The organism is Desulfuromusa kysingii, from assembly GCF_900107645.1.
Classification (GTDB): domain Bacteria; phylum Desulfobacterota; class Desulfuromonadia; order Desulfuromonadales; family Geopsychrobacteraceae; genus Desulfuromusa; species Desulfuromusa kysingii.
The window spans coordinates 548,274-604,748 of record NZ_FNQN01000001.1; the positions used below are offsets into that span (position 1 = coordinate 548,274).

The following is a 56,475-nucleotide window of genomic DNA, read 5'->3' on the forward strand; positions in this document are numbered from 1 at the left end:
AAAATCCGCTGCGAATGAAATGCTTGTGGACAGTAAAACGAGAGCAATAATTAGGCTGAGCTTTTTCATGACTGACCTCCTGAAAATCGGTTGCTGGTAACGAGTGCATTCGTAGTTGGGGTTGGTGGTTGTTGTGCTAGTAATGACAGAAAGAACATACATCTCATCTAACTTATATAGATAAGTTAGATGAGATGTATGTTCTTGTCAACTAAAAATATATCGCTGTTATAAATTCGTGATAGAAGTGGATATTGCTAAGCAGATTTGATTCCTATGATCAGAGGCCGTACTGATTCAAAGGGCTTAAAGATGCCCCTGATATTGTGGCCGAAAGGATGAGGAAGAAACGAAATCGCGGGCATGCTTTGCTGGTTACGCCGACAAGTCGATCGACAATGTCACTTTGACGAGACCGCTCAATAGCGGTCACATTCATCGATTAGTTGCTTGTTCTACAATTGAAATGATTAGTCGCCCCTGATTCTTTTCTACTGGAAAGTTGGCGACCGGGCGACGCGCAGGCCCTTCAATTTTTGCACCACAACAATCAAAGGTTGAATGATTGATGCTGCAACATTGTACTGTGTTTGTCCCTGGCACTGGGTCCAGACGGCGGTGGCCGATATGAGTGCACCTGTTGTGATAAGCCCGATATTCTCCATCCTCACTGTTGACCACCAGAACCCGTAGCGGCAGGTTGTTTCCCTCCAGACGTAAGGCGCCACCAGAAACCGTTAATTCCGGGGCCTTTTGCAGATCGATGGTCAGTTTTCCCTCTGCATAGTTCCAGCACTGGGATTCTGCAGGTTTTTGTGTCGCGGGAGTCCCCATGACTCTTTGTAAAAAACTTCTTTTGAGTCTTTTTTCAGCCATCGCTTCCTCCTTGTTGAAATGCAAATTTTTTGTCTTAGCCAGTGAAAATGTTCATCACAAGTCAGAGTTATGGTTTGGAATTTCTTCTGGTAATTCGATCAAGCTCTGAACCGTAATCGTTGGTTCAATTCCCCAGGGGTCGAAGAGCGCGTCTGGAGAGCGCTTGACCCAGGCTGCTTTCATTCCGGCTGACATTGAGCCGATGATATCAAAGGGATTGCTGGAAATCAGCCATGTGTTGGCGCCTGTTGATGCTGATCGCTTGAGAAAGTGATGATAGATCTCTGGATTCGGCTTGAAGGTCTTGATTTCATCAGCGCTGACAACATCAAGAAACAGATCTCGGATGTCAGCATTGTTCAGCAATGCTTCGAGAGCGTTTGCCGCGCCATTTGAAAAGGCAAAAAGTTGAAAGCCAGCAGTCTGCAGTTGAGTGAGGCCTTTTTTAACATCATTAAACGCGGGCAGGACACGATAAATGCTCATGAGTTCTGTTTTTTGCTCGTCGTTCAAGTTGGATTGATAATAAGCGCAGGTATAATCAAGGGCCTGACGGGTGCAGATGGCAAAGTTTGCATAGTTTTGCATCAAACCTTTGCGAAACGAATACTCTAATTGTTTGTCTCTCCAGGTGTCCGAAAAGGCTTTTGCCTTATCACCGACCAGAACTTTTAGTGCACTTAGAACACCATGAGTGTCGATCAAGGTTCCATAAACATCGAAAGCTAAGGTTGTCTGCATGAAGGACTCCTGTTGTTATGAGAATGCTTCTTTAAGCCGAATGGTTCTGTCACCACTCTGCTCATCTATGACAGTTTGCTCTGTTCTGTCAATATTTGCTTATAAACAGCGATCGGTTGAGCGCCAGTGAGAACCTCTGAGCGGTTGATGATGACTGTCGGTACCGATGAAATGCCCGTGTTGTACCAATGCATCTCCTGTTCCAGAATGCGTTTTCGGGCCCCATTATCGTCCAATCGGGATAAACCTTCAGCGACATTTAAGCCAACATTTTGCAACGCCTGCTCAAGAATTTGTCGATCAGAGATATCTTGTCGATCACTGAAAAAACTGTAGAAAAGTTGGGTGTTTAACTTTGTTTGGAGTCCCAGTTCTTTTGCGTAATCGAGCAATATGTGTGCGTCCCGAGTGTTGACAACTTTCATTCCGTTGAAAAAATCAAACTTGAACTCAAGTTCTTCACCCAACTTTGTTATCATCGCGCGATTGCGGGCCCCTTCCTCTGCGGTTGAGCCGTACTTACGCGTCCCATAAGCCTGTATCTCTTCACCTGCTGCGGGCATATCTGGATTGATCTCAAATGGTTGCCATTGTAGCTCAACTTTATCTTCAATTCCCATCTCCAAGATGGCTGTTTTCAGTCGTTTATAACCAATGATACACCAGGGGCAAACGACATCGGAAATAATCTCCAGTCTGATCTTCTCTGCCATAATAGCTCCTTTTCTGCAGCCTTATCTATAACTATCAGCCGCTCAGCTTGTCGGCTCCTCAAAGGAGCTATCCCGGATGTAATGTTAGAAGAAGCATCAGTCATGCGCGGGACGACAAGCTAAAAGCGGCATATTTTTATTGATTATTGATTATTGCTTTGTCCACGCATATTTCTTAAATGGTGTATCGACCGGTGTTTCAGCAATAGCGTTGACATAGTTGCTGATCACTTTTTGCGACAGACCGAGGATGATTTCCAGTAGCTGCTGTTTGTTGTATCCGGCAGCATAAAAAGTCTCAACTTCAGCATCTGTCAAGCGTCCGCGACTACGGACCATGGCCAGTGTTGTTGTGTGCAGGGCCTGGAGCTTCTCGTTGGGCATCGGGGTTTGATTTCTCAGCGCTTCGGTTATGGCAGAATCGACCTGCATCATATTCGCTATCCCTGTATGGGCGGGGACACAATAGTGACACCCATGCTCGACATTAATTGTCTGCCAGACAACGGTGAGCTCGTCGTTATTGAAGGATGAATTTTGAAACAGCCCGTGGAGAACTTGATAGGCATCTAGAAGGCCAGGGGCTTCTGCGAGGACACCGTGCAGACCAGGGACTCTGCCAAATGCTTTACGGGATTTTTCCAACAGCAGTTTACTTTCTCTCGGGGCGGATTCGATTGTATGGATAGTTAGCTTGTTCATAAAAGTTAATCTCCTTGAAAGGATGAATGGTTCTTCTGTCAGTCGACTTTGTTGTCCGTTCTCTTTAAAACGATCGTTCTGAAATTGGTCAAAAAAAATCTTTTGAACTGTCTCTGTGCTTAGTTCTTGAGGATTGCGAGTGCAACTGTCGTCATTGTTGTCAACTTTTCTTTGTCGGGTGCTGTTTTACTCATAACCATCATTCCTGCGGTTACGTTCAGCAGGTAAAAGGCCAGGGCCCGGCAATCCTTTTCTGGTGGAATCCCTCCAGCCTTTTGTTCGGCAAGGAGACACTGATAGAAGCTCTCTTCTAACAGGGTAAGATAGTGCTCTACCTGTTTGAATGCCTCTTCGTCGAGAAGTTCCTTCTCGATAGCACTATTGATCAACAGACAACCGGGGCTTTTACTGGAGGTTGCATGATCGAGTCGGCGCCGAAAGAACTCTTCGATATTGTTAAGCCCCAGTGGTTGCTGGCTTAGAACGTTAGTCTCTTCTCTGTTTATTTTCAGGACATAGTTGTCGAGACACTCGCGAAAGAGCCCCTCTTTGTTGCCAAATTCCTGATACATGCTGTGTTTGTTCAAACCTGTCACGGCCACCAGATCACTGACTGCGGTCCCTTTGAAACCTTTGACCCAGAAAATCTGGGTTGCAGCATCCAGAACTTCTTCACGCATATATTCTTTGTTTCTTGCCATGTTTGGCTCCTTTTAAACAATACTAGACCAACCGTTCTGAAAAGGTCAAGCTACCATCTGCTTTTTTTAGGGAGCGAGTTATAAGCTGATGGCTTGTCATTCAGTGAGCTCAGCCAATACCGCCTCGATAACGCCCATAATGACTGCGGTTTTTTGCATAATTTTTCCTCCTTCAAAACGTCAGAATGACGGGGTGTCGAAGCTCAAGCCCAGCTGACGATATCTTCAATCTTACGGCGGGTCTTGACATGTGGTGGCTCGTCAACACGATATCCAAAAGCGACCATGACCACAGGTTTGTAGCGCGTGGGATCGATCCCAAAGTGCTCTTCGAGGACTGCCATGGTCTTATCCACTTCAAACCCTTCGATAGGACAGGAATCGATGCCCATCAACGCGGCTGCAGTCATCATGTTTCCTAACGCGATATAAGCCTGACGTGCGGACCAATCATTGATTTGACGGTCCCCGGAAATATGAAAATCCTGTTCTTGAAATTTCTGGTAGGCAGAGTTGATAAATGCAACAATTTCGTCGGGTAACTGCTTGACCTCTTTCAGGTGTTTTTGCAAGTAGGTGGAATGATGCGTCATCGTCGTCCCGGTATGCCCCAGAAAGATGCCAAAGTGGCTGGCTGTACCAAGTTGTCCGGCAGTCCCGTTCGTCGCCCCATTGGCTCCCCAAGCAAATTCTCGGAACAACTCACGTTTTTCCGGAGTTTGGATGATCAGCAGCTGCCAGGGTTCCATACCGAAAGAGCTGGGTGACAGCCGTGCGGTTTCAAGAATAGTGTTGAACTCACCGGCATCAATTTTGCGATGTGGATCAAACACCTTGGTCGCATGCCGGAAATTGAAAGCTTCGATGATCTGGCGTTGCACATTATGTTGAGAGTTGGATTTGTCGATGGTCTTAGTTTGCATCATTTTTATCTCCGTTTTAGTGTCGAGTGTTGTGCCATTTATTATTTTCAGATCATAGCCCTTGATGAATTCCAGTTAAACAGTATAATGATTGAAATATTATCAAATTATTTTGGAGAATGGCAATGTTGGTAGAAGATCTTCAGTTTATCCTCAAGGTCGCTGAATTTCGTAGTATCACTGCAGCTGCAACTCATTTGGGGATGCGGACAGCGACCGCAAGTGCTGCTCTTAAGCGGGTGGAAAGTGCCTTGGGGGTGGAGTTGTTTATCCGTACAACTCGGAGTCTTCGTTTGACCAGTGCGGGAGAAAGATACCTCCCACAGTGTGAACAGGCGCTGCTGATGCTCGATCAGGCTAAACTGAAAATTAAGGATGACCAGGATATTGTCGATGGGGAACTGCGGATCGCGGTGTCATCCGATCTAGGGAGAAATCTGGTGATGCCCTGGCTCGATGAATTTATGGAAAGTCATCCTCAGGTCACCTTGAGGGCCGATATTAGTGATCGAAAAATTGATTTTTATCGTGATCTCGTCGATATGGCATTGCGTTATGGGTCACCAACTGATGCGAGCTTGTATGGATTTAAGATCTGCAACGTTCCAGGAGTTTTGTGTGCGACCCAAGAGTATCTCGATCAGTCTGGGACCCCCAAACACCCTCATGATTTAACCTCACATAATGGACTTTTTTATCAACTTAACGGGATGACTCATGATGTCTGGGAGTTTTCACGGAATGGGACGGACTATAAAGTCAAGATGAGTGGAAATCGTGCCTCGAATGATGGTGATCTGGTCCGGCGTTGGTGTGTCACCGGGAAGGGGTTCGCGGTCAAGTCCTGTCTCGATATGTCTGCTGATTTACTCTCAGGCAAAGTGATAAGTGTCATGCCCGAGTTCATCCCCAGATCGACCGAACTCTGGCTTATTTGCCCGAGTCGGCAACTGATTACCCCGGCGGTTCGATTGTTACGAGATATGTTTCATGTAAAGTGTGGAGAAATTATGCAACAATTGATTGAACAGGGAATATTTGGTGATCATGTCCGGCAAAAAGGCTTATTGTCTGCTGATAACCTTTTTCCATAGATGTTACCCCCCTATATTTTATTTGAGAACTCAGGAAACCCGTTATGAAAATACTTGCTATCAATGGCAGTCGTAGAAAGCAGGGCAATACCAGCATCCTGCTGCAATCCATTTTGAAAGCTGCGGATCAGGCTCAGCATGCTATTGAGATGATATCTCTTGGTGATTACCGCATTGAAGCTTGTACCGGTTGTGAAGGTTGTAGTGGTTCCTGGGACTGTGTCATTAAAGACGATTATGCTGAACTGATTCATAAGTTGGATCAAGCTGACGCTGTCATTCTTGGCTCACCAACTTACTGGTACACCGTCACCTCAGACATGAAGCGATTTATTGACCGCTGTTACAGCTTGATCCAGTATCCGCACAATCGTCAGCAATGGATTGGTAAGTATCAGGATAGCCATAAGGTTTGTGTGACCGCAGCTGTTTGTGAGCAGCCAGAAGAGTCAATGATGGGTAATACCTTGACCCTTCTATCAGATTTTTCCCGTGATATCGGTTTGCAATTAATTGATTCTGTGGCGGCACTGCATTGTTTTGAAGCCGGAAGGGTAAGAGGGGAAACTACGGTTCTGGAGAAAGCCGAGCAGGCCGGGACAATGATGCTACAAGCGCTGGAGCGTTAATCTATATCACCCACTGTTTAAGTCAAGAGATTCATCCGCTTTGCTTCGTTCCCGATCCAATCTCTGGACCACTTTATCTTTCGTCTGCGACATCCTTTGAGGTCATTCCACTTTATTTAATCCATTATGTGTATATGCACAAATATTTCTTGACAAGGGCCGCTTTCAGAGCTAGTCTTATTATGTGCATATGCACATAGTGGTTGCGGTTATTGAGTCTGTAACTGGGACTCCCGCAAGCAATACTTTCATAAACAACTTAATTTAAAGGAGGCAGTTATGCCAGGTAGAGATGGAACAGGACCACAAGGGCAAGGTGCAATGACCGGAAGAGGTTTAGGCGTTGCCGGTCAAGGGCAAGGTGTAAGGGCTGGAAATGGCCAAGGTCAACGCTTGGGCTTAGGTCAAAATCAAGGTCCCAATAATCAACAAGGGCGCGGGTTAGGTGCCAGACGCGGTGATGGCATGGCAACTGGTCGTGGCCAAGGTATGGGACGCGGCAGAGGCAGACGTTGATAGTTCTTCATTGGGGCAGCCGGTTGGCTGCCCCAATGGCGTAGCCTGCAGGCGAACCTGGAGGCACAAGCATTGGAGTACAAACGCATATGTTAATCGCAATAACCGCACAGGAAAATTCCTTGCAATCAGAGATCGATCCAAGGTTTGGCAGGGCCGCTTATTATCTGATTATTAATACTGAAACTGACGAAGTCACCGGGCACGATAACAGTGCCGGTATCAATGCGGCAAATGGTGCTGGAACCGGGGCCGCACAAACATTATCTGAATATGGAGTCGAAGCCCTTTATACGGGGAAAGTTGGCCCGAAAGCCGCTGAAGTTTTAAATCAGGCCAAGATCCCTTATTTTGAGGATATCTCAGGAACGGTTCAAGATGTCCTTGATCAAATAAAGGGGGGAGGCTCGCCCAAACAGGCTATTGCAAACAGTAATACGCCAACTGCAAGTCAAACCGTCATAAACCCAGATTCGGATGTTGCATCTCGATGCCCCGGGGCGTTGACTGGCGCCGGTCGGAGAATGGGAAATGGCTGTGGGCAGGGGCAGGGGAAGAGATGTGGTTCTGGTCGCGGGCAAGGACAAGGGCGTGGGGGCTGTCGACGTTAGCAATTTATCTCAAGGGTAGATTCAGTGGATAAAATTTTACTATAATGGGCTTCGTTGTGTTCACGATCGTCCCAATTTGAATCATACTGAGTTAGAGGGGTTGTCGTTTACAGTTTTATAATTCACTTAACAATGGAGCTAAGCATACTATGATTATCGCAGTAACTGCCAAGGAAGCGTCTTTACAATCAGAAGTTGATCCAAGGTTTGGCCGTGCCGCCTACTTTTTAATCGCCAACAGCGCAACGGGTGAGGTCTACGCTCACGACAACACTGAAGGGATTGAAGCTGACAACGGTGCTGGGACCGGTGCATCGCAACAGCTGGCAGAATTCAAAGTGGATGTCCTCTATACCGGTCATGTTGGACCCAAAGCTGCAGAGGTGCTAGATAAGGCGAAGATTGCCTACCACGAAAATACCACTGGAACGGTCGAAGAGGTTTTATCCCGGATTCCTCAGGAGTCTCAGCCACAGGAGGCCCCGAAAGAAACTGTCTCTGCTCCAGAAAATGGAGCATTCCGTTTGGCGATACCAGCGGATTCTGACGCGGGATTGACCGCACAACGGTCAGGCCATTTTGGTAAGTGTGCTTATTACACTTTGATAGATATTAAAGATCAAGAGGTGCAACAGGTTGTTGCCATGAAGAATGGTGGCCATGTTCAGGGTGGTTGCTCGGTTCCGGTGATATTGTTGAACGCCAATCATGTCGATAAGCTGATTGTTGCCGGAATTGGTGGTCGTCCCTTGCAGGGCTTCCGTGATGCCGGGATTGAAGTTTATGCCGGAGCAGGGCAAACGGTGCAGGAGTCGGTTGATTTGTTCCTGGCTGAGCAACTTGCACCAATCAGCAATGATCAGGTTTGCGGTGGGGGCGCATAGTGATCATCTCAGTTGTCAGTGGCAAAGGTGGTGCGGGAAAAACCACCCTTGCCGCATCAATTGCCCAGGTCTTTTCTGCGGAATTCTATGATCTGGATGTTGATGCCCCCAATGCGGAATATTTTCTGCAACCGAAATTTTCCCAAACAACCCCGGTCACTCAACCCGTGCCGGTGTTTGCAGAGGATCTTTGCGATGGCTGCGGTATTTGTACCAAAGAGTGTCGTTTTCATGCCCTCTATAAAATTCTTAAGACCGTCTATCTCACCGAAACTCTCTGTCATGGTTGTGGTCTCTGTGAAAAGGTCTGTCCACAACAAGCTATCAGTTATCAACAGGCTTCTGTCGGCAATATCCGAACGGGTTACTCGCAGAAAATTGACAATATGGTGCATATCGGTGACCTGACTATTGGTTCCACCCGTGGTACCTATCTGATTGGTGAGATGGTCAAAAAGATAGATCGGCAGAAGCTTTCGGTCATTGACGGTCCTCCCGGTAATTCTTGTGCCGCAGTTGCAGCGTTGAAGCCAGCGGATCTGGTTGTTCTGGTGGTTGAACCAACGCCATTCGGTTTTCATGACATGCAACAGACAGAGCAGATTGTGCAACAGATGGGAAAAAATTACCTGATTATCGCTAATAAAGCGATGGGTTCTGAGAGTGTCGATCAATTCTTTCAGGGTAAATCCAAACAGACGGCATTGACAATCCCCTTGGACGATCGTTATCACAAAGCGAATTTACGGGGAGAGATCCTGAGCCAGAAATTCAGTGAGATTCACCAGGGACTGCATACTGCAGTTAGTCGGGAGCTGGAAAAACTATGACACGCCAGATTGCCATCCTCAGTGGGAAGGGGGGGGCTGGAAAGACCTCAATCACCGCTTCGATAATTAAAATGATGGATTCAGTTGTTGCCGTTGATGCCGATGTCAACGCTTCAAACCTGCCTATTCTTCTCCCCTATGTTTCACAATCAAGCAGTGCCTATTATGGGATGGACATTGCTCAGGTTGATCATAATCAGTGTACCCGTTGTGGCCTCTGCCTCTCGACCTGCCAGTTTGACGCCATCAGTCAAGATGACGATGGTAAAATTTTCATTGATTCTGATTGTGAAGGTTGTGCCGCTTGTGCCTTTGTCTGTCCAGTCAATGCAATCAGCATGACTGATCGTAAAGGTGGCGATTGGTATGTCAGCACTATTGATAACGGTTTTCTGGTGCATGCTGACTTAATTCCAGGTGAAGATAATAGTGGAAAATTGATTACCAAGGTTCGGGGGGAAGCATCAACTCTTGCAAAAGCGAACAATATTGCCTACATTGTTATCGATGGACCGCCGGGGACCAGTTGTCAGGCGATTTCATCAATCACTGGAGTTGATCTGGTTCTGGCCGTTGTCGAAGAGAGCCTTTCTGGTCTTTCTGATTACCGCCGTCTGGCAGAGCTGATACAGAAATTTTCTATCCCCCATGTTGTCCTGCTTAATAAGGCCGGGTTCAACGCAGAGGTTGAAAATAAGATAGTTCAGGCTGTTGAAGAATTTAATGGAAAAATTATTGCCCGGATTCCTTTCGACCATAAAATTCCTCAAGCATTGCAACATCTGCAATCACTGGCAGACATGGATGGTTATCGAGAGATCATTGCTAAACTCCTTGAAAATATGAAAATATCCCTGAAAGACTAATCCCATACAAACCGACAAAGGATCTGGACGATGAAGGCTGTAAAAATTACCGATGGAATATACTGTTTACCTGTTAACCTGGAAAGCTATCAGTTGTTTGAAGGCATGTGGCCGATGCCTAATGGGATTTCAATTAATTCCTACATTGTCCAAGGTGATAAAACCGCCATAATTGATCTGGTCGAAGACACTGATGGCAAACCGGCAGAATTAGAGGCGGAAATTCATTCTATCCCGCTCGATCAAAAAAATATTGACTATATGATTATCAATCATATGGAGCCCGATCACACCAGTTGGCTCCCCGAGTTTTACCGAAAAAACCCGCAACTGCAATTTTATCTGACCGGGAAAGCCGCAGGCCTGTTGAAATCGTTTTGTGGTATTGAAGAGAATGTTCACATTGTTAAAGACGGTGACACCCTGGATCTGGGACAAGGCAAAGTGCTCAGCTTTCACGAAACCCCGAATATCCATTGGCCCGAAACGATGATGACCTTTGAACAGAGTAGCGGCACTTTGTTCTCTTGTGATGCCTTTGGTTCTTACGGGAAACTGGAAAGAGTCTTTTTCGATGATCGCCTCTCCACCGAACAGCACACCTTTTTCAGCAATGAAGCGCTGCGTTATTATGCCAATATTGTTGCGAGTTTTTCGACTTTTGTTACCAGAGGGATTGAAAAATTAAGCGCCTTGGACATCAAGGTGATAGCACCATCTCACGGCATCGTCTGGCGGGAAAACCCGAAACAGATCATCGACTCTTATGCCCGTTTTGCTGAATATATGAATGGCCCGGCCGAAGCTGAAGTGACGGTTATCTGGTCAAGTATGTACGGCAATACTGAAAAGCTGGTCAGCAATATTGTGCAGGGCGTGCGCAAAGAGGGCTTACCGGTGCATGTTCACCGTGTTCCCGATGAGCATGTTGGAATTCTCCTCGCCTCTGCCTGGCGATCCGCTGGCCTTATCCTCGGTATGCCAACATATGAATACGAAATGTTCCCACCTATGGCGTGGGTGCTTGATATGTTCCGGCGGAAAAAGGTCCTGAATAAAAAAGTTCTCCGCTTCGGTTCAGCTGGTTGGTCTGGCGGTGCCCAGCGTGAACTGGATAAGTTGACTGAGAAACTCAAGTGGGAATTTATCGATCCCATCGAATGGATGGGAGCTCCTGGCGAGCACGAGCTGGATCTGGCCTTGAGTCAGGGACAAGCTCTGGCAAGGCAGGTCAAGGATTTCTGCTCCAAGTAGAGATCGTCTGGAACAGTTAAGTTATAGAAACAGGGGAGTGGATCAAATAGGTCGACTCCCCTGTTTCGTCTTCCCTCCAAAGCCATTGATAGAGTTACCCTGTCCAGTATCGTGACGTTCTCGAGTTGTTATCATTGCCGTCATTGCTATACTTAAATCCTGGACACAATCATCTCGACGGTTTTTTAGTTCTGCGACTGAGGAATGAGAATTTCCTTGAGATGACAGTGAGTCCCGTGGATTTTGTCGCTGCGCTTTTGCGTCTCTGGAGCGGAACGGATCTGTTTTGAAATAGGGGTTATTTATGCAGGAAGCGCTTTTGTACCAGAAGTTGACAGGAGGTCAGGTTTGCTGTCACCTCTGTGCCCATTATTGTGTTATCGACGCAGGTCAAAGGGGGCTTTGTCAGGTTCGCGAAAATCAGAATGGGATCCTCTACACTTTGGTCTATGGTCGGACCATCAGTCAAGGTGTCGATCCCATTGAGAAGAAGCCTCTATACCATTTTTATCCTGGCAGCCAGTCTTTTTCAATTGCGACCCCCGGATGTAATTTTCGTTGCGCTTGGTGTCAGAACTGGGAGATTTCGCAAATGCCCCGAGAACAGCATTTTATCGCTGGAGACGACCTTCTCCCCGCTGATGTTGTTGCTGCTGCACAGAAATCTGCTTGTCGTTCGATCGCCTATACATACACTGAACCGACGATTTTCTTTGAATACAGCTATGATGTTGCAACTTTGGCACGCAATGCCGGGATCAATAATATTTATGTCAGTAATGGTTATATGTCGGAAGAGATGCTGGAATTGTTTCACCCTTGGCTTGATGCAGCCAATATCGACCTGAAAGCCTTTCGGGATGAGACCTATCGAAAATATGTGGGTGGCAGATTACAGCCGGTCCTTGACAGCTTGAAACGGCTTTCCTCTTATGGGGTTTGGTTGGAAGTGACGACACTGTTGATTCCAGGGATCAATGATGATCCTCATGAATTGCAGGATCTGGCGACATTTATCGCCACCGAACTGGGGACCGATACCCCTTGGCATGTGAGCAGATTTTTTCCGCAGTATCGCTTGCAACAAATCCCGAAGACCGCTCAGGAAGAGCTGTTACGGGCTGTAGCCATCGGGCATAAGGCCGGTCTTAAATATGTTTATATGGGGAATGTCGGTGAGGAGACAAACACTTATTGTCCGACTTGTCACCATCTCTTGATTCGCCGGAATCGTTATGAGATCAGCAATCAGTTGAATGTGAAGGGGGAATGTTGCCATTGTGGGGAACAGATTGCCGGGGTTGGTATGGCAGGGGCATGAGCGCGATATTATTTTTGCAGGTGGCGTAGATAATCGTCCCATTCCATGGGCAGGAGGTTTTTCTTTTGATTGTTGCAGTCCTTACAGGCTGGCACACAGTTGCCCTTGGTTGACCGTCCACCTCTGGCGACAGGAACAACATGATCAAGGGTCAGTTCTTTGGGCGGGACCGATTTGCCACAATAGTGACAAACGCCTCTTCCGATCCGGTTCTTCCACCAGCTCTGTTTGCGTAGCTCCCGGGCCTTGTTCCTTTCTCTGCGGATTTGCTCTTCGTCGATATCCAGTTCCCAATCCATCTCATCTCCTTTCACAGTGCCCAGATTATTGCACAATTTACCGATTTATGCGATCTTGTCGAATTGTTTTTCATCTAAAAACATATTGGAATGGAAGAGATAACTTATGAAAATCCTTGTTGTTGGCTCCGGTCAGGTCGGCTATTTTTTGTGTGACCGCTTGTCGCGTGAGGGGCATGAAGTGACTCTGGTTGATCAGGATGAAGCTGTTGTCGAACGGGCTCAGGATCGTTTGAATGTCCTTGGTGTCGTCGGCAATGGAGCGAGCGCCGAGGTCTTAGAGCAGGCTGGCATTAACAACGTAGATATCTTTATTGCCGTGACCAATATGGATGAGGTCAATATTCTTGCCTGTTTGCTAGCGCGTGAATATAAGGTCAAAATCCTCGTCGCACGGACCAAGAATATTGAGTACACCAGTCGAAAAGCTATACTTTCAAAAGAAAAACTCGGGATTGATCTATTGATCAACCCCGATGATGCGGTTGCTGAAGAACTCTCTAAATTGGCTTGTAATTCCAAAGCCTTTGATGTCGCTGAATTTGCCGATGGTCAGATTCTGTTTCAAGGTTACAGGATCGATGCAGAAAGCCCTCTGTGTGATTTAACCCTTGCAGAGCTTGGTGAATTACGAGGGATGTACCGTTTTCTTGTCGTTGCTATCAGTCGCGGGAATGATACGATTATCCCGCGAGGAGATGACATAATTCAGGCCGGCGATAGAATTTTTATCTTTGCACCGCAACAAGAACTCCCAGCGATCAATTACCTGTTACAATCTGAGCGATTAGAAGAAAAATCAAGCCGCAGGGTGTTTGTTCTTGGGGGCAGTCGGATTGGGTTGCAGGTCGCTCAGAATATGGAAAAGCTCCATTTTCAGATCAAGTTGATCGAAAAGGACGAGGATCGTTGCTACAAGTTAGCTGAACAGTTAAATAAGGCGGTTGTCATCAACGCTGAAGGGTTAGATGTTCAAACCCTGATTGATGAAGGTCTGACCGATGCCGATGTTTTTATTGCTGTCACTGAAAATGACCAAACAAATATCCTGACCTGTTTATTGGCGAGGCAACATAACGTTCGCCGTACATTGGCGTTGGTGAGTCAACCCGAGTTGATTGGGCTGGCTTCTGACTTGGGGATTGACGCCTGTATTTCACCCCGTCTGGCGGCAGCTGGAGCCATCCTGAAATTTGTACGGCGGGGCGATATTATTTCTCTGACGGCGGTTGAGGGGAGTAACTCCGAAGTTTTAGAATTGGAGATCGGCAAAGACAGTGGCCTGTTGACAACCCCTTTAAGTAGTTTACATTTTCCGCGTGGAGCTATTATTGGAGCGATTGTCCGGGGTGATAAATATGAGATCCCCAGCGGTGACAGTATGCTTGAAGTCGGGGATCGAGTTGTTGTCTTCACCCTTCCTGAAGCGTTGCAGAAAGTTGAAAGGTTTTTTGCCTGAATGAATCTTATTTTGACATTACGTATTCTGGGGGCGTTACTTCTCTTTCTTGGCGGATCGCTTTTTGTCCCACTCCCTTTTTCCTGGTACTACGCCGATGGTGTTTGGGCTGCTTTTCTTGTTTCCGCCGCGATCTGTTTTGGTGTCGGTGGACTGTTGTTCTGGTTTTGTAAGAGTCCAAAAGAGTTGACGTTGCGTGAAGGGTTTGCCGTTGTAACATTTGGATGGACTGTATTTGCGATCTTTGGTGCACTTCCTTATCTGTTTTCCGGAGCGATTGCTTCACCTCTCGATGCCATTTTTGAAACCATGAGTGGCTTCACGACAACGGGCTCCACCATCTTGACTGAAATCGAAGCGATGCCACAGAGTCTATTGTTTTGGCGCGCGTTGACCCATTGGCTTGGTGGTATGGGGATTATTGTCCTCTCTTTGGCAATTTTACCGATGTTGGGTGTTGGTGGTATGCAGCTATTTAAAGCTGAGGTCCCCGGACCCACTGCTGACCGCCTGAAGCCACGGATTCAAGATACCGCGAAAATGCTCTGGGGTGTCTATGTGTTGCTGACGGTGGTTGAAACCTTGTTGCTTATGTTTGGGGGGATGAGTTTTTTTGATGCTCTTTGTCACTCTTTTGCGACGTTGGCAACTGGTGGTTTTTCAACGAGAAATAGTTCCTTGGCCGCTTATGATAGCAGCTATATTGATGGTGTGGTGACCCTGTTTATGATCCTGGCTGGGATTAACTTTGCGCTCCACTTTCAGATATTACGGGGAAAAGGCAAAGATTTTTTTCAGAGTGAAGAGTTGCGGGTTTATCTTGGGATTATTCTGGCCGCTACCCTCACGATTATGTATTTCAATTGGTCTGGCGGGATTTATCAGCACATTGGCGATAATCTCCGTTACTCCATCTTTCAGGTCTCTTCCATCATGACCACAACAGGATTTGGCACAGCTGATTTTGAGTTGTGGCCGGTTGTGGTTCAATATATTTTATTATTGTTGATGTTTATCGGTGGCTGTGCGGGTTCGACAGGTGGCGGTATGAAAGTGGCTCGAATCTTACTGCTCTTTAAACATGCACAAGTTCAGGTTTTCCGCCTCATTCATCCTCGGGCAATCAGGTTGGTGAAGCTTGGAAATCGTCCCGTTGATAAAGAAGTTCTGCAAGCCATTTTGGGCTTTTTTGCTCTTTTTATCGGGGTTTTTGTGATTGGTTCCCTCTTGGTCGCTGCGAGTGGTATGGACCTTGTGTCTGCAGGTTCTGCGGTTGTCGCTTGCCTTGCGAATATTGGCCCAGGACTTGGTTCTGTCGGACCTGTCGATAACTTTGCTCATGTCCCCGGGTTTGGTAAAATTGTCCTGATCACCTGTATGTTGATGGGACGACTCGAACTTTTTACTGTTCTGGTTCTCTTTTTCCCATCGTTCTGGCGAAAATAAACCGCTTTAAAAATCGAAAGTCCCCATCATCGGCTACGATGATGGGGACTTCCCCCCTCCGGAACATCAAAATCGAAAAAATCAATAACATAAATCGTTTATGAGTATAGTCGATAATTCTGACAAAAATCTGAACTGACCCCCCTGATTCAATAAAAATTCAAAATTCTATATAATTTGTTAGCTTAATTTTAAAAAACTTATTTGCCGCCCGGTCACACCGTTGTCGCGTCGATGGGAAAAGAACAATTCTGGATGGCAGCAAGTGCACTGTTTTGCCGTTTCTATGTTTTCTACTTTAAGACCAGCTTGCTCAAGTTGCAGCTGACAACTAAGGGAGATATTGAGTTGCCAATGCCCCAAGCTGATCTCTTTGGAAATTTCCTTCCAGAATCCTGTTCCCTGTCTGAATGCATCACGCACGGGGCGATCAACTTCATAGGTATGGGCGCCAATTCCAGGGCCAATCGCAGCTTGAAGTTCCTCAATCGGGCAGTCGAAATGGGTATGGATTGTTTGTATCGTTTTAGCGATTAACCCATTTGCGGCCCCACGCCAGCCTATATGAACAGTTGAGATAATTTTTTTGTTTTCGTGCCAGATGAGCAAAGGAAAGCAATCTGCAGTCAAAATTCCGATCATGATTTCTGGTTGATTGGTAATAATCGCATCAACTTCTACGGCTAAAAAATGACTGAGATCCGCGTTATTTTCGTCAATCAGGAGGATATCGTCTCCATGAGCCTGTTTAACTGTCAGTAATTGGTGTGGGGAGAGGTCGAAGGCGCGTGTAAATGCGGCTCGGTTACTCTCCACATTTGTCGGTTGGTCTGCAGTATCTGTCCCCATATTCAAAGAATTAAAAGGGGGGCGACTGACACCACCATTCCGGGTGCTAAATCCCGCAACCATTCCGGTTGGCAGCTTGGTGGGTTGTAGATACGAGATTTTACCTTTGCGAACAAGTTTCATCAAAAACTCCGTGATTGAAAAGTGGCATAAATACACTTGCCAAGGCTGAATTATTGGTCCATTGAGAAAATTATGAAAAAGGTTTGATTATAGAAAAATATTATCTAAATAAGTGATGATATTAGAAAGAGTTTCAGGCATTTCACTGGAAAACTCCATATATTTTTCACTTCTTGGATGAATAAAACCAAGTTTTTGCGCGTGAAGAGCTTGGCCCGGCAACTGACTTATTAATTGTCGTAAGTGTCCATCCTTGATAGCCGTCGTTCTGGATTTGTTGCCATAGAGTGGGTCGCCGACAAGAGGACAATTTATCTCTGAAAAATGGACTCTGATTTGATGAGTCCGTCCTGTTTCCAGCTTCAGTTCAATCAGGGTTAATTTGCTGTTATTGTACTGCTTTATAGTTTTCCAGTGGGTGACCGCCCGTTTTCCATTTTTGGACTTTCCACTCATTTTTTTCCGTTGGGTTGGATGTCTGCCAATGGGATGGTCAATGGTCCCTGATGGTTGCACCGGGAAACCATGAACCAATGCCAGATAGCGTCTATTAATGGAGTGATCTTTGAACTGGGCGGCAAGATGGTGATGACTCAGGTCATTTTTAGTGGCGATGATGACTCCAGAGGTGTCCTTGTCAATCCGGTGGACGATGCCGGGACGTAACTCCCCACCGATGCCAGCAAGATCTTGGCAATGGTACAGCAGCGCGTTAACGAGAGTGCCGTTGAAGTGACCCGCTGCCGGGTGAACAACCATTCCCGCTGGTTTGTTGATGACGATGACGTCCTGATCTTCATAAAGAATGTGCAGAGGGATGTTTTCTGGACATGCTGTAACGGGTTCTGGTTCAGAGAAAACCACTTGAATGGATTCACCACCCCTTAATTTGTTGCTGGATTTGGTCGGAGATCCATTGAGGGTGATTTGACCGTTATCTATCAATTTTTTTAACTGAGAGCGGCTGATATTGGGAAAACACTCTGATAAAAAAGTATCGAGCCGCTCCGCAGGGCGATCTTCTGAAAAGAGTAGCTGCTGACTTTCTTCCATCTACCAAATCTGACTTTCAATCTTTCCCGCCTGTTTGATCATGACATCAACAATTGCGCGTTCGTACAGCTGGTCACGATTTTTCATTTCGGGGGAAACTCTAGTGAAAAAGTGCTCTCGCCCCTCTTCCAGTTCCTCATTCATCAACTCAAAGATACTATCACTTTTGATCCCTTCAGATACCTTGTCCTGATTGTACAAGGCGATATCTGAAACAATCGCACGTGCTAAACGGAATGCAAGATCGGGATTTTCAACCATTCTGGCCATAGGGTCAGCCTCCAACTCGCTGATAATTTATTGATTCGTATCGGGTATTGGATTTAAGTTTATTAATTTTTGCTCAAGATAGCAAGTACTAATCGGGTTTTCTCATTTTGATGTTAAATATTGTTGAGCATTAATGATTGATATGTTAATGTTTTTTTATTTTATCATGCTTTAGTTTCCTTTAGTTGTAACGTTGAAAATCAGGAACTGGAAATCGTTATGGCTCTGGTCAGTTTGCCAACCAATGCTATTAATTGTATTCATCGTTGATAGAATGCAGGGTATGGCGACACGGCGAGATGACTGTTAATTGTGGACTCGGACAAGAGACGTCATTCACGTAAAAACACCTCTTGATCTGAGAAGATAAAAATAATGGTGAAAATGATAAAAATTCTCTGTGTCAATAACGATCGAAGTGTCCTCAATGCTCTCAGTTCTCTTTTGGTGGAAAGGGGCAACTATGAAATTTTAGTTGCAGAATCAGCCGCAGCAGGGTTTAAAATCCTTGAGAATGAGGCTGATATCCACATGGTCATTGCTGCCCTGCGTACGCCGGAAATGTCAGGGGTTGAATTTTTGCGACAAGCCCATGAACGCTGGCCTGAAACCATGAGAATTGTGTTGTCTGATGCTGCTGACACGGGGGCGATGGTTGCGGCTGTGAATCAAGGTGAGATTGATAAATTTATTCTGCAACCTTGGAACGATGATGAGCTGTTACAGACGATCTCTTCGGCATTGGATTCTCAGGCGTTACGGTTCGAAAATAAACAGCTTAGCCAAAAATTGCAGTCGATTCATATCGAGTTGGAGCAAGCGCATAAAAGTTTAGAACAGCAGGTGGCTAAACGGACGGAAGCTTTGGATATCCGCAATCGCATATTGCAAGTATCTCAAGGGGTTTTGGATGTTCTTCCGGTCGTTGTTTTTGGTATTGACCCGGAAGATTTGATCGTCCACTGTAATGAATATGCGCGTGAATTGTTCCCGCATGGGGGGATGGGTCCGTTGGGAAATGAGCGCAAAGATGTGTTTCCAGATGAAATCAATGATTTAATTGATCGCTTGGAGACCGAGCGCTTGCCGAGGGCGGATATTACAGTGCGCAAGCAAATGTTTCGCGCTGAAGTGAGACGTCTGCATGATCCTCGGTTACAGGGTATTGTTCTGGTATTGATACCTGGTTTGTGACTCGTGTGTGGTTACCAAACGTCAAAGACGAGGGGTTTTATACATGTCTGGAGAATTAACTGGCACCACCAAGAAGCATATTCTTTATGTGGATGATGAGGAGTGTCTTGCCTTGCTGGGGGCGGAACTTCTGGATGATTGTGGTTATGCTGTCACCTGTGAATTTAATGGCACGGCGGCGTTGGAAAAGTTTCAGCAGCAGGTCGAAACTTTTGATCTGGTAGTCACCGATGAGTCAATGCCTGGAATGAGTGGGATTGAGTTGGCGCAGGCTATCTTCAAGATCTCTCCAGTAACGCCAGTCATCCTCTGTTCTGGCCATATGTTGACAATGGCGGAAGAAGGGATAGAGCAAACAAATATTGCGGCGGTATTGGCGAAAACAGAGGTCTGTGGTCTCCTTCCCGGGATGATCGAGAAACTGCTGTGATTTAAGGTGCTGGGCAATAAGCTGGCCTGATACCAGCGATTGATTTTTATGGGGGATGAGCGGTGCAAGGTGACCGTTACTGCCAATTAAACCATATAGGTAGCGAGCATTAACAGGATCACAAAAGCAATAATGACGATTGACAGTAACGAAATACCCGGCTCTGGTTTTTCTGCCCCGACAGTTTTCGATTCAATCTGACCGACCAGAGGGAAGCCCTCAATGACCGTTTTAAGATGTGGTGCCTGTCTCAACTCTGCGGTCAGATCTTGCCCTGCACGATGTTCCCCTTCATGAAGACCGTCTTGCCAATATGAGCTGGCGCTGACATCATAAACTTTTCCATTCACTGCAACATAGGCCGGTTGTCCATCACGACCATCAAACTTAGCTAACTCTGTTATTGTCATAGCTGTCACTCCGGGTAAAAATACTCCACTGCCAGGATATTCAAACGTTAAAGTATGTTTGACCGTTCAGTTGGGCTGAAAAATGGTTGAGAATCTGTTGTCGTTCTTTGACGTTGATCTTCTTTTTCTTCACCGCTAACTCAACTTTGTCCCGGAACCCTTTATAAAATAAGGTCGGGTTGTATTCTAAAATGCTGAGCACTTCTGAGATAGTGTCCCCTGATTGCTCCTTGGTAACATCGAATCCTCCCTCTTTATTAATGCGAATACTGATGACGTTGGTATAGCCAAAAAGATTATGAAGATCCCCCATTGTCTCTTGATATGCTCCCATTAAAAATGCACCAAGAATATAGTCTTCTTCAGCTTTTAGCGAATGCAGTGGCAGCGTTTTGCTTTCACCCCCAGCAAGAACAAAGCGATCGAGCTTGCCATCACAGTCACAGGTCAGATCGGATATGGTGGCATTTCTGTCTGGACATTCGTTGAGACGATGAACTGGCATGACCGGAAACATCTGCCCGATTGCCCAAGTGTCAGGCAAGGATTGAAAGACGCTGAAATTGCCATAATAGATGTCGGCCAGACTTTGCTTCAACGAGTCCAATGGCAGTGGTATTTTTTCCAGTTGATCCAACTTTTTAGCGATAGTCTGAGCAATCGCGAGAAAAAGATTCTCTGCCATAGCGCGCTCACGCAGATTGATGACGCCACTTCTGAACAGTTCTCTGATCTTGTCCCGGTTGGTGAGTGCTTCGACATAACCTTCGCTGGGAGAGATTACCTCTGCCTGCTGGTATAGCTGATATTGGCGTGTGACGAGGGGGTGACAATGTTCTGGACAATCCTCAGGCAGATCATTTGCTTCATAGCGAACGACGTTGAGGATCTCGAACAATAAAATCGACGTATGAGCAACCGTAGCACGACCTGATTCAGTGACAATCGTAGGATGATCAATGTTATGTGGTGCAAGAGTCTCTTTAATCGTCTCAACAAGACAGCGGCAATAGTCCGCTAAATTGTAGTTGGGAGAATGGCTATGAAGTGACTGATTGCCAATATAATCAACCGCCAGACCGCCACCGAGATCAAGATATTTCAAAGGGACGTTTTCTGTTGCCAGGTCGGCATAAAAACGGGCTGCTTCACGAACGGCAACCTTAATCTCTTCGATATCAGGAATTTGAGAACCGAGGTGGCAATGCAGTAACTGCAGACAATCGAGCATTTTTGCTTGGCGCAGTTGATCGACTGTTGCAATTAACTGAGCAGTGCTGAGGCCAAAACTGCTGCGATCACCACTGGTCTCAGTCCAAAGCCCACCGACCTTGGAGGAAATTTTGATCCGTAGTCCTATCAGTGGTTTGATCCCCAACTTCTGACTGCGTGCAATAATCAGAGGGAGTTCGCTTGGGGATTCGATGACAAAGAAACATTGATGCCCAAGCCTGTTTGCCCACAGCCCCAGATCAATAAAATTTTGATCTTTACTTCCATTACAGATCAGCAACCCGTTGTCATTCAGGTTGGCGAGACAAAGTAACAGTTCTGCTTTGCTTCCCGCTTCCAAACCATGACCGAAATCTGTGCCAAAGCGACTGATTTCTTCAATGACAGAGCATTGCTGGTTAACTTTGACTGGAAATACGCCCCGATATTCCGCCTTGTAGCCAGCGTGTTCGATCGCCTGTTGAAAGGTTTCATTGATTTCTGAAACTCGAGCATCCAAAAGGTTTTCTATCCGCAGAAGCAATGGTAGCTCATGATCGCGATCACGGGCTGCTTGAATGATGTCGACAATCGGAATAGCAACGTCACCGGTATCAAAAGGGATCGTCACGGTAACCTCACCGGCGCTGGAGATAGAAAAATTTTTCTGTCCCCAGCCGTCAATCCCGTAGAGACTCGCAGAATCTGCGACCTGCCAGCTTTTCACTTGTTGAGTCTTCATTCGGCAATATTATCCCGGGCAAAGGTGGGGAGCATAAACGCTCCGCGATGCAGTTCCTCATTGTAATAACGGGTTTTAAAATTTCTGTTTTTGGCGCGATCATGATCGAAGTCTTTCGTCGGATGATAGATTTTGCTGGAAAACGCGAAACTCCAGAAGCCGCTGGGGTAAGTGGGAATAAAGGCTTGATACATCTCGACAATAGGGAAGACCGCCCGTAAGTTGTGATACATGCTTTTTTGGATGTCGGCGTGATAAAAGGGAGACTCGCTCTGGGCGATCATGATCCCATCATCCTTTAATGCAGAAAAAACCAGCCGATAGAAGTTCTCTTCGAAAAGTCCCACGGCTGGACCGATTGGGTCGGTTGAATCCACCAGAATGACGTCAAATTCATTCTGATGATCACGAATATAGGCGAGGCCATCATCGACATGAAGTTTGACTCGTGGATTGCTGCCGTTAATTGCTGATGCCATCGTGGGGAGATATTCGATCGATTTTTCGATCACCAGACCGTCAATTTCACAGAGTACCGCAAGTTCAACTTCAGGGTGTTTCATGATTTCCCGGATACTCCCGCCGTCACCGCCACCAATGACGAGAACCTTTTTGGGATTGGGATGGGTGAACAATGCCGGGTGGGTGATCATATCGTGATAGATGAACTCGTCCCGTTCAGTGACCATGACTAAGCCATCCAGAAGCATCATTCGGCCAAATTCCAAAGTTTCGACGATATCCAATTGTTGATATTGACTCTTCCCTGAAAACAGGGTCTTGGTTGTTTTTATAGTGATCCCGACATTGTCGCTGTGTTTTTCGGTGTACCAGAGATCCATAATTGATTCCTTATCAGTATGCGAAGCAAATAATTATGCCACAATACCCTTTTCTGCAGATGAAATTTTTACCCTGCTGTGCTAAACAAATCAAGTCTGATGGTGACACCATCAGCGCTTTTTTAGAAAAACTGTTCGATTCCGTTTCTTACCATTGAAATAAAGGGGTAAATCATGACAAATGCTCATAAAATAGGTTTTATCGGTGGTGGCAATATGGCCGAAGCCCTGATTAAAGGTTTGCTGTCGGGAGTCCTCCCGGCTGACCACATTATGGCCTCAGAGCCAAGCGAACTTCGCCGTGAGCATCTTATCGAATCTTTTGGCATTAAGCTGGCCGACAACAACATGGCGTTGATGCAAGAGTGCGACATTGTGGTCCTGTCGATCAAGCCACAAATTGTGGTGGAAGTTTTGGAAGAGGTTGCCGGAACTTACAGTAACGACAAGCTGATTATTTCGATCCTTGCTGGAGTGACCACAGCGTCAATTGAGAAGTTTTTTCAGGGAGCTCCCAGAGTTGTCAGGGTGATGCCGAACACCCCGGCGTTGGTTGGAGAAGCTGCCAGCGCTATGTGTCGTGGGCATTATGCCAGTCAAGAAGATCTGATGCTGGTGAAGGAACTTTTCGAGTCTGTTGGCAAGGTGCAGCTCATCGATGAGCGGCAGATGGATGCTGCAACCGGTCTGTCCGGATCTGGACCGGCCTACATTTATACGGTCATTGAAGCACTGGCTGACGGAGGAGTTCGTGAAGGTTTACGACGCGATATTGCCCATGCCTTGGCGGTTCAAACAGTTGTCGGTGCGGCATTGATGGTTCGTGAAACGGGGGAACATCCGGCGATTTTGCGTGATCAGGTCTGTTCCCCTGGAGGGACGGCAATCGCCGGTATCAGCACTCTGGAAAAACATGGACTGCGCACGACTCTGATGGAAGCCGTCTCGGCGTCAGCTGCTCGTTCTCGTGAACTTGGTGACAATTGATCATCTCCTCTCCTTCTTCGGGTTTGTAATTGTAAAGATTATCCGACTGATACGGTTTTGTCATGATTGATCAATTTTGGACTTTTTTTATTGCCATAACGTTATTGACCTTATTCCCCGGAGTCGATTCGTTATTAGTTGTCAGAAACTCCTCCCGTGGTGGGTGGAAGGATGGCATTGCGACCAGCACCGGGATTTGTTCTGGCCTATTTGTTCACGCAACGGTCTCGGCTTTAGGCATTTCAGCACTGCTCTTGCAGTCAGCTATCGCTTTTAATCTCCTTAAATTGATCGGTGGTGGTTATCTCCTTTGGTTGGGAAGCTGTAGCTTATGGAATGCCCTGCATCGGAAAGAGGTGACCTTCTCGGCAGTGCAACCGGCAGTTCCACGCATATTTTTATGGTCACGGTCGCTACGTGAAGGGTTTGTCTGTAATGTGTTTAACCCGAAAACCCTCCTTTTTTATATGGCCTTTCTGCCACAATTTATTGATCCAAGCCGCTCACCAATAGTGCAGTCATTGTTTATGGCCGCGGTCCATTTCTGCATCGCTATGGTTTATCAGGGGGGGCTGGCCATCTTGGCCTGTCGAATTAGCGATTGGTTTAAGGGGAGTTCAACGGGGCGTTTGCTAGAGGGATTGGCCGGAGTGATCCTTGTTTCGTTCGGACTGAGAATTTTTCTGGAGAGACGGATATGAATTTATCGTGTCAACTTTTGATGTTGGACTTTTAGTGAAGAAGCTCCCTTTTCATTATGGCTGGCTGATCGTTTTCACCGGGACCCTGACCCTGTTCTCGTGTCTTGGTTTAGCGCGCTTTGCTTTTGGGATGTTGCTCCCGAGTATGGGCGCTGGACTTGAGTTGGCTTATGATCAAATGGGCTATCTGGGGACGGGGAATTTTTCCGGTTATCTTTTTGCGGTCGCTATCACTCCGACTGTTCTGAATAAACTCCGTCCCCGGACCACGATTAGCGTCGGATTGTTTCTGGTCGCCACGACTCTCGCAGGGATGTCTCAAGCCAATTTTTTCTGGCAGTTGTTACTTCTTTATGTTTTGACCGGGGTCGGTAGTGGCTTGGCGAATATCTCCACCATGGTTCTTATTGCTCATTGGTTCAGACGTGAAAAACGTGGATTAGCTGCTGGGTTGATGGTCTTTGGCAATGGCCTGGGGATTATCTTTTCAGGGCTGATGGTCCCCCTTCTGAACCAGAATTATGCTCATAACGGTTGGCGTGTCAGTTGGTTGTTGCTGGCAGGAATCACCTTCAGTATCAGCTTGCTTGCTGCCTTCCTGGTCAGGAATGAACCTGAATCCCTTGGCTTGGATCCGGTCGGTTCGAAGACCCCCTTTTCCGGGGAAGAACTTCGCTATTCAGGATCCACGAAGAGTAGTCGGGTGCTTATCTCTTTAGGTTTATTGTATATGGCTTTCGGGGCCACCTACATGGTTTACGGGACCTTTGTTGTGACCAGTATGGTTGAAGAGTATGGCTTCAGTGAAGTGGTTGCTGGTCGATTCTGGTCCTGGGTTGGTTTTTTCAGTCTTTTCTCTGGAGTTGTTTTTGGAACCCTCTCTGACCGGCTTGGACGTAAGAGTGGGCTTATCATTGTTTTTGCGGTTCAGACCTTGGCGTATCTGCTGGCGGGCTCAGGTCTGGGCGCTGCGGCTTTACTGCTGTCAGTTTTTTTGTATGGCATTGCGGTGTGGGCGGTTCCTGCGATTATGACTGCAGCAGTGGGCGATTACCTTGGAGTGACGAAAGCAGCGGCAGGGTTTTCTTTTATCACCTTCTTTTTTGCGGCCGGTCAAACTATCGGTCCCGCTATTGCCGGGATGCTGGCAGAACATTCTGGGAGCTTTTCCCCAGCATTCCTCCTCTCGGCACTCATTACCGGGGTGGCTATCTTGTTTGCACTCAGTTTACCGCAACCAGCAGAGAGTTAAATCATCCTTCAGAGCAGTTTTCCCCGAGTCGTGAAATAGCGTTGGTAGGGATTGAAGGTTTTACGGTGCTGACGGGTTGCGATAATGACAATATTGATGATGCTGGCAATTGGAACGCCGATGATCATCCCCAATATCCCGTAAAGCTTCCCGCCCATAACAATCGCTAAAATAACCCAGAGCGGGTGAAGGTTTGAGACTTTGGAGATAAGGATCGGAATGAGAATAAAATTATCAACAAGTATCTGCGCGATGAGCAGGTAAACACAAAGAATCCACCAGAACTCGCCCCCCATCCCTAAATCAGCCAGCGCAATCACCAGGCCGGGGATCATACCGACGATCGGTCCGATGTAAGGGATTAAATTGCTAGCTCCAGCAACGACGGCCAGAATTGGTGCGTAACGGATATCAGTGAGAGATAAACCCACCCAGACAACCAGACCAACGATCAATGCTTCGAGGACTCTGCCGCGAATAAAATGAGATAGCTGCCAACTTACAGTCGCGTAAATATCGAGCACCATTTCAAAGTAACGGTTTGGGGTCAGCGAAATCAGACTTCGCACGATCCGGCGACTATCGCGCAGGAAGAAGAAGGTGAATAGCGGTACAAGTAATAACAAGCTCCCGATACGCATAGCTGAACGTGGGGTTTCTTTAAGGATCATCCCCAAAAATGATTGGGATGCAGAGCTGATGCGCTCGGCGATATCATAGTGGACAATAAAAGGAAAGTGTTCCTGGGCAACGACTAACAATCGGTTCAAGAACTCAATGGCTTGTTCTATGTAGCGCGGAAAATCAGCTTTGAGGGCTTGAGCCATTCCTTTCCAATTGGGTGGGCCAATGATGAATAGAAGTAAACCGACGAACGAAAATATCAACAGATAGACAATGAAGATACTGAGGGTGCGATTGATCTTGTTGCCTTCAAAAAAATAAACCAGCGGATCAAGGAGAAAAGAGACAATCAGCGAAATTAACAACGGGAGAAACAAACCTGCTGTTGCTGTTTTTAACAATGCCGTAATTGTTGAAGCCGAAGAGTAAATCGCGATCCCAGAGGCGATCGCTGTCGTCAATATCAGATAAAGAACGGCAACTTGGGCACGGCTCATATTGTTTTGACTAAGCATCTGTTAGTTGCTCTCGATTATCATTAAGTTGAGTTTTTAATTTAGTCAGCTCGAGGCTGCATTGTAGTAGGCGATCACTGATGACCCGGTTCAAGCCCAGCATGATCTTGGCTGATGGGGCAGGGTGACGTCGCACCGCCTCCATCATGTCGGAGCGGAATAATCCAACCAATACAGTGGGTTCTGTTGTTCGGGCTGAGGCGCAACGTGGGCGCGATGCGGTCAAAGCAATCTCACCAAAAAAATCCCCGGGATTCAGTATCGCTTGCTCGGTTTCTTGACCTTGATCATCGAGGTTGTAGATCTGCACTTGTCCTGAGCGAATAGAATACATTCCTGAACCGATATCTCCTTCGTTGAAGACAATTTCATCAGCTTCATAGTTGCGCACATGAACGATATTTTCTAGAAAGGTCAACTCGCGTTTGTTCAGCATTTTAAACATCGGCATGGTGCTGAGAAAGTAGGTGAGAGTTTGTTCGTATCCGCTACGGCGGAAGATGTTGTCCCAGAATGGATTCACGCCTTATTCCTTCATGCAAGTGGAGCGTCGATTGAGTTTACGTTAGCTTGTTATTATAGCAATAAGTTCAGTAAGTGCCAGACAAAAAGGAATCGGTGTAAAGAGGACTTTATTTCGATATCATTCTTGATCTATCCTGTAAATATGATTTCCATTGATTTAAAAAAATACCCATTGGCTCCCGGTGTTTATCTAATGTTCGGTAAAGATGATGAGGTTCTTTACGTTGGCAAAGCCAAACTATTGCGCAATCGCTTGCGCAGTTATTTTTCAGCCCGTGGTGATGGTCGCTTACATATTCCTCTGTTGATGGAAAAGGTGCTGCGGATTGAGGTCATTATCACCGACACTGAAAAAGAAGCCTTGTTGCTGGAAAATACCCTGATTAAGAAATATCGCCCCCACTACAATATTGATTTGCGTGATGATAAGACCTATGTCTCGGTCAGAATTGACCTTAAGGATCCTTTTCCAATGTTGCAGGTCGTGCGTCAGGTCAAGAGTGATGGTGCTCACTATTTTGGCCCTTACTCCTCTGCTTCGGCGATTCGTGAAACGCTCAAGGAAATCTATCGAATTTTCCCTCTGCGCCACTCTTCCATCCAGCGCTGTAGCAAGCGGAGTCGGCCTTGTCTGTTTCATCAGATCGGGCAATGCAGCGCCCCCTGTCATGGTAAAATCACTCAAGACGATTATCGTAAACTGGTGGAAGGGGTGATTCAACTTCTGGAAGGGCGGGAGTCAGAAGTGATAGCTCAATTACAGCAACGGATGGGAATCGCTGCTGCAGAGATGCGTTTTGAGGATGCCGCGCGGTTACGTGATCAGATTAATGCCATTGAGAAAAGTGTCGAAAAACAAAAAGTGACTGAATATGGAGGTGGAAACCAAGATGTGATTGGTTTGCATGAAGATGGTGGTGAGGTTGAGGTGACGTTGCTGTTTGTCCGTCACGGCAGGCTGATTGGCCGGCGTAGCTATCCTCTTGAGTGGAAACTTGATCTGCCCGAATTGCTCAGTAGCTTTTTACAGGAATATTACTCACGCCAGGTGATTCTCCCCGATCAACTGTTGCTCCCTTTCACCTTAGAGGGAGCTGAATTGCTGGGCGAGTGGTTGAGTGAGAAACGGGGCAAAAAAGTGCGCTTACTGGCTCCACAACGGGGTGAAAAAAAGCGGCTCTGTGAAATGGCACAACGCAATGCTGCTGAATCCTATCGTCAAAGAGGGCAACGAAAGCACGCGCGTGAGCAGTTGCTTGAGGAGTTGCGGCTCAAATTTCATCTCCCCTGTTTGCCCGAACGGATTGAGTGTTATGACATCTCAAATGTGCAGGGGAATCAATCGGTTGGGAGTATGGTTGTCTTGCTCAATGGTGAGCCTGCCAAAGGAGAATATCGGCGTTTCAAAATTAAAACGGTTGCAGGAGCCGATGACTATGCCTCTTTACTGGAAGTCTTGCGCCGCCGCTTAGCGCGGGGCGTTGATGACGGTGTCCTTCCAAACATGATTTTGATCGATGGCGGCAAGGGACAGCTGGGGGTTTTAACCACGGTGTTGGCAGAATTCCAATTACAAGCCAGTATTGGTGCCGTCGGCATAGCTAAAAGCCGAGTGATGGCCAATGTCCGTGGCAAAGCTGTAGAACGCAGTGAAGAACGCTTTTTTCTGCCGGGAAGGAAAAATCCGGTCAGTTTTCGTCATGGGTCTGCCAGTTTGTTTTTATTGGAACGATTGCGTGACGAAGCTCATCGTTTTGCGATTACCTATCATCGCAAGTTGCGGGGTAAGGCAAGTTTACGATCGTCATTAGAAGATATCTCCGGTGTCGGTCCCAGTCGTCGTAAAACTCTATTGAAATACTTTGGGAGCTTGAAAAAAATCCGCGCTGCTTCCGTGGAGGAATTACAACAGATGCCTGGAATGCCTGCGGGGTTGGCTGAAACTATTTACCGCAGCTTGCGGGAAGAAAAACCATAATCTCTGCCACCAAGAAAACCAAGAAATGCCTTCAACGGAGAAGCCCTGAGCTGGAGAGAAACCTAGATTTTATTTAACATTTGAATGTAGTTTGTTCATCTCTGCAGCTCTCGAACTGTCCCTTAAGGTTTTTGTCTTTCTTGGTTTATAATAATATTTTTGACAAAAAAGCCCGATCATCTTGGCGATAATCGGGCTATATTTTCAGATCTATTATGATTGATTCTTAGAATTTGCCAAATTCATCATCGTCCAGAGCAATCGTTTGTCGTGGGCTGTTGTGAGCAGCTTGTCCCCAACCAGCGCTCAATCTGTTTTGGGGCGCAGGTGCTGTTACTGTTCGCTTGATGGCCTGCTGCTGAACTTGCCCTCTTAATTGAAAACGCTTCAACATACTGAGGAGTTCCTCGGCTTGACTGGATAACTCTTCAGCCGCAGCGGCACTTTCCTCTGCTGTAGCGGTATTCTGTTGGATCGCTTGGTCAATCTGACCTAACCCCTCATTGATCTGACCAATGCCGTCGGCCTGTTCGTTTGAAGCTGCAGCAATTTCCTCCGCGAGGACAGAAACCTTTAACACGCCGCCATACACTGATTCCAGCGATTCAGCGGTTTGATTCGCAATCAACGCGCCATTTTCTGTCTTCTTTACCGAGCCTTCGATTAATTCAGCCGTCTCTGAGGCGGCTTTGGCACTCCGGGCAGCAAGGTTTCGAACTTCTTCAGCGACAACTGCAAATCCTTTCCCATGTTGTCCGGCACGCGCCGCCTCAACGGCAGCGTTTAATGCCAATAGGTTGGTTTGGAAGGCGATTTCATCGATAACTTTAATGATTTTATTAATACTTTTTCCCGCATCACTGATATCGGTCATGGCGGCAACCATCTGTTCCATTTTGCTTTTTCCTTCTTCAGTTGCCTGCTTTGCTTCGCTGGAGAGAAGATTGACCTGGCTTGCATTGTCCGCATTGAGTTTAGTTTGGCTCGCCATTTGATTGAGTGAGCTGGATATCTCTTCCAATGACGCCGCTGATTCTGTCGCCCCTTCTGAAAGGGTTTGACTGGAGTCAGCTATCTGTTCGCTCGCCGAAGTTATTTGTTCCCCAGCTCTTTGGATTTGCTGCATTGTTTCATTGAGATTGTCGCTGACTTTTTTTAACGCAATGCGAGTGCCATCGTTATCATCTCGCGGCACCGGATTAAAGGTGATATCTCCATCGGCTAATCGATTTAAGGTGGGCAATAGAACGGTCTCAAAATTGTCGTTCAAATTGTCCATGGCTGCTCCGAGATGGCCAATTTCATCTTTCCTTTGCAGGTTGAGACGAATCTGATAATGCCCCTTCTCAATTTCGTCAATCATGTCGACGGTTTGTTTTATGGGGTGAGACAGCGAGCGTGCGAGCACATATGCCATTGCGACAGAAGCTAGAATTACCAACGACACAATTGCTAATATTGAATAGAATATCGCGTTAACTTTACTTCCCAAATCATCAATATAAACACCACAGCCGACAATCCAGTTCCAACTCTTGGTTCGCTGGACAAATGACATTTTAGGTTGGGGCTTATCCTTGCCAGGTTTTTCCCACATATAATTAACGAAACCTGCCCCGTCTTTTGCTGTAATTTTGACCATTTCCATGAATAGTTGTTTGCCGGTGGGATCAATTGATTGAGACAAGTCGCTACCGTCGAGTGCTGGATTAATCGGATGCATGATCATTTTGGGGTGCGTATCGTTGATCCAGAAATACAGTTTTCCCTGCTCAATACGTAATTTTTTAATTGTTTCTATCGCGTTGTTTTGCGCTTCTTCGGTAGTGATAAGACCTTCATCGGCCATTTGACTGTTATGATCAATGATCCCCACAGCCGTTTCAACTGCCGCTTTGAGTTTCAACTCAGCTGTTTTGTGGATCTGGTCGCGGTAGCCAGTGTAAATCCAGCTAATTCCGCAGGTGAAAACCAAGATTATCAAGGCAATAACCAAATATATTTTGGTGCTTATTTTAAGATTTTCAAAACCCATGAGTGCTCCTTTGACATGTTAACAAGCTGTTTGCACTCGGAATCTCTTCCGAGAATCTGGGTGCGTTGTGATAACTTTTATAATGATGTTTTGTTTGACGTTAGACTTGGCTAACTATATTGTCAACATGAAAATTATTTTACATCCCTAAGGACAAAAAAAGCCTCTGGACAATGCCAGAGGCTTTTGAAGGGTTGGAAATAGAGGGTGTGACTGTTATTCGACGGTGACGGCGGCATTCTCCATGATAAGGTTATATTTATAACCGTAACCGAAGTCTTTATCCAGAGTCAGAGGACCACTGGCAACGATAGTGTCACCCACATTTACCTGGATTCCACTGGTCACGGTCAGATCATTGGTCCCCGCAGCCTGATCGCCGCTGCCATCTTGGAGGTGGATCCAGTTGGTTCCCATGATCTGTGGGCTGAATTTAACCACTTTGCCGCGGAGGGTCACGGTCTTCCCAGACAGGTCCGCTTTGCTGGAGTAGATTTCACCAATGGTTAGTCCCCCCTCGGCTTTTTGAACCGCAGTTAGATCAACTTCAGGTGGTACTGAGGTCGTATCAATTGGTGGGTGACCTTCAGGCATCTGCATGCCGGCGGTAGAAGCGGCTGCTCCCATTGCCGCAGTCCCAACGTTTGGATTGCTGGCATTGAGGACAGCTTCAACAAAGTAGACAACATCAAAATCACGATCCAATGTTTGACTGTGATAGTTATGCATCGCCATCCCCTCCGGGATCATGACTTCATCACCAACGCTGACAGCAAATTCAGGTGCCGCTGCCCAGATTTTTTCTGTGCCATTATCCACATAAACGTAGGTATAACCGGCAGCATTCATTGTTTCAACGACAGTCCCGGCTGTTTGACCCGGCACATTGGCAGACCCTGGATTTGGGGCCGCTGCAGGAGCAGGAGATTCTGCTGCAGCAGAATTCTGGGCTGCAGGTTGTGCTGAATCAGTTTTGCTGCAGGCAATCAGAGGTGAAAACATAAACAATGCAATGAACAGGGTCGTTAGTTTTTTCATTATAGCTCTCCATATGAGTGGTGCAGAAAAGATTGTTGACCTTTTTTATCTACGATTGATGCTGCGAAAAATAGCATGGCTTTTTAAGGACAGACAAGTGGATTACGACCTCGGTGGCATTTCTGCGGGAATGCACAGGTTGCGTCCGTACAAATGTGACATGTTTTTTAAGCGGTTCATGATTGCTGTGGATATTGCTCCAGAATGATAACGCCATTGCCAATTTCCTGTTGCTGTCCCCGGGATATTCATGCGACTTGATGCTGGGAGGGAGAGTATGTCCTGCAGGGGAATAATGGCGAGGTTGGCTGCGCTTGACATGGCTGTTTCGATCAATGCCCATGGCATGTCATCACAGGAGGTCTGGAGAAAGTTGCGGACGCGTTGTTGCCCATCATTATCAAGTCCCTGCCACCAGCCGATGGTCGTGTTGTTGTCATGAGTCCCGGTATAGATGACAGCGTTAGCATTGATATTTTCCGGTAGATAGGGATTGTCCGCATCAGAATCAAAAGCAAATAAAAGTATTTTCATCCCCGGTAGACTGAATTTGTCGCGCAAGGTGATGACATCTTCAGTGAGGATTCCCAGATCCTCAGCGACAAGCGGCAAGCTGTTGCCGAGCTCATTTTGGAGCAGCGTAAATAATTGTTCACCGGGGATATCAATCCACGAACCATTTTCAGCTGTGGCTTCAGTCGCTGGAATAGCCCAACATGAAGAAAAACCCCGAAAATGATCGACTCGCAAAAAGTCAAATAATTCCAAATTCCACCGAAATCGTTTTAACCACCACGAATAGTTATCTTCTGCCATTTTATCCCAGCGGTAGAGTGGATTTCCCCAGCGCTGGCCGGTGCTGCTGAAATAGTCGGGTGGAACTCCGGCTACCAATGTGGCCTGGTCAGCATCATCCAGATAGAATAGTTCCCGATTCGTCCAGACATCAGCTGAATCTTCAGCGACAAAAATGGGCAGGTCACCAAAAATTTCAATTCCTCTGCTGTTCGCATACTCCTTGAGTGCCCGCCACTGCTCAAAAAATACAAACTGTAAATATTTATGCAGATTGATGTTGTCTTCCAGGGTCTCCGTCCATTCCTGTACGGCTGCGGGGATTCTCTGTCTGATGTCTTGGGGCCACTGTTGCCAGCTTTGTTCCGGGTAATATTCGCGTAGGGATTCGAACAACGCATAATCGTCCAACCAGTAGCTCTGATCGTTGCAAAACTGATCGAATTTGTCCTTGCGGGTTTGAGTTCCGCGCCGAGTGAAATTCTTATGGGCAAGACGTAGAACGGGGAATTGTCGCTGGGCCGCTGCAGCATAATCAGCAGTATCAACGGTATGATGCGATGTCGGGAGGTCTGACCGACGTAAGTCACCGGCGGTTATCAGCCGGCTCAGGTTGATTAATAACGGGCTTCCGGCAAAGGCAGAGAAACTACTGTAGGGACAGTTGCCGTAACCGATCGGTCCTAGGGGTAACAGCTGCCAGACTGATTGACCCGCAGCCAGAAGAGTGTCGACAAAATCATATGCTTCAGGGCCAAGAGAACCGATTGCTTGTTCTCCTGGGAGTGATGTCGGATGGAGCAATACTCCGCTTTGGCGTTGTGTAAGCATTTGAATTCCATGATTTTTTAAGAGCCACCAAGGCGCCTAAAGCGTTTAAAGAGTGCTTGGGATCAGAAGTAGTAAATCGTGAGTGAGGGCCTTCTGTTTGAATTTCCCCAGCATAACACAATTATTTGTTTGTGAAGGTTCGATCCTCTGCCGTAGCAATTTAGACGCCCTCTGGTGGCTGAATCTGAATCAATCTATTTACGGACAGATAATTCGTCCTGCTTGACATTGAACCTCAACCATTTCGAACATGTTGGTTGTCCGACCCACTTTTAGCAGGTCTTTTTTCTGATAGAAATCAAGGCACAGTCCACAGCTGGCAATATCAACTCCACGAGAGACAAGAGTCTGTAAAGCCTCCAAAATATCAGAGCCCTCAGTGGTGAGGTTAATGCCACTATTGACGAACAGAATAATGTCGGGAAGTGGTTCCATCTCCAGCAAGGTTGTCAGAAAATTGCGCATCAAGACCCGGCCAAATTCATCATCGCCTTGCCCCATTCGATCACTACCACAGTAAATAACCGTTTTCCCTGTGATGGCACTTTCATTGACCGCTTGGTTGACCGGTGTCACGTCGGATTCACCTGCGGCAGGAGTTAAATTGAGTCGGAAGTTGTTTCCTACAGCCGTAGCAGATGCCTGGTAGTTCATTTTCTCAGCTAATCGGGTGACGTTGTCTCGTCCTGCCTGGTCGCTGACAAGAACTTCAAGCGCTTGCCCGGGATTGGCGAGGATTTGTTTGCGGGTTTCGATAACGGGATAAGGGCATTGATGCTGACTGTAGTCAAGTTTGATCATGGTCTTTCCTCCTGAATTTTGAATGATAGCTAAGAGTATAATAACTACCAGATAAAGTACAATGGGGAGATCAAAATGATTGTCGATAAGAAATACTGTTCGACCGATAAGAAACACTTATTTGTTTCGGTATTTTGAACATTTACCTGAGGAGTGTCGACTAAACAACAGTAACCAACTTTGTAATATTAATCTTAATGTCAATATCTGAATAGATGTATAAGTCGCTGAAATAAAATATGAAACAGCAAAAGCCCATGAATTTATGAGAGTATAAGTAACTTATATATATAATTATTCGAAATATTGGTTGAAAAATGATTTGAAAACAATTAAATATAGGTGCCGCTGGATATATAAATATATCAGTGTTGATTGTTCGTATCGGTTGGGCACAAATGGAGTGCCGTGATTAAACCTCAACCAAGGAGATAGAGAAATGAATTGGAAAGCTTTTTTGATGATTGGCTTAATTTTGACCGCATTCACTGCGACAAGTGCTTTAGCGATCGAAGGTGGTAACGCCCGTAAAGGGAAACACTTATTTAAAAAGAGCTGTAAGAGTTGTCATGACTCTGGTGGTGAAGGTGGTGAACTGACTCCAATGTCAAAAACTATGTCTCAGTGGGACCGTTACTTCAAAAAGAAAACCGATGATCATCCAGGGGAAGTTTTTAAGACGATTTCAGACAAAGATAAAAAAGATATCAATCAGTTCTTGCATGATAGTGCCGCTGATTCACCTGCTCCTGCCACTTGCGGTTAAGTCCAACTATTTGCTCGTACAACTACTTTAGGAGGTAACCCTGTATGAATCGTTTTATCGTTCTATTGCTGGCATCATTGCTGGCATTACCAACCATCTCATTTGCTGCTCCGACGATTGAAGAGCTCCAAAAGCAGATCGCTGACATTGTAGAAGAACTGGATGATCTTAATGATCGCCTTGAGAAACCGGAGCGCCATTCTGCTTTGGATCGGATCAGCTTCTCTGGAGATTTGCGGACTACAGCAGATTCCCTCCACTACCAAGATATTACCTTTAATCCTGGGATTAAGGTTGATTTTGATGCGTTTAGTGCGGATATGATGGCTGGAACTTTTAGTACTCAACTAACTGATGCTGGTGGAAATGGTCTAACTTTCTTGGTTGGGGACCCGGGAACGAATTCAAATAATATTTATCAAATGCTTGGAGGTGATCTTAACCCTAATGCGAACCAGCTAACACCTTTAACTCAGATGATGCTTCAGAACTCAGAAATGGTTGATGGTTTTATGGCTGGACAATTGTCCGGTGTCATGCCCTTTGCCTTAGCTCAAGCTGCTCAAACTTCTGATATCAACAACGATATCATGTACACAACCCGCCTTCGTCTCAACATGAAAGCTGACATTGCCAGCAACATGAACTTTTCTGGTCGTCTCAATATGTACAAAGCTTGGGGAGATTCTTCTGGTTCTCGGGTGTTTGACTCTTGGGATGCCTTCGCAATGGACGGGACCAGTAGTGGACAACCTTCTGGCGATACCCTGCATGTAGAGCGTGCTTTCTTTAACTGGAAAGATATTGCTGGCAGTGATTTCTATTTTTCTGTTGGTCGGCGTCCATCAACTTATGGCCCTCCATCAAACTATCGTGAAAACGAACTGCGAGGTGGAACACCATCGGGGCATCTGGTTAACTTTAACTTTGATGGTTTTACTATTGGCTATCATCTCAGTGAAATCACCGGAATGGAAGGCCAATCAGTCCGTTTCTGTTATGGTCAGGGATTTGAATCTGAATATGGCAACGGTTCCTTGTTCAATGGTGATATCACCTCAAATCTGGATGATACCCATCTTGGCGGTTTCAATATTGATGTTTTCAATGATGGTAAGACTCTGGTTCAGGCAACTTTGTTCAGGGCTCAAGATGTTGTTGATGGTTTTACAGGTGTTTTTGCTTTTCCAACCCAGTTTGCTGAGCTATTTGCAGGTACCTTGTATACAGACATGCAAAAATTCTCCAATATGAACTTTAATGTCCGTTATACCCCAAGTACGGTTATTGGTAATATTAACTTGATCGCTCTTGGCTTAACCCGTGAAGAAGATAATGGCATTAACTGGTTTGCTTCTTTCGGCATGACCCAACTTGAGTCAAATGGTGAAGCTGGAATGTTTGGTGGTATGGGTACCGATGCTGTTTTTGAGGCGCAACTCAGTGACGATGGTTCAGAGATCTATATGATGCCAGCTCGCGCTGAAGATGATGATACCCAAGAAGGTTACGGAGTTTACGTTGGTATCCAGGTTCCTGCTCCTATGGGCAAGTTTGGTTTGGAGTATAACTATGGATCCAAGTACTGGACACCGTTCACCCAAGCACAAGATGATCTCGTCGGTAGTAAACTGTCGACTCGTGGCCATGTAGGCGAGGTTTACTATATCTTTGATATTAATCCACGCGCCTTTATCAAAATTGGTGGTCTATATTATGACTACGAATACACTGGTAGTGGCTCTCCAGTTGGCAAGCCGGTCAAAGTGTCGGATGTTCAGGATGGTGAAGCATATTCTTTACTACCAGTTGTTGATACTGCTTGGGATGCATACGCTAAAATTACCATGCAGTTTTAATTATAATAGCTAGAAGCTTCAAGAGAAGGGGAGAGGTCTTAAGATCTTTCCCTTTCTTTGGCTAAAATGCATCTAATAACCTGTATATTTAATTAATAAGATAAGGGCGGATTTGATGAAAAAGATATTATTATGCGTTTCAGTCGCGATGTTGTTATCAATAACAGCTTATGCAACTGATCACAGTGAGTTTATTGAGGGTCCATTTGCGGATGCCACTGAAGTCACAAAAACCTGCCTCGAATGTCATGAAGATGCTGCCATTGATTTCATGAAGACTCCCCACTGGACCTGGGAGCGGAAACAGGTTGCCAATGGTAAAGAGGTCACAATTGGTAAAAAGAATCTGCTAAACAACTACTGTGGTACTGTATCGAGTAATGAGGTTCACTGTATGGAGTGTCATGCCGGTTACGGGTGGAAAGATAAGAACTTCGATTTTACCGACAAAACGCGCGTTGACTGTTTGGTCTGTCACGATACGACTGGAACTTACCACAAGGATGGCGATAACGCCGGTTGGCCCAAAGAGCACGTAAATCTTGAAGAGGTTGCTAAAGAAGTTGGATTGCCTGTTCGTCAAAACTGTAATTCGTGTCACGCATTAGGTGGTGGTGGTAATAACGCCAAAAATGGTGATATCAGCCTAGTGCTTGATTATCCTGACCGTTCTATCGATGTTCATATGGATGCTGATGGTAATGACTTCCAGTGTCAGGAGTGTCACAAGACTGAGGACCACTATATCCCGGGTGCAAACCTACAGACCTCTCCTGATGGGTTCAATGCGATCAGTTGTGAAGGCTGTCACGATGCCGAGCCTCATGAGCAGTCACGGCTCAACGCCCACGCCAAGCGTGTCGCTTGTCAGACCTGTCATATTCCGGTTTATGCGAAAGAAGATCCTACTCAGATGGACTGGGATTGGTCAACAGGCGGTAAAGACGAGTCGCCAGCAGGTATTGACGGTAAAATTGTTCGGTACAAAAAAACAGTCGGAACACAGACCTGGAAAGCAGACCAAGAGCCAAGCTATGCTTGGTTTAACGGTAAAGCAGGAATCTACTTAGTGGGTGATAAGATTGACCCGAAAGTTCCAACTCCACTTGCTTGGCCGCTGGGTGATATCAATGACAAAACTGCTAAAATTCACCCATTTAAGATCCACACCGGTAAGCAGATTTACGATACAAAGAATAATTATTTAATTACCAACCACATTTATGGCCCGGATGCTTTCTGGACGACTGCCGATTGGGCACTGTCTGCAAAAATTGGTATGGAGACCAGTGGCCTGCCTTACAGTGGTGAGTACGGTTTTGCACCGACAACTATGCACTGGCGAATTGACCACATGGTCGCCCCGGCTGAAGAGGCTCTCGGGTGTCTGGATTGTCATGGAGACAACGGCCGGATGGACTGGGCTGCTCTGGGTTACAAAGGGGATCCCATTGACGGAAAATAAGATCTGATATGTAGATATGTATCGAGCGGGGCAGATTTAATTCTGTCCCGCTTTTTTTATGGATGAACGCTTGATCGCCACCAAGGACACCAAGGAAAACAATTCATTTAACGGAGAGACGCGGAGACGGAGAGCATGGAGAGAAAAGAAAACCGTTTTGTTTGAGTTTAAAGTAAATCAAAACTTGATCTTCTCATTTCGACTTTCTCTGCACCTCTGTGTCTCAGCGTTAAAGCCTTTGTTTTTCTTGGTGTCCTTGGTGGCTAATCATCCGTACAATAAAAAAGCCCGACTGTTTCCAGTCGGGCTAAAATAAATCATTTCAGTATTTAAGAATTAGAAATTAAAACCAACACCGACATAACCGTAATAAGCGGTTCCATCTTCGTCACCGTAGACATATTCTTCATCCATGTTGAAAATATCATAGGTGAAAGAGGCGGTTGTGTAGAAAGCCTCAGTGAAGTTGTAGGTACCACCAGTGGTCAGCTGATACTGCTCGTAAGAGAGATCAGAATAAGAGTCGATCAGGTTGTTTTGAACCCAGGTGTCATAACTGTAGCCAGCTGTGGAAAGGGCTGCACGCTCTGTGAAATTCCAATCCCAGGTGCTTTCAGCATTGTTGTAGGTCAGTCCTGCATTAAGATGCAGTTTTTTTGTGGCTTGGTAATTAACATCAAGAGAAAGTGTATGAACATCTGATTTATACTCGGCAACGCTGCAATACGAGCCAAACTGGCTCGATGAAACATTGTTCGCTCAGCCATGGTACCAGCCGACGCAGATCCGATTCTCTGTGTCCTGTTTATTGAATGTGTAGGACATCGTCAAATTGATTTTGTCACTTGGAGCGTAATAGAAAGAGATCCCTGGGACATAACTGTCCTGTTTGTATTTAACGGAATCATTGTCCTCCATGCGAACCCGTGCAAAAATGGTCGCAGCCATATTGGCTGAAGGCGCCCATGTTGAAGCCAATTTGATTTCATGAACGTTTTCGGGGTCAACAGAGGTTTCTAACATGCGGTTGGGGTAGACACTGTTCCAGTAGAAGACAAATCCAGTCCCGTCGCCATTGTCAGTATTTCCGGCATCACCTATAAAATCAGTGGTAGTTCCTGTGGCAAGGCCTGGATAGATAGAGCTCAAATAATCAGCTGATTGCAATATACCGGTATGAGCACCGTTGAGTGGATCGCTGATATCCTGATATTGATAACTGACTCTACCGGAGAGTTTTCTATTGAAGCGTGATTTGATAGAAACCTTGAAAGAGTTCGTTTTCGTGTCGTTAAGTTCTTCTTCTTGGCGGTCAATTTCCTCATATTCATAACCTAGGCGTAAAGTTGTCCCTCTTGCCAACCGATAAACACCATCAATCCCAAATTCGGTGACTTCGCGGGCTTCAGAAGATTCGTATTCAACTTCACCGGTCACGGTATCGTATCCGTCAATACCAATATTGGTTGCACCAATCAGTTCTGTATATGTCAGCGTATAGTCAGAGGTATCAACTTCATAGGTACCACCACGAACAGAGAGACGGAGGCCACCGATTTTTGTTGCCCCTTTGAGGAAAAAAGACTCAAATTCGCTGGTTAGGGTGTCGGTATCTATTGAATATGTTCCGTCTTCGCCCTCTTTATCGGATTCAACCTCAGCGTTGACATAAGCTGCAGTCACCGAAGAATTACTGTCAATGTCTACACGTGCTTTGAGATGATGCATATCTTTTTTGGAATCAGGAGTGACTTTGTAGGATTGTGATCCCGAGTACAGTAACTGATCAGCATCAGCGACGCCCCCATGAGTGCCTGGAGAACTGAGGAAGTTGTAAGTGGGGTCGGCCCCATCTTCAGTGAATTCGCGATGGAGGTAGTCGTACTCTACCGTTACCTGACCAAATTTCCCGGTTGCTCCAAAGGTGAAATCTTCAGTGCGTTCATCAATTTCATTTGCATTTGCTTGAACGTGACACTGGTTACATTTACTTGCAGTGATCGCTTGTTCCTGCCCTTGACGAGTTTCAATTCGCATTCCAGCGTGGAACTCGATATTCGGGAGCGCTGGCAGGTGTAGGCTTGATTCCGCTTCAGTTTCACGGCGGGTGACGATGTAATCGTTGTCCATCTCCTGAGCGTAGCGCTCATTGGCTTCCGCGATGGTATCAACGCCAAGCTGCCCGACGGTGGCATCTGTCGTGACTCGTGGCTGGTCCCCTCCAGCATCATTGCGGAGTGTAGCACCGAGATGCAGTAGGTTGTCGTGATCTTTCCAATGCTCTAGAACTTGGTGGTCAAATCCAAATTTGAAGATTCGACTGGCGTCAAATTCAAGATTGATTTCTTGGTCACGTGGTCCCATTAGATCAACATCTAATCCGAAACTTGATCCTTCACTAATTGATTCCAGAGACAGGCTTGGTGAAAAACTGAAGCCTTCCTCCGATCTTGTGTTTACATATTCGTTGACGCGTGCAGGACTGTCGTCAGTATCCATGCCGGAAATGCCGATCTCAATATGGCCGCTGGTTGCTGTTTCTTCAGCGCTTGCCATGGTTGAGGTCGTCATTAAAGTCAGGATTGACAGTAATGCAAGCAGCCAGATATGGCGTAGCTTCATTTTAATCCTCCTCATATTAACGGGTCAGACCGCCACCTGTGAGCGGTTGAGATGGTGAATCACTACCGTGAACGACTGCGTGGCAGGTTGTGCACTTGGTACCAAATGACATCTGAAAACCCTCTGTGCCATGTGGGTTTGCCGCAGTTGTTGTCGCATCCGACTCGTCATTTGCCTCATTTCCTAACCGCAACAAATGGAAATGGCCTTCATGGCATTGCAGACACAAAAATGGCTCATTCTGAACCAGCAGGTTGTTGGCAACTGAACCATGTGGATCGTGGCAGATCGTACAGTCGTCTTCAACCGGGGCATGACCGAATACAAATGGACCTTGATAGCGGGTGTGGCAGTCGAGGCACAGATCGTTGGTGCGTTCGTGGGTGGTTAACTCCCCATGGGGGTTGTGGCAGTCACCACAGCTCATCTTGCCCTCTTTGATCGGGTGATGAGATGGGAAGTTGGCTTTTGCCTGCATTTCCTGATGACAGGAGTAGCACAGCTCAGGATCTTCTTGCTTCAGGTTCGCTTTAAGGGGTTCTTCAGCGTGCATGCTGTGGCAGTCGGTACAGCTGAGGTCGGCTAATGCATGCTCACTGTGGGTCCAATCCATCAGACTGCCGTCCGTGTGACATTTGGCACAGATAGCGCCAACTTCTTCAGCGGCAAGCTCGGCTGGACGGAGAATCATATCGGTGTCTCCTTCACCATCAACGTGCAGGCTGCCGGGACCGTGGCAGGATTCGCAGCCTTTTTCTGCACCTAACATTTCAAAATCAGCCAGACGCCCGTGAACGTTGCGACTGAAATTTTCTGCCATATCATCATGGCATTCGAGACAGGTGTCCTGTCCCACGTAGCTGGCACCATCGACTTGCGGCATGCTAAGCATCTTCTCTCTGATTGCACCTGTCGCACATGCGGCCAAGAACATCACCAGGAGAAGGACACTCACCAGCCTGCCGGTTTTAATGCCGGTTGACTTGAATAACATGTTGCCTCCTTTAAAGTCTCAAAATGAGAGTTGAGCGGTTCAATCTTTTTTGCTCATTAATAACGTGCCCCACAGATAATATAAATCCTCCTTTCTTGCGGGGAAATATTCAACTTATTGAATATATGGTGTTTTTTTACACTGCATAGTACACCGCAAAAGAATTCAGTTGAAGTTAATCATTGTGATGGGTATATTGATTAGCCTAATAAGATAAGTTCCTGATATGTGGAACAATCTATCTATCTCCTTGTATTAGGAAAACTAATGGGCTCAGCCCTTGGTATTTAAATAATCATATGGATATACGATATCTTAAGACATTAGTGACGGTGGTTGAGGTGGGTAGCTTTTCCAAGGCGGCCCGAGCTTTACATTTGACCCAATCGGCGGTTTCCCAGCGGATCAAGTTTCTTGAAGAAGCCTATAATTATAGTCTTTTTGATCGATCCGCACCTTCTTTAACCCTGACATCTTCTGGAGAAATGGTTCTTGAGAGCGCCAAACAGATTCTCGGCATCCAAGATTCGTTGATGGAGAAGCTCAAGCGGATTAAAGACCGACCAAGGGTCTCTCTTTGTTGTACGCCAACGTTTGGAACGGTTTACCTCCCCGGAGTTCTGAACCGATTTATGTTGGAAAGTGGTTCCCCTGTTGATTTGAAGTTTCTTCTTCATAGCCCGGATCAAGCTCTTGAAGGGATTCAAAATAAGGAATTTGATCTCGCAATCGTCGAACATTGTGCGGGAGATAATCTCGGACGATTTCAGACCTATTCATTACCGCAGGATGAACTGGTGTTTGTCAGTTCTCCGAAATTAAATCTACCGACACCGAACCTGGATCTGGAAACATTATTGGATTTGTGTTTGTTTGCCCGTAAGGAAGGGTGCAGTTCGCGACAATTGATCACGCGAGGATTGCAAGAGCAGGGGCGGAGCCTGGATGATTTCTCCGGGGTGATCACATCCGATGATTTGAGGTTGACCTGTCAAACTGTTTTGTCCGGTGGTGGCATCTCTTTTATGTCAAGAAGTCTGGTTTGTGAATATTTGAAAACCGGACAAATGGTCGAACATTATGTCGAAGGTTTCCCCCATGCACGCTGCCGAACGGTCATTATTGAAAAGGGGCGAGAAAATGAACCCTTACTTCGATCTTTCGCCCGTTGCATATTCAAGGTTATGGATGTCCCTAGCCCGATTTAGGAATGGCGCAATTCAACTTAACGGCCATGTCGGTAGTAGCTGATCCCTTTCAACTCCTTAGATACTACGCTTTGTCGATCCTTTCCAGCTGCACAACCGTTTCAATGTGGGCTGTTTGTGGGAACATGTCGACGGGCTGCAGTTGCTTGATTTTGTAACCGTTTTCAGTCAACGTCTTCAAGTCGCGGGAGAGGCTGTCAGGGTCACAAGAGACATAAATGATCTGTTTGGGCTGTAACTTGTAGAGGGCCTCCAAAAGGTCATCAGAACACCCCTTGCGTGGTGGGTTGACGGTGATGAGGGTCGGGTTTCTCTGTTCGGATCGCTTTTGTAGCTCTTCAGCCGCATCTCCAGCAAAAAAATGACAGTTGTTGAGATTGTTCAGATGACTGTTTTCTGTTGCATTACGGACAGCACCGGCAAAATACTCAATCCCTTCGACTTGACCAGCATCTTTCGCCAGATGCAGGGCGATACCACCAATCCCGCAATAAAGATCAATCGCGGAGTCCTGCTTATTTAATTGGGCCCACTGCCGAACAAGAGCATAAATCCGCGCTGCTTGGGTGGTATTAATCTGGAAAAAGGCTTCGGGAGCGATGCGCAGGCGGATGTCACCGATCGTCTCAATCAAATCGGGGAGTCCTTGGAGTCGCATTGTTTGCTCTCCCAGGATGACATTCCCGCCAGAACTGTTGATATTCTGATGGACGCCGATAACCTCCGGGACTTTCCGCATCAACCATTTTGCCAGCTTTGGCAGCTGTTGCAGATCGCGGAAGTTGCTGACAAAGGTCACTAGCGCTTTGCCACTGTGGGGACTGACGCGAACCACCAGATAACGTAAGAGGCCGCGTTGGTGCCGGGAATTATAAACGGAGATGTTCTGTCGTTGAACCTCATCGCGAACGACGGCAGTAATCTTGTTAATCAGTGGGTGATGGACCGGACACTCAGGGCAATCGATCACCTCATGGCTGCCCCGTTTATATAGACCAATAAAAACTTTCTCCCGGTGACGAGAGAATGCAAGTTTGGCGCTGGCACGGTAACCAAATGGAGGATCAGAGGGGAATACTGCGGGGACATCGATGTCATCCAACAACCCCTGTTTTTGCAGTGCTGAGGTGACCCGTTGTTGTTTGAACAGCAGTTGATCGCTGTATTTCATGCTGATCAGTGGACACCCAAGACATTGATGTTCAACTTTACAAGCGACATTTGTGGTCCGTTGTTGAGCGTTGCGCAGGGTCCGGAGCAGCCGCGTGAAAATGTGGGTACGGCCAATATGTTCAACTTCTGCGATCACAGTTTCCCCTGGAAAGGCCCCTTGGACGACGGCAATTTTATTGTTATACGGAGCGAGGCCAATGCCATCGTGATCGAGTCTGTCAATTGTTAACTTCAGAGTTTCAGGCTGTTGTTTTTTGCTTGTTGAACGCTTTTGAGCCGGTTTTTTCATGCCGTGGTCCTTCATTTGATTGAGATTAGTTCCAAGGGCCGGCAGATTACCCTTAGTTCCCAGGTTCTGTCAATTTTTGCTGGTTGCCTGGTGCCGGTAACTTAGTTAAACTGCGCCACGAGAAATTGACTTGTTAAATTTAATCAGGAGTGAACCGTTGCGACATAGAACTCGTCAGCTTAAGCTTGGGCAACTTGCCATTGGTGGTGATGCACCGATCAGTGTGCAATCAATGTGTAACACCGATACTCGTAATGTGGCAGCAACCCTTGCCCAGATTGAAGCGTTGCAGGCGGCTAGATGTGAAATCATCCGTTGTGCGGTTCCGGATCAGGAAGCCGCCGAAGCTTTAGCTGCCATCAAGCAGGGCTGTCAAATACCGTTGATAGCCGATATCCATTTTGATTACAAGCTGGCATTGATGGCGGTCGCTAATGGCGTCGATGGCTTACGTCTGAACCCCGGCAATATCGGGGAACGATGGAAGGTCAAGGAGGTCGTCACGGCCTGTGCTGAACGTCAAGTACCGATTCGTATCGGGGTTAATGCTGGTTCGTTGGAGCGGGAATTATTGCAGAAATATGGCCATCCGACGGCTGAAGCGATGGTCGAGAGTGCGTTGAGGCATATCAGAATTCTCGAAGATCTGAACTATCAAAATATTAAAGTGAGCCTGAAGGCGTCTGATATCTCAAGAACAGTTGATGCGTATCGAGCTTTAGCGGCCCAGGTTGATTACCCCCTGCATATCGGAGTGACAGAGGCGGGGACAACCTGGAGTGGTACGATCAAGAGCGCTATTGGCCTAGGGTCTCTACTGTATGATGGGATTGGCGATACCTTGCGGGTTTCCCTCACCGGTGATCCTGTCGAAGAGGTACGGGTCGGTTGGGAAATTCTAAAAAGTCTGCGGTTGAGAGAAAAAGGGCCCATATTCGTCAGTTGTCCGACCTGTGGACGTTGCCAGATTAATCTCATTGCTATCGCTGAAGAGGTTGAGCAGCGGTTACACGACTTTCCACATCCCCTCACCATCGCTGTGATGGGATGTGTGGTCAACGGCCCGGGGGAGGCCCGAGAGGCCGATCTGGGGATTGCTGGGGGCTTAGGGCAGGGGATTCTCTTTCGTCACGGAGAAATTGTTCGCAAGGTGCCGCAGGCTGATTTGGCCGATGTTCTGGTTGAAGAAGCGTGGAAGTTAATTGACGATCAAGGTGAATATTGATCGTTAAACAAAGGATAAGGCGAATCTGGGGTTCTTAGTTTGGCCCAACGCTTTGACTTTTTCTCTAGAGTTGTTATTTCACGTAAGCACAATGACCATTGGTGGGGGGGGCTCATATGTCGGATGGGTACCCAGTTTATTTTCTTTTCGTACCTAATTTAAAAATATTGTGTTGATCGCCCCGTTTCTTAGTGCTGGGAGGGCAAAAGGTCAATAGAATGTTGCATCTTTTCTGCTGATAAAATGATTTTTGTCTGCTGGTGAGAGCTTGCTTTTCTGTATCAATCAGGTTAATTTTCAACACTTGATCATTTTACCCAATCACGCCCAATGAACAGGACCTTTTTATGCGTTATTCTCAGTATCTTTTGCCCACTTTGAAAGAAACCCCTGCCGAGGCTGAAGTCATAAGCCACCAATTAATGTTGCGGGCTGGCATGATCCGCAAGGTTGCAGCAGGTATTTATAGTTATTTGCCCTTTGGGTTGCGTTCTTTGCGCAAGATGGAGCAGATTATTCGTGAAGAGATGAACCGTGCCGGTGCGATTGAATGCTTGATGCCCATGGCGAACCCAGCGGAATTATGGCAGGAGTCGGGCCGCTGGGAGAAGTATGGCAAAGAACTGTTACGTTTCAAAGATCGCAAATCCGCTGATTTCTGCATGGGACCAACCCATGAAGAGGTTATCACTGATATTATCCGCAATACGGTGAACTCTTATAAGCAATTGCCCCTGAACCTCTATCAGATTCAAACGAAATTCCGGGATGAAATCCGTCCGCGCTTTGGTTTGATGCGGGGCCGAGAATTTATTATGAAAGATGCTTATTCTTTCGATCTGGAAGATTCTGGCGCTGATACGTCCTACCAGAAAATGTATCAAGCCTATCGAAATATTTTTAACCGTTGCGGACTTAAATATCGTTCTGTCGAAGCCGATAGCGGTGCTATTGGTGGGAACTTCTCACATGAATTTATGGTGCTGGCCGAATCGGGCGAAGATGGGATTGTCTCCTGCGATAGTTGTGAGTACGCTGCCAATGTAGAGAAGGCGGAACTGATTTATGCTGATTCAGTTCCCCCGGTTGCAACCCAGGAAGTCCAAAAGGTTGATACCCCTGGGCAAAAAACCATTGAAGATGTTGCGCGATTTTTGCAGGTCAACCCACAACAGATCGTGAAAACTCTGATTGTCCAAACCTCGAATGACGAGGTTCTGGCTGTGTTGCTGCGTGGTGATCGTGAGTTGAATCCGATTAAACTCGCTAATCTGCTTGGTGTTGACTGGGTTTTGATGGCCGAAGAAGAGGTTGTTCAGGAAGCTACGGGAGCACCGACTGGCTTTGCTGGACCTATTGGTTTGTCTATTCGGGTGGTTGCGGATGCTGAAGTTAAAACAATGGCTGACTTTGTGATTGGTGGTAATGCTGTTGATGTCCATGTTGTTGGTGCCAATCATGGCCGTGACTTCGAGGTCAGTCAGTTTGCTGATATCCGCCAAGCCGTCGCCGGTGATCCTTGCCCCCGCTGCAAAGAGGGTAAATTTGAGAGCTGGCGCGGGATTGAGGTCGGTCATATCTTTAAACTGGGTATCAGGTACTCTGAGGCTATGAATGCTACCGTTCTCGACGCCCAAGGGCAGGCCCAGCCGCTGGTCATGGGGTGTTATGGAATCGGTGTCGGCCGTACTGTGGCCGCAGCGATCGAGCAGAATCATGATGAAAATGGGATCATTCTGCCAATGCCGTTAGCACCGTTCCAAGTGCTGGTGACTCTCTTGAATCCGAAAGATGATCAAGTGCGTGAAGCGGCTGAAAAGCTCTATCAGCAACTGCTTGATCTGAATATTGAAGTTCTGTTGGATGATCGCGATGAACGTCCTGGGATTAAGTTTAAAGATGCTGATTTGATTGGTATCCCTCTGCGAGTGACCGTCGGTGCCAGAAGCTTGAAGGAGGGGAACGTTGAGCTGAAGGTCAGAGAAAGCGGTGCTGTGACGATGGTTTCTGTGGATGAGATCGTCGTGCAGTTACAGCAGCTGGTTGCTCAGGGGTTAGCATTTACACTGGAAAAGTAATGGCAGTTCCGAACCTCAAAATAGGTAGTGGCGGCACTATAAAATTACCGCCGGAAATTTATCGACCGTTGGGAGAGCAGCCGCTGACGGTTATCTCTGCTTCTTCAGCCCATCTGTTGCTCGGACGTCCGGACGCAGAAGGGCCGGTGATCATTTCAGGGATTCTGGAGGAAGGTGCGATTACCGACCTGCTCTCCTACTTCAATATGTTTCGCAAGACGGGCATCCTGAATATTCAGTTAGACGGCGGGATGAAATCTCTCTACTTTCAGCAGGGAGAGATTGTTTTTGCGACCAGCTCTTTTGCCAGCGAAGATTTGGGGGAAGTTTTATTTTCGCTAGGAAAGATTGAAAAAGATGCGTTACTGGAGTTGCGCTCACAGGTAAATCGACATAACTCTTTGGGTAAGTTACTTGTTGAACGTGGCATTGTTGCTCCCAAAGATCTCTGGTTGGCTGCACGCAGTCAGGTCGAATATATTATTTATACCCTCTTTTCTGCGAGTGCTGGTGGTTTCTATTTCCAGTCTATGCCGATTGAGCAAGAACAAATTCTCCGCCTGTCCATGAGCACTCAGAATATTATCATGGAGGGGTTGCGCAGGCTGGATGAAAAAGCGTTGTTTATGCGCAAAATTATTTCCCTGCAGCACTATCCGCAGGAAACAGGCAAGGAAGCTGCTGATCTCAGCCAGGCTGAAGCCAAATTAATGAATGCGGCTCAGAGTGGACAGCAAAATGCTCAAGATTTATTTCGTCAAATCGGGTTGCGTGAATTCGATGGGATGCGGATTCTGTTTGGTCTGATAGAGAGGCGACTGGTCAGAATGGAAGAGACCCCAACGACGGAGATTGAAGGGGTTCTTGGTCAGATCCTGGCAGCATATAATAGTTTGTTTAAGGTTATCTTTGTCCGGGTTCTTAAAGTGAGTCCGCAGTTTCCTCAGGAAGTTGCTCAATCCCTGCGGGATTTGCCACAACCTTACTCATTTGTGTTGAGAGATGTCGAATTGCAGGCTGATGGGACTCTGGATGGCCATCGGATTGTCGAGAATCTGGTTGGTCTTACCGAAGGGGATAAAAAGAAGTTACTGGCAGATTCGCTCTGTGAAGTCGCTTTTATGGAAACCATGGCTCTGCGACGGGAACTTGATGTTGAGCAAGCTAGACCATTGATTGCTCGGGTTCAGGAAGTAACAACTAAAATCCGCGAGATGATCGGGAGAAGTGAATGACGCACGAAGCTAAGGATCGGCTTATTTTTGCCCTGGACGTTGATGAGTTTGCTGCGGCTGAGGAGTGGGTTAAGACGCTGCACACTAATGTCGGTTTGTTTAAAATCGGAAAGCAGCTGTTTACCCGCTGTGGCCCCGAAGTCGTAAAGATGGTTCAGAAGCATGGTGGCCAGGTTTTTCTCGATTTGAAATATCATGATATCCCCAACACAGTCGCAAAGGCAGGGGTTGAAGCTTGTCGGCTTGGGGTTAAGATTTTTAATGTCCATGCTCTTGGTGGCGAAGAGATGATGCGGCGGACGGTTGCAGAAGTTGACGCATACTGTGCTAAGAGTGGTAGCGAAAGACCTCTGTTGTTGGCGGTGACAATTCTGACCTCATCGACTGCAGAAACGTTACGCGGGGTGGGGATTGATCGCCCCGTAGATGAGATGGTTGTGCGTTTGGCGCAGCTGGCCAAAACAGCTGGGTTTGATGGAGTCGTCGCTTCGCCGAAAGAAGCCGCTTTGATCAGGGCGGCTTGTGGTTCTGATTTTGCAATTGTCACCCCGGGGGTGCGCCCCTCTTTTGCCGCGCTGGATGATCAAAAAAGAGTTAGTACTCCAGCAGAGGCCATTGCCGCGGGAGCTACATCTCTGGTGATTGGCCGCCCCATCTCTGCTGCCAGGAACCCACTTGAGGCTGCCGGGAAAATTCTCCTTGAGATTGAGGCTGCATTGGCAACCTGATGGCTGATTATCTTTACGGAATCAATCCGATATATGAGGCGTTTCAGGGAGAAGGCCGTGAGCCTCTCGAGTTATTGGTTGTCGGTGGTGAACGCAATGATCGCCTCAATGATCTGGTCGCTCAAGCCCAGCAGCGAGGGCTACGAGTGAAGTTTTATGATCGCCGTGAGCTGGACAGACTGGCAGGACATAATAATCATCAAGGTGCTCTGCTGAAGCTCACTCCCTATCATTATTCTGACATTGATGCTCTTTTTCAGTGTTGGCGTGGTAGCGGCAAGCCGGCCTTTTTCCTCCTCCTTGACGGTGTGACCGATCCTCACAATTTTGGTGCAATTCTCCGGAGCGCGGAGGTGTCTGGATGTCATGGCGTCATTGTTGCCAAAGATCGATCCTGTCCGGTGACACCTGTCGTGGAAAAAACTGCAGCCGGCGCTCTTTCTCATCTGCCCCTCTGTCAGGTGACCAATCTGTCACGCACGATTGATGAATTGAAGAAAGCCGGTATCTGGTGTTATGGCTTGGCCGGTGATGAGGGGGCTCAAGATCTGTTCTCTGCCGATTTAAAAGGGGGCGTGGCGTTGGTGGTTGGCAGCGAAGGAAAGGGGTTGCGACTAAATGTCCGCAATCACTGTGATGGATTGTTGTCTATCCCTATGTTGGGACAAGTTAGTTCTTTGAATGCTTCAGTAGCCGCCGGCATTGCCTTATTTGAAGTGGTTCGCCAAAATCGTGGTGGATAACTGAGGCTGGCTTCTTCTCGGAAGGAAGATGGTTGGAAGATGAACTTGCTTAAAATAATTTTAGAACAAGAGGTGTATCCTGCACTTGGTTGTACTGAGCCAACAGCTGTAGCTTATGCAGCGAGCATTGCTGCGAGTAAGTTAGATCATCCCCTTGAGCATATTGCCATTAGTGTCGACCCTGGTGTCTATAAAAACGGTTTGGCGGTGACAGTTCCGAATACGGGCGGTGAGAAGGGTAATTTAATCGCCGGGGTTCTTGGCGCGTTGATTCGCCAACCTGAGCGGAAAATGCAAATCCTCGATGCTGGATCGCCCCAACTTGTTGAGCAGGCAAGAGCACTTATTTGCGCCAAAAAGGCGACGATTAGTTGTGATACGGCACAGAGCTGTTTGCATATTGAAGTTGTTGTTACGGATGGTGTTTCCACGGTAAAGTCGGTGCTGTCAGGCAATCATACAAATTTGGTTTGGTTGGAAAAAAATGGCGAAGTATTGATTAGCGCTGATCCAGCTCAAAAGGCATTGCAGCAATTTGATTATAAAAAAGTCCTTAAGGAAATGCGAATTGCAGATTTGGCTGATTTAGCAGCCCAAATTGATGACGATGATTATGCCTATCTTTTAGAGGGGGTTCGTTATAATCAGAAGATGGCGGATCAGGGGCTAGAGATTAAAAAAGTAGGCCATTATCTTGCTGATCTGAAGGCGAAAGGCTATCTTCAGGATGACGTTTTTTCTTCGAGCAAGATTTTAGCAGCAGCTGCCGCTGACGGGCGTATGGAAGGTCTTAATCTTCCGGTTATGTCAAGTGGTGGTAGTGGTAACCAGGGGATCGTGGCTATTCTTGTCCCCTATAATGTTGGTCTTTGGTTTAAGATTGAAGAACGAAAAATTGTTGAAAGTATTGCCTTATCTCATCTTGTGAATAGCTACATTAAATGCTATACAGGGAGCTTGTCGCCAATCTGTGGCTGTTCTATCGCAGCAGGCGTTGGAGCCGCTGTTGCCATTGTTTATCAGCAGGCAGGTCGAAACGTTGAGCAGATAACCTTGGCGGTCAACAACCTGATCAGTGATCTGGGCGGGATGTTGTGTGATGGTGCTAAAGGTGGGTGTGCCCTGAAAGTGGTCAGTTCGACCGACTCAGCAATACGTTCGGCCTATATGGCATTAAATGATCACGGAATTACCTCGATTGAGGGTTTTATTGGCCGGACAGCAGAAGAGACGATACAGAATTTAAGTCGTATTAGTGATGTTGGCATGGCTGCTGTGGATGCAACCATGATTCAAATTATGCAGGAAAAGAATAGTTAATTTTTCTCTTGCATTCCATCAACTCTTAAGATATAAATCCCGTCTTGTGCTGGCGTAGCTCAATTGGCAGAGCACCTCACTTGTAATGAGGATGTTGGGGGTTCAATTCCTCTCGCCAGCTCCAGTCGCTTTAATCGGGTTCGCCCGTTAGGAAAAATAGAAAATACCGGTTCCCCTGGAGGGGTTCCCGAGTGGCCAAAGGGATCAGACTGTAAATCTGACGTCGTAGACTTCGGAGGTTCGAATCCTCCCCCCTCCACCAATTTAGGCTTACCGGATAAAGCCCGGCTGCTGTACGCCAGGAGGCTGTAAGGCCGAAGGAACTGGGGCAGGGTCGTGTAGAGTCCTAAGAACATACATTTTGTGCGCTAGAGTTTGGGCGGGAGTAGCTCAGCTGGCTAGAGCATCAGCCTTCCAAGCTGAGGGTCGCGGGTTCGAATCCCGTTTCCCGCTCCATTTAGCTCTGCGCAAAAAAGGACGTTTGGCCCACATAGCTCAGTTGGTAGAGCGCATCCTTGGTAAGGATGAGGTCACCAGTTCAAATCTGGTTGTGGGCTCCATCTTTTTTTGAGGATGTTTGGCGTTAAAAGTGTATTTGAGATTATTATAGGTTCTGGTTGTTTTACACCAACAAACAATAAACGGTAGACGTTAAAGACAACAAAAGGGAGGTTTTATCATGTCCAAGGAAAAGTACGAAAGGACAAAGCCGCATGTTAACATCGGCACCATCGGTCACGTTGACCACGGCAAGACAACATTAACTGCCGCTATAACCAGTGTATTGGCTGCAAAGTCAGGGAGTGGCGAAGTTAAGGCATTTGATCAGATTGATAATGCCCCAGAAGAGCGTGAGCGTGGTATTACTATTGCAACCGCCCATGTTGAGTACGAGACAGACAATCGTCACTATGCCCACGTTGACTGCCCGGGTCATGCCGACTACGTTAAAAACATGATCACTGGAGCGGCTCAGATGGATGGAGCTATTCTGGTTGTTTCAGCTGCCGACGGTCCAATGCCTCAAACTCGTGAGCATATCCTTCTTGCTCGCCAGGTTGGTGTTCCCGCCATGGTTGTCTTCTTGAATAAAGCGGACATGGTTGATGACGAAGAGCTTCTGGAGCTCGTTGAGATGGAAATTCGCGAGTTGCTCTCCAGCTACGACTTCCCAGGTGATGATATTCCTGTGATTGCCGGTTCCGCCCTCGCTGCTCTTGAAGGTCGCGATGATGAAATCGGTAAAGACAAAGTCCTCGAGCTTATGGATGCTGTTGATAGTTATATCCCCGAGCCAGAGCGCGCTGTTGACCGCCCCTTCCTGATGCCAGTTGAAGATGTCTTCTCCATCTCTGGGCGTGGTACCGTTGCAACCGGACGTGTTGAACGTGGTGTCATCAAGGTACAGGAAGAAGTTGAGATTGTCGGCATGAAGCCCACCTTCAAGACCGTTGTTACTGGTGTTGAGATGTTCCGGAAGCTTCTGGATCAAGGTCAAGCAGGCGATAACTGCGGTATTTTGCTTCGTGGGATCAAGCGCGACGACATTGAGCGTGGACAAGTTCTCGCTAAGCCGGGAAGCATTACCCCGCATACTAAATTTAAGGCCGAAGCCTATATTCTGACCAAAGAAGAAGGTGGTCGTCATACACCATTCTTCAAGGGGTACCGTCCACAGTTCTACTTCCGGACCACCGATGTGACCGGTGTTGTAGAATTGCCTGAAGGTGTTGAGATGGTTATGCCTGGTGATAATATTGCGATGACCGCAGAATTGATCACTCCGATAGCTATGGATAAAGAACTGCGCTTTGCAATCCGTGAAGGTGGCCGTACCGTTGGCGCCGGAGTGGTCAGCGAAGTTATCGAGTAATACGAGGGAATAATTGATGTCTACTCAAAAGATTAGAATCCGCCTGAAAGCCTATGATCATAGTTTGCTGGACTTGGCTGTTGCAGAAATCGTTGATACTACGAAGCGAACTGGATCGCGTTTGGTTGGTCCAATTCCACTTCCTACTATCATCAACAAATACTGTGTGTTGCGTGGTCCTCATGTTGATAAGAAGAGCCGTGAACAATTTGAGGTTAGAACTCATAAACGGCTGCTTGATATTATGGAGCCGACACAACAGACTGTTGATGCTTTGATGAAGCTGGATCTTTCTGCGGGCGTTGATGTAGAGATCAAGCTTTAGGCGAACAATATAGCAATTTAAGGGCACGGTAATGACCAACGGATTATTAGGAAAAAAATTAGGCATGAGTCAGGTTTTTGCAGCTGACGGCCAGCGTATTCCAGTAACAGTGCTGGAAGTTGGCCCCTGCACAGTGCTGCAGAGAAAAACGACTGCTAGCGATGGATACGAAGCCGCTCAGTTAGGCTTTCAAGCTAAGGCGTCGCAACGGGTGAATAAGCCCGAGATGGGACACTTTAAGAATTCAGGCAAGGGCGCTTTTGCTTATGTTCGTGAGTTTAAGCTTACTGGCGATTGCTCTGTAGGTGATCAAGTGTGCTGTGATCTGTTTAGTCCTGGTGATAGGGTTGATATTACTGGTACAAGCAAAGGTAAAGGGTTTCAGGGGGTTATTAAACGCTGGGGCTTTTCGGGTGGTCGCGCAACACATGGGTCTATGTTTAAACGGCGGCCTGGTGCAATTGGACAATCTGCGTGGCCTGCTAAGGTTATTAAAGGTAAGAAAATGCCTGGTCAGTTGGGTAATGTTCGTGTAACGACACAGAATCTAATTGTAGTTGATGTTCGCCCTGAGCAAAATCTTGTCTTTGTGCGTGGTGCCGTTCCCGGGTCAAAGAATGGATTGATTGAAATCCGCAAAGGGATTAAAGCTTAGGCTCTACGGATTTAGGAGTAGGTAAATGGCAACTGTAACAATTTATAATCAGGATAATAAACAGGTTGGTGAGAGAGAACTCGCTGAGGCTGTTTTTAATACTGAAGTAAAAGAGTATCTTCTGCATGATATGGTTCGATATCAGCTGGCAGCAAGACGCCAAGGAACTGCGGCAACTAAAAACCGTAGCGCTGTTGCTGGTGGGGGCAAGAAGCCATATCGGCAAAAAGGGACGGGGAATGCCCGTCAAGGAACCACGCGTGCTCCACATTTCGTTGGTGGTGGTGCTGCGTTTGGTCCGTCACCGCGTTCATATGATTTTAAGCTTAACCGAAAAGTTAAGAAGGCTGCGTTGTGTAGTGCTCTTTCGGCCCGTTATCAAGCTGAGAAGCTTGTCGTTGTCGATAAACTTTCAATGGACAAAATCAGTACGAAGTCTTTTGCAGAACTTGTTAGCAGGTTCAAGCTTGATGGTGTGTTATTTATAATTGATCAAGCCAATTCTATGGTTGAACTTTCCGCAAGAAACCTGCATAATGTCAAGATTTTGCGAGCTGATGGTGCGAATGTCTACGATATTCTTAAATACCCACACCTTGTTCTGACTGATGCTGCTGTGACTGAGATTGAAGGAGCTTTGGAGAAATGAAACCCTTGCATGAAGTTATCCGCAGGCCGCTAATCTCTGAAAAAGCGAATGCATTGAAAGAGAGTTCTCGTATTGTCGCTTTTGAGGTTGGTAGAGATGCTAACAAGATTGAGATTAAACAAGCGGTTGAGAAAGCATTTGATGTAAAAGTCGAAGCTGTAAATACGATCCAGTTGCGAGGTAAAGTTAAGCGTGT

At 46.7% G+C, this 56,475-nt stretch carries 55 protein-coding genes and 4 tRNA genes (2 of these 59 running past the window's edge); 36 read left to right on the forward strand and 23 right to left on the reverse strand.

Annotated elements, in window-relative coordinates:
* The 7 genes from BLU87_RS02615 to BLU87_RS02645 form a co-directional block, all read right to left on the reverse strand.
* Nucleotides 1-69 carry the 5' end (the start) of a Bug family tripartite tricarboxylate transporter substrate binding protein gene (locus tag BLU87_RS02615; RefSeq protein ID WP_175498245.1) on the reverse strand. 888 nt of this gene lie to the left of the window's left edge, so the window shows 69 of its 957 coding nt (coding positions 1-69); the start codon lies at nucleotides 67-69; its stop codon lies off the left edge, out of view.
* A 366-nt stretch (nucleotides 70-435) separates the two neighbouring features.
* Nucleotides 436-876, reverse strand: coding sequence for a Rieske (2Fe-2S) protein (locus tag BLU87_RS02620; RefSeq protein WP_092344404.1), 441 nt, complete (start codon nucleotides 874-876; stop codon nucleotides 436-438).
* Nucleotides 877-930: 54 nt separating this feature from the next.
* Nucleotides 931-1,617, reverse strand: coding sequence for a haloacid dehalogenase type II (locus tag BLU87_RS02625; RefSeq protein ID WP_092344406.1), 687 nt, complete (start codon nucleotides 1,615-1,617; stop codon nucleotides 931-933).
* A 65-nt stretch (nucleotides 1,618-1,682) separates the two neighbouring features.
* Nucleotides 1,683-2,330 (reverse strand): DsbA family oxidoreductase, encoded by a 648-nt coding sequence (locus BLU87_RS02630; protein WP_092344408.1) that lies wholly within the window; start codon nucleotides 2,328-2,330, stop codon nucleotides 1,683-1,685.
* A 150-nt stretch (nucleotides 2,331-2,480) separates the two neighbouring features.
* Nucleotides 2,481-3,032 (reverse strand): carboxymuconolactone decarboxylase family protein, encoded by a 552-nt coding sequence (locus tag BLU87_RS02635; RefSeq protein WP_092344410.1) that lies wholly within the window; start codon nucleotides 3,030-3,032, stop codon nucleotides 2,481-2,483.
* A 119-nt stretch (nucleotides 3,033-3,151) separates the two neighbouring features.
* Complete coding sequence (locus BLU87_RS02640) at nucleotides 3,152-3,733, reverse strand: TetR/AcrR family transcriptional regulator (RefSeq protein ID WP_092344412.1); 582 nt, start codon at nucleotides 3,731-3,733, stop codon at nucleotides 3,152-3,154.
* Between the two features lie 203 nt (nucleotides 3,734-3,936).
* Nucleotides 3,937-4,659 (reverse strand): NAD(P)H-dependent oxidoreductase, encoded by a 723-nt coding sequence (locus BLU87_RS02645; RefSeq protein ID WP_217637420.1) that lies wholly within the window; start codon nucleotides 4,657-4,659, stop codon nucleotides 3,937-3,939.
* Nucleotides 4,660-4,781: 122 nt separating this feature from the next.
* Here BLU87_RS02645 and BLU87_RS02650 point away from each other — a divergent pair, with 122 nt between their 5' ends.
* From BLU87_RS02650 to amrS, 9 genes are all read left to right on the forward strand, one after another.
* Nucleotides 4,782-5,750: a LysR family transcriptional regulator gene (locus BLU87_RS02650; protein ID WP_092344414.1), complete on the forward strand. Its 969-nt coding sequence runs from the start codon at nucleotides 4,782-4,784 to the stop codon at nucleotides 5,748-5,750.
* Nucleotides 5,751-5,794: 44 nt separating this feature from the next.
* Entirely contained in the window at nucleotides 5,795-6,379 is a 585-nt protein-coding gene (locus BLU87_RS02655; protein ID WP_092344416.1) for a flavodoxin family protein, read from the forward strand.
* A gap of 279 nt (nucleotides 6,380-6,658) precedes the next feature.
* Nucleotides 6,659-6,895 (forward strand): DUF5320 domain-containing protein, encoded by a 237-nt coding sequence (locus BLU87_RS02660; RefSeq protein WP_092344418.1) that lies wholly within the window; start codon nucleotides 6,659-6,661, stop codon nucleotides 6,893-6,895.
* A gap of 89 nt (nucleotides 6,896-6,984) precedes the next feature.
* Nucleotides 6,985-7,506: a NifB/NifX family molybdenum-iron cluster-binding protein gene (locus BLU87_RS02665; protein ID WP_092344420.1), complete on the forward strand. Its 522-nt coding sequence runs from the start codon at nucleotides 6,985-6,987 to the stop codon at nucleotides 7,504-7,506.
* A 149-nt stretch (nucleotides 7,507-7,655) separates the two neighbouring features.
* Nucleotides 7,656-8,390: a NifB/NifX family molybdenum-iron cluster-binding protein gene (locus BLU87_RS02670; protein WP_092344422.1), complete on the forward strand. Its 735-nt coding sequence runs from the start codon at nucleotides 7,656-7,658 to the stop codon at nucleotides 8,388-8,390.
* Complete coding sequence (locus BLU87_RS02675) at nucleotides 8,390-9,220, forward strand: 4Fe-4S binding protein (RefSeq protein ID WP_175498246.1); 831 nt, start codon at nucleotides 8,390-8,392, stop codon at nucleotides 9,218-9,220. The genes BLU87_RS02670 and BLU87_RS02675 overlap by 1 nt, the downstream gene beginning before the upstream one ends.
* Nucleotides 9,217-10,086 (forward strand): ATP-binding protein, encoded by an 870-nt coding sequence (locus tag BLU87_RS02680; RefSeq protein WP_092344426.1) that lies wholly within the window; start codon nucleotides 9,217-9,219, stop codon nucleotides 10,084-10,086. The genes BLU87_RS02675 and BLU87_RS02680 overlap by 4 nt, the downstream gene beginning before the upstream one ends.
* A 30-nt stretch (nucleotides 10,087-10,116) precedes the next feature.
* Entirely contained in the window at nucleotides 10,117-11,340 is a 1,224-nt protein-coding gene (locus tag BLU87_RS02685) for an FprA family A-type flavoprotein (protein ID WP_092344428.1), read from the forward strand.
* A 304-nt stretch (nucleotides 11,341-11,644) separates the two neighbouring features.
* On the forward strand, nucleotides 11,645-12,661 hold the full coding sequence (gene amrS, locus BLU87_RS02690; RefSeq protein ID WP_092344430.1) for an AmmeMemoRadiSam system radical SAM enzyme: 1,017 nt from the start codon (nucleotides 11,645-11,647) through the stop codon (nucleotides 12,659-12,661).
* 8 nt (nucleotides 12,662-12,669) lie between these two features.
* Here amrS and BLU87_RS02695 read toward each other — a convergent pair whose 3' ends face one another.
* Complete coding sequence (locus BLU87_RS02695) at nucleotides 12,670-12,960, reverse strand: HNH endonuclease (RefSeq protein ID WP_092344432.1); 291 nt, start codon at nucleotides 12,958-12,960, stop codon at nucleotides 12,670-12,672.
* A 106-nt stretch (nucleotides 12,961-13,066) separates the two neighbouring features.
* Here BLU87_RS02695 and trkA point away from each other — a divergent pair, with 106 nt between their 5' ends.
* Both trkA and BLU87_RS02705 read left to right on the forward strand, forming a co-directional pair.
* Nucleotides 13,067-14,419 (forward strand): Trk system potassium transporter TrkA, encoded by a 1,353-nt coding sequence (trkA, locus tag BLU87_RS02700; protein WP_092344434.1) that lies wholly within the window; start codon nucleotides 13,067-13,069, stop codon nucleotides 14,417-14,419.
* Nucleotides 14,420-15,865 carry a TrkH family potassium uptake protein gene (locus BLU87_RS02705; protein WP_092344436.1) on the forward strand — a complete coding sequence of 482 codons (1,446 nt, stop codon included), beginning with the start codon at nucleotides 14,420-14,422 and terminating at the stop codon, nucleotides 15,863-15,865.
* 180 nt (nucleotides 15,866-16,045) lie between these two features.
* Here the strand turns inward: BLU87_RS02705 and pgeF are convergent, their stop codons facing one another.
* The 3 genes from pgeF to BLU87_RS02720 form a co-directional block, all read right to left on the reverse strand.
* Nucleotides 16,046-16,837: a peptidoglycan editing factor PgeF gene (gene pgeF, locus BLU87_RS02710; protein ID WP_092344438.1), complete on the reverse strand. Its 792-nt coding sequence runs from the start codon at nucleotides 16,835-16,837 to the stop codon at nucleotides 16,046-16,048.
* Nucleotides 16,838-16,924: 87 nt separating this feature from the next.
* On the reverse strand, nucleotides 16,925-17,890 hold the full coding sequence (locus tag BLU87_RS02715; RefSeq protein ID WP_092344440.1) for an RluA family pseudouridine synthase: 966 nt from the start codon (nucleotides 17,888-17,890) through the stop codon (nucleotides 16,925-16,927).
* Nucleotides 17,891-18,160: a hypothetical protein gene (locus BLU87_RS02720; protein WP_092344442.1), complete on the reverse strand. Its 270-nt coding sequence runs from the start codon at nucleotides 18,158-18,160 to the stop codon at nucleotides 17,891-17,893.
* A 375-nt stretch (nucleotides 18,161-18,535) separates the two neighbouring features.
* On the opposite strand from BLU87_RS02720, the gene BLU87_RS02725 reads away from it, so the two are divergent.
* Nucleotides 18,536-19,354, forward strand: a complete 819-nt coding sequence (locus BLU87_RS02725; protein ID WP_092344444.1) for a response regulator — start codon at nucleotides 18,536-18,538, stop codon at nucleotides 19,352-19,354.
* Nucleotides 19,355-19,397: 43 nt separating this feature from the next.
* The gene (locus tag BLU87_RS02730; protein ID WP_092344446.1) at nucleotides 19,398-19,784 is read left to right on the forward strand and encodes a response regulator; all 387 of its coding nucleotides are present in this window, start codon (nucleotides 19,398-19,400) and stop codon (nucleotides 19,782-19,784) included.
* An 86-nt stretch (nucleotides 19,785-19,870) separates the two neighbouring features.
* Here BLU87_RS02730 and BLU87_RS02735 read toward each other — a convergent pair whose 3' ends face one another.
* The 3 genes from BLU87_RS02735 to speE are packed head-to-tail and all read right to left on the reverse strand — an operon-like array spanning nucleotide 19,871 to nucleotide 22,990.
* Nucleotides 19,871-20,194, reverse strand: a complete 324-nt coding sequence (locus BLU87_RS02735; RefSeq protein ID WP_092344448.1) for a cytochrome b5 domain-containing protein — start codon at nucleotides 20,192-20,194, stop codon at nucleotides 19,871-19,873.
* Nucleotides 20,195-20,234: 40 nt separating this feature from the next.
* Nucleotides 20,235-22,148, reverse strand: coding sequence for a biosynthetic arginine decarboxylase (gene speA, locus BLU87_RS02740; protein ID WP_092344450.1), 1,914 nt, complete (start codon nucleotides 22,146-22,148; stop codon nucleotides 20,235-20,237).
* Nucleotides 22,145-22,990, reverse strand: coding sequence for a polyamine aminopropyltransferase (speE, locus tag BLU87_RS02745; protein WP_092344452.1), 846 nt, complete (start codon nucleotides 22,988-22,990; stop codon nucleotides 22,145-22,147). Before speE ends, speA begins: the two co-directional genes overlap by 4 nt.
* 174 nt (nucleotides 22,991-23,164) lie before the next feature.
* Here speE and proC point away from each other — a divergent pair, with 174 nt between their 5' ends.
* The 3 genes from proC to BLU87_RS02760 all read left to right on the forward strand — a co-directional run bounded on the left by proC (nucleotide 23,165) and on the right by BLU87_RS02760 (nucleotide 25,930).
* Complete coding sequence (proC, locus tag BLU87_RS02750) at nucleotides 23,165-23,977, forward strand: pyrroline-5-carboxylate reductase (protein WP_092344454.1); 813 nt, start codon at nucleotides 23,165-23,167, stop codon at nucleotides 23,975-23,977.
* Nucleotides 23,978-24,039: 62 nt separating this feature from the next.
* The gene (locus BLU87_RS02755; protein WP_092344456.1) at nucleotides 24,040-24,678 is read left to right on the forward strand and encodes a LysE family translocator; all 639 of its coding nucleotides are present in this window, start codon (nucleotides 24,040-24,042) and stop codon (nucleotides 24,676-24,678) included.
* A 7-nt stretch (nucleotides 24,679-24,685) separates the two neighbouring features.
* Nucleotides 24,686-25,930, forward strand: a complete 1,245-nt coding sequence (locus BLU87_RS02760; protein ID WP_092344458.1) for an MFS transporter — start codon at nucleotides 24,686-24,688, stop codon at nucleotides 25,928-25,930.
* Between the two features lie 8 nt (nucleotides 25,931-25,938).
* On the opposite strand, the gene BLU87_RS02765 is transcribed toward BLU87_RS02760, so the two are convergent.
* Nucleotides 25,939-27,069 carry an AI-2E family transporter gene (locus BLU87_RS02765; protein WP_092344460.1) on the reverse strand — a complete coding sequence of 377 codons (1,131 nt, stop codon included), beginning with the start codon at nucleotides 27,067-27,069 and terminating at the stop codon, nucleotides 25,939-25,941.
* Complete coding sequence (locus BLU87_RS02770) at nucleotides 27,062-27,592, reverse strand: cyclic nucleotide-binding domain-containing protein (protein ID WP_092344462.1); 531 nt, start codon at nucleotides 27,590-27,592, stop codon at nucleotides 27,062-27,064. The genes BLU87_RS02765 and BLU87_RS02770 overlap by 8 nt, the downstream gene beginning before the upstream one ends.
* Before the next feature lie 144 nt (nucleotides 27,593-27,736).
* On the opposite strand from BLU87_RS02770, the gene uvrC reads away from it, so the two are divergent.
* Nucleotides 27,737-29,572 (forward strand): excinuclease ABC subunit UvrC, encoded by a 1,836-nt coding sequence (uvrC, locus tag BLU87_RS02775; RefSeq protein ID WP_217637421.1) that lies wholly within the window; start codon nucleotides 27,737-27,739, stop codon nucleotides 29,570-29,572.
* A 226-nt stretch (nucleotides 29,573-29,798) separates the two neighbouring features.
* Here the strand turns inward: uvrC and BLU87_RS02780 are convergent, their stop codons facing one another.
* The 4 genes from BLU87_RS02780 to yedF all read right to left on the reverse strand — a co-directional run bounded on the left by BLU87_RS02780 (nucleotide 29,799) and on the right by yedF (nucleotide 35,072).
* Entirely contained in the window at nucleotides 29,799-31,607 is a 1,809-nt protein-coding gene (locus BLU87_RS02780) for a methyl-accepting chemotaxis protein (RefSeq protein ID WP_092344466.1), read from the reverse strand.
* Nucleotides 31,608-31,823: 216 nt separating this feature from the next.
* Nucleotides 31,824-32,645 carry a hypothetical protein gene (locus BLU87_RS02785; RefSeq protein WP_092344468.1) on the reverse strand — a complete coding sequence of 274 codons (822 nt, stop codon included), beginning with the start codon at nucleotides 32,643-32,645 and terminating at the stop codon, nucleotides 31,824-31,826.
* A gap of 102 nt (nucleotides 32,646-32,747) precedes the next feature.
* The gene (malQ, locus tag BLU87_RS02790) at nucleotides 32,748-34,271 is read right to left on the reverse strand and encodes a 4-alpha-glucanotransferase (protein ID WP_092344470.1); all 1,524 of its coding nucleotides are present in this window, start codon (nucleotides 34,269-34,271) and stop codon (nucleotides 32,748-32,750) included.
* A gap of 198 nt (nucleotides 34,272-34,469) precedes the next feature.
* Entirely contained in the window at nucleotides 34,470-35,072 is a 603-nt protein-coding gene (gene yedF, locus BLU87_RS02795; protein ID WP_092344472.1) for a sulfurtransferase-like selenium metabolism protein YedF, read from the reverse strand.
* Between the two features lie 439 nt (nucleotides 35,073-35,511).
* On the opposite strand from yedF, the gene BLU87_RS02800 reads away from it, so the two are divergent.
* The 3 genes from BLU87_RS02800 (at nucleotide 35,512) to BLU87_RS02810 (ending at nucleotide 39,162) form a co-directional block, all read left to right on the forward strand.
* The gene (locus tag BLU87_RS02800; RefSeq protein ID WP_092344474.1) at nucleotides 35,512-35,838 is read left to right on the forward strand and encodes a c-type cytochrome; all 327 of its coding nucleotides are present in this window, start codon (nucleotides 35,512-35,514) and stop codon (nucleotides 35,836-35,838) included.
* Nucleotides 35,839-35,882: 44 nt separating this feature from the next.
* Nucleotides 35,883-37,697, forward strand: coding sequence for a DUF3373 family protein (locus BLU87_RS02805; protein WP_092344476.1), 1,815 nt, complete (start codon nucleotides 35,883-35,885; stop codon nucleotides 37,695-37,697).
* 115 nt (nucleotides 37,698-37,812) lie between these two features.
* Entirely contained in the window at nucleotides 37,813-39,162 is a 1,350-nt protein-coding gene (locus BLU87_RS02810) for a tetrathionate reductase family octaheme c-type cytochrome (protein ID WP_092344478.1), read from the forward strand.
* A gap of 336 nt (nucleotides 39,163-39,498) precedes the next feature.
* Here the strand turns inward: BLU87_RS02810 and BLU87_RS02820 are convergent, their stop codons facing one another.
* Together BLU87_RS02820 and BLU87_RS02825 are read right to left on the reverse strand one after the other, a co-directional pair.
* Nucleotides 39,499-41,784, reverse strand: coding sequence for a GSU2204 family CXXCH-containing (seleno)protein (locus BLU87_RS02820; RefSeq protein ID WP_263046528.1), 2,286 nt, complete (start codon nucleotides 41,782-41,784; stop codon nucleotides 39,499-39,501).
* A gap of 16 nt (nucleotides 41,785-41,800) precedes the next feature.
* The gene (locus BLU87_RS02825; protein ID WP_092344484.1) at nucleotides 41,801-42,778 is read right to left on the reverse strand and encodes a GSU2203 family decaheme c-type cytochrome; all 978 of its coding nucleotides are present in this window, start codon (nucleotides 42,776-42,778) and stop codon (nucleotides 41,801-41,803) included.
* 299 nt (nucleotides 42,779-43,077) lie between these two features.
* On the opposite strand from BLU87_RS02825, the gene BLU87_RS02830 reads away from it, so the two are divergent.
* Nucleotides 43,078-43,986, forward strand: a complete 909-nt coding sequence (locus BLU87_RS02830) for a LysR family transcriptional regulator (protein ID WP_092344486.1) — start codon at nucleotides 43,078-43,080, stop codon at nucleotides 43,984-43,986.
* A gap of 64 nt (nucleotides 43,987-44,050) precedes the next feature.
* On the opposite strand, the gene rlmD is transcribed toward BLU87_RS02830, so the two are convergent.
* On the reverse strand, nucleotides 44,051-45,448 hold the full coding sequence (gene rlmD, locus BLU87_RS02835; RefSeq protein WP_092344488.1) for a 23S rRNA (uracil(1939)-C(5))-methyltransferase RlmD: 1,398 nt from the start codon (nucleotides 45,446-45,448) through the stop codon (nucleotides 44,051-44,053).
* 157 nt (nucleotides 45,449-45,605) lie between these two features.
* Here rlmD and ispG point away from each other — a divergent pair, with 157 nt between their 5' ends.
* From ispG to BLU87_RS02910, 15 genes are all read left to right on the forward strand, one after another.
* Entirely contained in the window at nucleotides 45,606-46,673 is a 1,068-nt protein-coding gene (ispG, locus tag BLU87_RS02840) for a flavodoxin-dependent (E)-4-hydroxy-3-methylbut-2-enyl-diphosphate synthase (RefSeq protein ID WP_092344490.1), read from the forward strand.
* Between the two features lie 347 nt (nucleotides 46,674-47,020).
* Complete coding sequence (locus tag BLU87_RS02845; protein ID WP_092344492.1) at nucleotides 47,021-48,751, forward strand: proline--tRNA ligase; 1,731 nt, start codon at nucleotides 47,021-47,023, stop codon at nucleotides 48,749-48,751.
* Nucleotides 48,751-49,986: a DUF4388 domain-containing protein gene (locus BLU87_RS02850; protein WP_092344494.1), complete on the forward strand. Its 1,236-nt coding sequence runs from the start codon at nucleotides 48,751-48,753 to the stop codon at nucleotides 49,984-49,986. Before BLU87_RS02845 ends, BLU87_RS02850 begins: the two co-directional genes overlap by 1 nt.
* Complete coding sequence (pyrF, locus tag BLU87_RS02855; protein WP_092344496.1) at nucleotides 49,983-50,714, forward strand: orotidine-5'-phosphate decarboxylase; 732 nt, start codon at nucleotides 49,983-49,985, stop codon at nucleotides 50,712-50,714. Before BLU87_RS02850 ends, pyrF begins: the two co-directional genes overlap by 4 nt.
* On the forward strand, nucleotides 50,714-51,457 hold the full coding sequence (gene rlmB / locus BLU87_RS02860) for a 23S rRNA (guanosine(2251)-2'-O)-methyltransferase RlmB (RefSeq protein ID WP_175498248.1): 744 nt from the start codon (nucleotides 50,714-50,716) through the stop codon (nucleotides 51,455-51,457). The genes pyrF and rlmB overlap by 1 nt, the downstream gene beginning before the upstream one ends.
* 39 nt (nucleotides 51,458-51,496) lie before the next feature.
* Complete coding sequence (locus BLU87_RS02865) at nucleotides 51,497-52,777, forward strand: L-cysteine desulfidase family protein (protein ID WP_092344500.1); 1,281 nt, start codon at nucleotides 51,497-51,499, stop codon at nucleotides 52,775-52,777.
* A gap of 48 nt (nucleotides 52,778-52,825) precedes the next feature.
* Nucleotides 52,826-52,901, forward strand: a tRNA-Thr gene (locus BLU87_RS02870).
* Between the two features lie 53 nt (nucleotides 52,902-52,954).
* Nucleotides 52,955-53,039 (forward strand) — tRNA-Tyr (locus BLU87_RS02875).
* Between the two features lie 117 nt (nucleotides 53,040-53,156).
* A tRNA-Gly gene (locus BLU87_RS02880) sits at nucleotides 53,157-53,233 on the forward strand.
* Between the two features lie 28 nt (nucleotides 53,234-53,261).
* Nucleotides 53,262-53,337 (forward strand) — tRNA-Thr (locus BLU87_RS02885).
* A 119-nt stretch (nucleotides 53,338-53,456) separates the two neighbouring features.
* Nucleotides 53,457-54,650: an elongation factor Tu gene (tuf, locus tag BLU87_RS02890; RefSeq protein WP_092344502.1), complete on the forward strand. Its 1,194-nt coding sequence runs from the start codon at nucleotides 53,457-53,459 to the stop codon at nucleotides 54,648-54,650.
* A gap of 16 nt (nucleotides 54,651-54,666) precedes the next feature.
* Nucleotides 54,667-54,975: a 30S ribosomal protein S10 gene (gene rpsJ, locus BLU87_RS02895; RefSeq protein ID WP_092344504.1), complete on the forward strand. Its 309-nt coding sequence runs from the start codon at nucleotides 54,667-54,669 to the stop codon at nucleotides 54,973-54,975.
* A gap of 31 nt (nucleotides 54,976-55,006) precedes the next feature.
* Entirely contained in the window at nucleotides 55,007-55,630 is a 624-nt protein-coding gene (rplC, locus tag BLU87_RS02900) for a 50S ribosomal protein L3 (RefSeq protein ID WP_092344506.1), read from the forward strand.
* 25 nt (nucleotides 55,631-55,655) lie between these two features.
* The gene (gene rplD / locus BLU87_RS02905; RefSeq protein ID WP_092344508.1) at nucleotides 55,656-56,279 is read left to right on the forward strand and encodes a 50S ribosomal protein L4; all 624 of its coding nucleotides are present in this window, start codon (nucleotides 55,656-55,658) and stop codon (nucleotides 56,277-56,279) included.
* A protein-coding gene (locus BLU87_RS02910) for a 50S ribosomal protein L23 (protein ID WP_092344510.1) crosses the window boundary here: on the forward strand, nucleotides 56,276-56,475 show its 5' portion. Its footprint extends 88 nt past the window's final position; 200 of the gene's 288 nt are visible here — the first part of the coding sequence; its start codon is at nucleotides 56,276-56,278; its stop codon lies off the right edge, out of view. Before rplD ends, BLU87_RS02910 begins: the two co-directional genes overlap by 4 nt.

What these genes read in the sequence shown, in the direction of transcription:
- BLU87_RS02620 (WP_092344404.1), bottom strand. Translation starts at nt 876, where the DNA reads ATGGCTGAAAAAAGACTCAAAAGAAGTTTTTTACAAAGAGTCATGGGG.
- BLU87_RS02625 (WP_092344406.1), bottom strand. Translation starts at nt 1,617, where the DNA reads ATGCAGACAACCTTAGCTTTCGATGTTTATGGAACCTTGATCGACACT.
- BLU87_RS02630 (WP_092344408.1), bottom strand. Translation starts at nt 2,330, where the DNA reads ATGGCAGAGAAGATCAGACTGGAGATTATTTCCGATGTCGTTTGCCCC.
- BLU87_RS02635 (WP_092344410.1), bottom strand. Translation starts at nt 3,032, where the DNA reads ATGAACAAGCTAACTATCCATACAATCGAATCCGCCCCGAGAGAAAGT.
- BLU87_RS02640 (WP_092344412.1), bottom strand. Translation starts at nt 3,733, where the DNA reads ATGGCAAGAAACAAAGAATATATGCGTGAAGAAGTTCTGGATGCTGCA.
- BLU87_RS02645 (WP_217637420.1), bottom strand. Translation starts at nt 4,659, where the DNA reads ATGATGCAAACTAAGACCATCGACAAATCCAACTCTCAACATAATGTG.
- BLU87_RS02650 (WP_092344414.1), top strand. Translation starts at nt 4,782, where the DNA reads ATGTTGGTAGAAGATCTTCAGTTTATCCTCAAGGTCGCTGAATTTCGT.
- BLU87_RS02655 (WP_092344416.1), top strand. Translation starts at nt 5,795, where the DNA reads ATGAAAATACTTGCTATCAATGGCAGTCGTAGAAAGCAGGGCAATACC.
- BLU87_RS02660 (WP_092344418.1), top strand. Translation starts at nt 6,659, where the DNA reads ATGCCAGGTAGAGATGGAACAGGACCACAAGGGCAAGGTGCAATGACC.
- BLU87_RS02665 (WP_092344420.1), top strand. Translation starts at nt 6,985, where the DNA reads ATGTTAATCGCAATAACCGCACAGGAAAATTCCTTGCAATCAGAGATC.
- BLU87_RS02670 (WP_092344422.1), top strand. Translation starts at nt 7,656, where the DNA reads ATGATTATCGCAGTAACTGCCAAGGAAGCGTCTTTACAATCAGAAGTT.
- BLU87_RS02680 (WP_092344426.1), top strand. Translation starts at nt 9,217, where the DNA reads ATGACACGCCAGATTGCCATCCTCAGTGGGAAGGGGGGGGCTGGAAAG.
- BLU87_RS02685 (WP_092344428.1), top strand. Translation starts at nt 10,117, where the DNA reads ATGAAGGCTGTAAAAATTACCGATGGAATATACTGTTTACCTGTTAAC.
- amrS (WP_092344430.1), top strand. Translation starts at nt 11,645, where the DNA reads ATGCAGGAAGCGCTTTTGTACCAGAAGTTGACAGGAGGTCAGGTTTGC.
- BLU87_RS02695 (WP_092344432.1), bottom strand. Translation starts at nt 12,960, where the DNA reads ATGGATTGGGAACTGGATATCGACGAAGAGCAAATCCGCAGAGAAAGG.
- trkA (WP_092344434.1), top strand. Translation starts at nt 13,067, where the DNA reads ATGAAAATCCTTGTTGTTGGCTCCGGTCAGGTCGGCTATTTTTTGTGT.
- BLU87_RS02705 (WP_092344436.1), top strand. Translation starts at nt 14,420, where the DNA reads ATGAATCTTATTTTGACATTACGTATTCTGGGGGCGTTACTTCTCTTT.
- pgeF (WP_092344438.1), bottom strand. Translation starts at nt 16,837, where the DNA reads ATGAAACTTGTTCGCAAAGGTAAAATCTCGTATCTACAACCCACCAAG.
- BLU87_RS02715 (WP_092344440.1), bottom strand. Translation starts at nt 17,890, where the DNA reads ATGGAAGAAAGTCAGCAGCTACTCTTTTCAGAAGATCGCCCTGCGGAG.
- BLU87_RS02720 (WP_092344442.1), bottom strand. Translation starts at nt 18,160, where the DNA reads ATGGCCAGAATGGTTGAAAATCCCGATCTTGCATTCCGTTTAGCACGT.
- BLU87_RS02725 (WP_092344444.1), top strand. Translation starts at nt 18,536, where the DNA reads ATGGTGAAAATGATAAAAATTCTCTGTGTCAATAACGATCGAAGTGTC.
- BLU87_RS02730 (WP_092344446.1), top strand. Translation starts at nt 19,398, where the DNA reads ATGTCTGGAGAATTAACTGGCACCACCAAGAAGCATATTCTTTATGTG.
- BLU87_RS02735 (WP_092344448.1), bottom strand. Translation starts at nt 20,194, where the DNA reads ATGACAATAACAGAGTTAGCTAAGTTTGATGGTCGTGATGGACAACCG.
- speA (WP_092344450.1), bottom strand. Translation starts at nt 22,148, where the DNA reads ATGAAGACTCAACAAGTGAAAAGCTGGCAGGTCGCAGATTCTGCGAGT.
- speE (WP_092344452.1), bottom strand. Translation starts at nt 22,990, where the DNA reads ATGGATCTCTGGTACACCGAAAAACACAGCGACAATGTCGGGATCACT.
- proC (WP_092344454.1), top strand. Translation starts at nt 23,165, where the DNA reads ATGACAAATGCTCATAAAATAGGTTTTATCGGTGGTGGCAATATGGCC.
- BLU87_RS02755 (WP_092344456.1), top strand. Translation starts at nt 24,040, where the DNA reads ATGATTGATCAATTTTGGACTTTTTTTATTGCCATAACGTTATTGACC.
- BLU87_RS02765 (WP_092344460.1), bottom strand. Translation starts at nt 27,069, where the DNA reads ATGCTTAGTCAAAACAATATGAGCCGTGCCCAAGTTGCCGTTCTTTAT.
- uvrC (WP_217637421.1), top strand. Translation starts at nt 27,737, where the DNA reads ATGATTTCCATTGATTTAAAAAAATACCCATTGGCTCCCGGTGTTTAT.
- BLU87_RS02780 (WP_092344466.1), bottom strand. Translation starts at nt 31,607, where the DNA reads ATGGGTTTTGAAAATCTTAAAATAAGCACCAAAATATATTTGGTTATT.
- BLU87_RS02785 (WP_092344468.1), bottom strand. Translation starts at nt 32,645, where the DNA reads ATGAAAAAACTAACGACCCTGTTCATTGCATTGTTTATGTTTTCACCT.
- malQ (WP_092344470.1), bottom strand. Translation starts at nt 34,271, where the DNA reads ATGCTTACACAACGCCAAAGCGGAGTATTGCTCCATCCGACATCACTC.
- yedF (WP_092344472.1), bottom strand. Translation starts at nt 35,072, where the DNA reads ATGATCAAACTTGACTACAGTCAGCATCAATGCCCTTATCCCGTTATC.
- BLU87_RS02800 (WP_092344474.1), top strand. Translation starts at nt 35,512, where the DNA reads ATGAATTGGAAAGCTTTTTTGATGATTGGCTTAATTTTGACCGCATTC.
- BLU87_RS02805 (WP_092344476.1), top strand. Translation starts at nt 35,883, where the DNA reads ATGAATCGTTTTATCGTTCTATTGCTGGCATCATTGCTGGCATTACCA.
- BLU87_RS02810 (WP_092344478.1), top strand. Translation starts at nt 37,813, where the DNA reads ATGAAAAAGATATTATTATGCGTTTCAGTCGCGATGTTGTTATCAATA.
- BLU87_RS02825 (WP_092344484.1), bottom strand. Translation starts at nt 42,778, where the DNA reads ATGTTATTCAAGTCAACCGGCATTAAAACCGGCAGGCTGGTGAGTGTC.
- BLU87_RS02830 (WP_092344486.1), top strand. Translation starts at nt 43,078, where the DNA reads ATGGATATACGATATCTTAAGACATTAGTGACGGTGGTTGAGGTGGGT.
- rlmD (WP_092344488.1), bottom strand. Translation starts at nt 45,448, where the DNA reads ATGAAAAAACCGGCTCAAAAGCGTTCAACAAGCAAAAAACAACAGCCT.
- BLU87_RS02845 (WP_092344492.1), top strand. Translation starts at nt 47,021, where the DNA reads ATGCGTTATTCTCAGTATCTTTTGCCCACTTTGAAAGAAACCCCTGCC.
- BLU87_RS02850 (WP_092344494.1), top strand. Translation starts at nt 48,751, where the DNA reads ATGGCAGTTCCGAACCTCAAAATAGGTAGTGGCGGCACTATAAAATTA.
- pyrF (WP_092344496.1), top strand. Translation starts at nt 49,983, where the DNA reads ATGACGCACGAAGCTAAGGATCGGCTTATTTTTGCCCTGGACGTTGAT.
- rlmB (WP_175498248.1), top strand. Translation starts at nt 50,714, where the DNA reads ATGGCTGATTATCTTTACGGAATCAATCCGATATATGAGGCGTTTCAG.
- BLU87_RS02865 (WP_092344500.1), top strand. Translation starts at nt 51,497, where the DNA reads ATGAACTTGCTTAAAATAATTTTAGAACAAGAGGTGTATCCTGCACTT.
- tuf (WP_092344502.1), top strand. Translation starts at nt 53,457, where the DNA reads ATGTCCAAGGAAAAGTACGAAAGGACAAAGCCGCATGTTAACATCGGC.
- rpsJ (WP_092344504.1), top strand. Translation starts at nt 54,667, where the DNA reads ATGTCTACTCAAAAGATTAGAATCCGCCTGAAAGCCTATGATCATAGT.
- rplC (WP_092344506.1), top strand. Translation starts at nt 55,007, where the DNA reads ATGACCAACGGATTATTAGGAAAAAAATTAGGCATGAGTCAGGTTTTT.
- rplD (WP_092344508.1), top strand. Translation starts at nt 55,656, where the DNA reads ATGGCAACTGTAACAATTTATAATCAGGATAATAAACAGGTTGGTGAG.